Origin of the sequence: Flammeovirga sp. OC4, from assembly GCF_000812565.1 — a bacterium.
Classification (GTDB): domain Bacteria; phylum Bacteroidota; class Bacteroidia; order Cytophagales; family Flammeovirgaceae; genus Flammeovirga.
Genome location: NZ_JTAM01000065.1, coordinates 1 through 44415, shown reverse-complemented (window position 1 = coordinate 44415; position 44415 = coordinate 1). Strand labels below are relative to the sequence as shown.

30 protein-coding genes are annotated in these 44415 nt (G+C 34.5%); 15 read left to right on the top strand and 15 right to left on the bottom strand.

Translation table 11 applies throughout. The features are described 5' to 3' along the window. Nucleotides 1-245: 245 nt before the first annotated feature. The 6 genes from PL77_RS23610 to PL77_RS23585 all read right to left on the bottom strand — a co-directional run bounded on the left by PL77_RS23610 (nt 246) and on the right by PL77_RS23585 (nt 11300). A complete protein-coding gene (locus PL77_RS23610; RefSeq protein WP_052444673.1) occupies nt 246-971 on the bottom strand; it encodes a YceI family protein in 726 nt (241 codons plus the stop codon). A gap of 21 nt (nt 972-992) precedes the next feature. Continuing rightward, complete coding sequence (locus PL77_RS23605) at nt 993-1352, bottom strand: DUF1523 family protein (protein WP_044210961.1); 360 nt, start codon at nt 1350-1352, stop codon at nt 993-995. A 12-nt stretch (nt 1353-1364) separates the two neighbouring features. Continuing rightward, entirely contained in the window at nt 1365-6143 is a 4779-nt protein-coding gene (locus tag PL77_RS23600; protein ID WP_044210959.1) for a hypothetical protein, read from the bottom strand. Nucleotides 6144-6151: 8 nt separating this feature from the next. Continuing rightward, nucleotides 6152-6820, bottom strand: coding sequence for an ABC transporter ATP-binding protein (locus tag PL77_RS23595; RefSeq protein WP_044210968.1), 669 nt, complete (start codon nt 6818-6820; stop codon nt 6152-6154). Continuing rightward, complete coding sequence (locus PL77_RS23590; protein ID WP_044210958.1) at nt 6759-9989, bottom strand: two-component regulator propeller domain-containing protein; 3231 nt, start codon at nt 9987-9989, stop codon at nt 6759-6761. Before PL77_RS23590 ends, PL77_RS23595 begins: the two co-directional genes overlap by 62 nt. A 279-nt stretch (nt 9990-10268) precedes the next feature. Beyond that, nucleotides 10269-11300, bottom strand: a complete 1032-nt coding sequence (locus tag PL77_RS23585) for a LacI family DNA-binding transcriptional regulator (protein ID WP_044210956.1) — start codon at nt 11298-11300, stop codon at nt 10269-10271. 623 nt (nt 11301-11923) lie between these two features. Here PL77_RS23585 and PL77_RS23580 point away from each other — a divergent pair. From PL77_RS23580 to PL77_RS30970, 4 genes are all read left to right on the top strand, one after another. Then, nucleotides 11924-14899 carry a TonB-dependent receptor gene (locus PL77_RS23580; protein WP_216595936.1) on the top strand — a complete coding sequence of 992 codons (2976 nt, stop codon included), beginning with the start codon at nt 11924-11926 and terminating at the stop codon, nt 14897-14899. A gap of 15 nt (nt 14900-14914) precedes the next feature. After that, nucleotides 14915-16585 (top strand): RagB/SusD family nutrient uptake outer membrane protein, encoded by a 1671-nt coding sequence (locus tag PL77_RS23575; RefSeq protein ID WP_052444672.1) that lies wholly within the window; start codon nt 14915-14917, stop codon nt 16583-16585. Between the two features lie 29 nt (nt 16586-16614). Then, on the top strand, nt 16615-17781 hold the full coding sequence (locus tag PL77_RS23570) for a SusE domain-containing protein (RefSeq protein ID WP_044210952.1): 1167 nt from the start codon (nt 16615-16617) through the stop codon (nt 17779-17781). A 251-nt stretch (nt 17782-18032) separates the two neighbouring features. Further along, the gene (locus PL77_RS30970) at nt 18033-21512 is read left to right on the top strand and encodes an alpha-amylase family glycosyl hydrolase (RefSeq protein WP_052444671.1); all 3480 of its coding nucleotides are present in this window, start codon (nt 18033-18035) and stop codon (nt 21510-21512) included. 109 nt (nt 21513-21621) lie between these two features. Here PL77_RS30970 and PL77_RS23560 read toward each other — a convergent pair whose 3' ends face one another. Then, nucleotides 21622-21906 (bottom strand): hypothetical protein, encoded by a 285-nt coding sequence (locus PL77_RS23560; RefSeq protein WP_156152509.1) that lies wholly within the window; start codon nt 21904-21906, stop codon nt 21622-21624. Nucleotides 21907-22021: 115 nt separating this feature from the next. Here PL77_RS23560 and PL77_RS23555 point away from each other — a divergent pair, with 115 nt between their 5' ends. The 4 genes from PL77_RS23555 to PL77_RS23540 all read left to right on the top strand — a co-directional run bounded on the left by PL77_RS23555 (nt 22022) and on the right by PL77_RS23540 (nt 26312). Continuing rightward, nucleotides 22022-23404, top strand: a complete 1383-nt coding sequence (locus PL77_RS23555; protein ID WP_044210948.1) for an efflux RND transporter periplasmic adaptor subunit — start codon at nt 22022-22024, stop codon at nt 23402-23404. A gap of 168 nt (nt 23405-23572) precedes the next feature. Further along, on the top strand, nt 23573-24283 hold the full coding sequence (locus PL77_RS23550) for a lysoplasmalogenase (protein ID WP_044210947.1): 711 nt from the start codon (nt 23573-23575) through the stop codon (nt 24281-24283). A 159-nt stretch (nt 24284-24442) separates the two neighbouring features. Then, entirely contained in the window at nt 24443-25573 is a 1131-nt protein-coding gene (gene hemW / locus PL77_RS23545; protein ID WP_044210963.1) for a radical SAM family heme chaperone HemW, read from the top strand. Nucleotides 25574-25712: 139 nt separating this feature from the next. Beyond that, nucleotides 25713-26312 carry a hypothetical protein gene (locus tag PL77_RS23540; protein ID WP_044210945.1) on the top strand — a complete coding sequence of 200 codons (600 nt, stop codon included), beginning with the start codon at nt 25713-25715 and terminating at the stop codon, nt 26310-26312. A gap of 99 nt (nt 26313-26411) precedes the next feature. On the opposite strand, the gene groL is transcribed toward PL77_RS23540, so the two are convergent. Together groL and groES are read right to left on the bottom strand one after the other, a co-directional pair. Then, complete coding sequence (gene groL / locus PL77_RS23535) at nt 26412-28052, bottom strand: chaperonin GroEL (RefSeq protein ID WP_044210944.1); 1641 nt, start codon at nt 28050-28052, stop codon at nt 26412-26414. Nucleotides 28053-28148: 96 nt separating this feature from the next. Continuing rightward, nucleotides 28149-28427, bottom strand: a complete 279-nt coding sequence (groES, locus tag PL77_RS23530; RefSeq protein WP_044210941.1) for a co-chaperone GroES — start codon at nt 28425-28427, stop codon at nt 28149-28151. Nucleotides 28428-28871: 444 nt separating this feature from the next. Here groES and PL77_RS23525 point away from each other — a divergent pair, with 444 nt between their 5' ends. Together PL77_RS23525 and PL77_RS23520 are read left to right on the top strand one after the other, a co-directional pair. Next, nucleotides 28872-30608 carry a SulP family inorganic anion transporter gene (locus PL77_RS23525; protein WP_044210939.1) on the top strand — a complete coding sequence of 579 codons (1737 nt, stop codon included), beginning with the start codon at nt 28872-28874 and terminating at the stop codon, nt 30606-30608. A gap of 38 nt (nt 30609-30646) precedes the next feature. Further along, complete coding sequence (locus PL77_RS23520) at nt 30647-32056, top strand: rhodanese-like domain-containing protein (protein ID WP_044210937.1); 1410 nt, start codon at nt 30647-30649, stop codon at nt 32054-32056. Nucleotides 32057-32130: 74 nt separating this feature from the next. Here PL77_RS23520 and PL77_RS23515 read toward each other — a convergent pair whose 3' ends face one another. From PL77_RS23515 to PL77_RS23500, 4 genes are all read right to left on the bottom strand, one after another. Next, the gene (locus tag PL77_RS23515) at nt 32131-32874 is read right to left on the bottom strand and encodes a porin family protein (RefSeq protein WP_044210935.1); all 744 of its coding nucleotides are present in this window, start codon (nt 32872-32874) and stop codon (nt 32131-32133) included. Between the two features lie 2 nt (nt 32875-32876). Then, a complete protein-coding gene (locus PL77_RS23510; RefSeq protein ID WP_044210933.1) occupies nt 32877-33647 on the bottom strand; it encodes a PCMD domain-containing protein in 771 nt (256 codons plus the stop codon). Nucleotides 33648-33866: 219 nt separating this feature from the next. Continuing rightward, nucleotides 33867-35024, bottom strand: a complete 1158-nt coding sequence (locus PL77_RS23505; RefSeq protein WP_044210932.1) for a MalY/PatB family protein — start codon at nt 35022-35024, stop codon at nt 33867-33869. 94 nt (nt 35025-35118) lie between these two features. After that, nucleotides 35119-38097: a hypothetical protein gene (locus PL77_RS23500; protein ID WP_044210930.1), complete on the bottom strand. Its 2979-nt coding sequence runs from the start codon at nt 38095-38097 to the stop codon at nt 35119-35121. 567 nt (nt 38098-38664) lie between these two features. Here PL77_RS23500 and PL77_RS23495 point away from each other — a divergent pair. Then, nucleotides 38665-39567, top strand: a complete 903-nt coding sequence (locus PL77_RS23495) for a bestrophin family protein (protein ID WP_044210928.1) — start codon at nt 38665-38667, stop codon at nt 39565-39567. 78 nt (nt 39568-39645) lie between these two features. Next, entirely contained in the window at nt 39646-40404 is a 759-nt protein-coding gene (cysQ, locus tag PL77_RS23490) for a 3'(2'),5'-bisphosphate nucleotidase CysQ (RefSeq protein WP_044210927.1), read from the top strand. 40 nt (nt 40405-40444) lie between these two features. Here cysQ and PL77_RS23485 read toward each other — a convergent pair whose 3' ends face one another. Beyond that, nucleotides 40445-41335: a lysophospholipid acyltransferase family protein gene (locus tag PL77_RS23485; RefSeq protein WP_044210925.1), complete on the bottom strand. Its 891-nt coding sequence runs from the start codon at nt 41333-41335 to the stop codon at nt 40445-40447. Between the two features lie 234 nt (nt 41336-41569). Between PL77_RS23485 and PL77_RS23480 the strand changes: the two genes are divergently transcribed. The 3 genes from PL77_RS23480 to PL77_RS23470 all read left to right on the top strand — a co-directional run bounded on the left by PL77_RS23480 (nt 41570) and on the right by PL77_RS23470 (nt 43837). Further along, nucleotides 41570-42466 (top strand): Dyp-type peroxidase, encoded by an 897-nt coding sequence (locus PL77_RS23480; protein ID WP_044210923.1) that lies wholly within the window; start codon nt 41570-41572, stop codon nt 42464-42466. A gap of 124 nt (nt 42467-42590) precedes the next feature. Continuing rightward, the gene (locus PL77_RS23475) at nt 42591-42854 is read left to right on the top strand and encodes a rhodanese-like domain-containing protein (RefSeq protein ID WP_044210922.1); all 264 of its coding nucleotides are present in this window, start codon (nt 42591-42593) and stop codon (nt 42852-42854) included. Between the two features lie 107 nt (nt 42855-42961). Then, nucleotides 42962-43837 (top strand): MaoC family dehydratase, encoded by an 876-nt coding sequence (locus PL77_RS23470; protein ID WP_044210921.1) that lies wholly within the window; start codon nt 42962-42964, stop codon nt 43835-43837. A 25-nt stretch (nt 43838-43862) separates the two neighbouring features. Here PL77_RS23470 and PL77_RS23465 read toward each other — a convergent pair. Beyond that, a partial coding sequence (locus tag PL77_RS23465) for a PP2C family protein-serine/threonine phosphatase (RefSeq protein ID WP_044210920.1) occupies nt 43863-44415 on the bottom strand: 553 nt, incomplete at its 5' end.

The window sequence follows — 44415 nt, the reverse complement described above, 5'->3', positions numbered from 1 at the left end:
CCCAAAAACTATTTCTTATTGCTGTTTTCATTTACTAAATAACAAAATAAATATTAATTAACCAAGAAAAAATGTAAAAATTAGAACTCTATGGAATTTTTGTATTTTACGTTCAAGTCTTGATACTTAGGTATATACAATTTAATTATAGCCTATTTTGCAATATTGATACAGTCAGGTTGAAATAATGAAAATTCGATATATTTTAGCCGTTTTTAAAAAATAGTTTAGAAGGGTGAGATTTTTTATTTCTGAGCATATAAATGCAATTCTAATTCGATTTTATCGTTGATGGCTTTATCACCTAAATCACTGAAAAAAGAACTAGATTTATATTTAATATCATATTTCGTTCTATCAAAAGAAATGTCAGCCATAGCATGGATTGTACCGTCGTGGTTCATGATATGAGCAGGGAAAGATACGCTGTTAGTGATACCTTTGATGGTAAGGTCACCCGTCACGTCAATCATTCCTTCTTTTTCACCTTTTGCAATTTTATTGATTTTAAATGTTGCAGCAGGGAACTCAGTCACATTGAAGAAATCATTATTCTCCAAATGTCCTTTTAATTTTTTGTTCAACTTGTCATCAGCAGGAATATCATCAACACTAATGGTAGTCATGTCAATATTGAATTCGCTATTTGTTGAAATTTGATTTTCGCTTACAGCTACAGTACCAGAAGCCAGCTTTAATTTACCGTAGTGAGAACTTCCAGTAATCTTTTTACCTGTCCATTTGATGAAACTTTTCTCAGTATCTACTTTGTAGCTACCATCGCTTAACATCATGCTTTCAGATTTGTGACTGTGTCCGTGATGGTGTTCGTGGTCATCGCCGTGGCTATGCCCTGTACCTTCTTCATGTTTATGAGTGTGATCTTCTTTTTTTTCTGAAGTTGTACCACAAGAGATAATTCCTGCGATTAGAAAGATTGAAACTAGGAAATTAATACTTAGAAATTTCATGATTAAAAAACTTAAGTTTGGTTATTGTTTTACTTTTTCAACACTAATAACATTAGGATACATAGAGAGAAATGGAATTCTAAATCCTACTATGCTGAAGTCATATGTTTCTCCATCTTGGATTTTAGCATAAACATCAGAAGAGTTGAATTTAAACCAAATCCACGTATCTGTATTTTCAAAAGTGTGAGGTTTTTCGTTTTTATCCAGTGTGTAGATAAGGTATTTATCTAGCTTTTGATCTCCATTTTTGACAGAGCCTCTTATTCTTTCTGTCTTATTTACTGTAGCTGTAATTGTTCTTCTATTGACTTTCGGGAAAAGCCACATCAAAAATATAAATCCAATTACTCCAATGCTGATGTAGAGGTACTTTTTCATTTTTACTGTAATCTAATAGACCTTTTTGAGGGGTCCTTTTAATCTATTTTTACGTTTAGTATTTTTTTCAATATACCTAATTTCCATTTTAGTAGCCTTATCCTTTTTAGGGATTTCGGGCTCCATTAGTGGTGATAGAGTACTTGCTACTCCGGTTAAGACTGTTTTTACCCAGAAGTTAAAGATAAACTTTGTAGTATCTCTTTCATAATAAATATGCCCTTGCTTCATGGAAGGGAAACGAGGGTTTTCTTCTCTTATTAAAAGATTTGCAACCGAACTTAAAAAGGCCCTTCTTTTGAGCTCACCTGTTTTCTTAGCCTTATCTTTCAAAACATCCACTTCCAAGTTTTTATACCTGAATTGCATATTTCCCATGGCCACACTATCGTCAGCTAATACCTTAAAATACATTCTCTTCAGGTTGCCATCTTTTATTTTTACGAGCTCTAATCTTTCAACAAGCGGATTCAGTTTAATCAAGTCCATTTTACCTACTTCTCCTTCATAATAATAGGTGCCAAGACTGTCTAATGGAGGGATTCTAAAATACATCTTTAATTCACCACCTTCTTCCATCAAAATACCTTTGACATACATTTCCATGTATGGGTCATCCGCTAGTTTAGCTGTGTCATTCGTAATGTTGAAAATTTGTCCTGTAAAATCATTTAACTGGAATTGTCCAGATTTACCTTCTAGTTCTTGATCTTCCGACTTTGCTCTTATATTTCCTTTATACTCTTCATAATTAATATGACTGTCTGTAATGGTAATGGTGTCGAGCCTAAATGCTAAAGGAGTTTCTTCAAAAATGGTGTGGATCATTTTTGGATTCTTTTTGTTAGGGTCAACAGGTACAGTCTTATCTCTATAAGCTGACAGATTCAAACGGTCAATTTCAACACCGTTTAAATGTATATGATCAGTAAATAAATAGTTTTTAAAGTGAAAGCCCCTTAATAATAAGTCATCAATACCAATTTCAATTCTATCGGTTTGATATTCATTGACGATACCAAATAACTTTTTAGAGTATCTAGGAACTAAAGCAAAGTTTTTGAGATAAACATCTTCATAATGATTATTGAAGTGGAGAGAATCAAATCCAATGGCATACATTCCATTGTTGAGGTTGAAAATGTTTTTACCAAGGTTTAAATTAATTCGTCCTAGTTTGATATAATCTCTTTCTGATTGTATTGTTTCTTGGTTGATGTAAACCCCTTCAATTTTTAGGTTAATGTCTTTTATACTGTTTTCATTATAAACACTCTGAAATGATTTCTGATGTTCAAGACGTTCCAGTGAATCCTCCGTAGGGGCAAGGGTGTAGACATCGATTGGATTGCCCTTCGTTTCAGCAAGAATATTATCAATCAATAGTTTTTTCTTTTCCTTTGAATAACGTTTGTTATTACTAATTCGATTGGTCTTTTTGCTGTATTTATTTAATTCCTTAGGGCTTAATTCAGTACTATTTAGCGGGGTTTCCGTCCTTTTTCTTCTCATCAGACGGGAGATGTTTTTTCTATTATTGTCTTTTGAGGGACTTCTAAATGAAACAGAACTGCTATCAACCTGTATATAATCGATGGCTATACTTTCAAAATTGTCTAAAAGTGCAACGACCTTTTCTTTGGGGAAGTTTTTCTCAGCAAAAGTTCCTGTTTTTTTGACTTTTTTGGTTTTTGCAGGATTTAGATAGCTAATTTTTTTAGTATAAATCGTATCAATATCTATTTTTTTGTCATAAGCGAATGATTTTAAACCTGCTCCTTTTATCTGAAGTTCTTCTACTTGCAGTAAGAAAAGTGAATCAATGATACCTACAGACTTAGAGCCCATTTTTGGGAGGATATTCGCTTCAGAAATAAGGATAGAATCACCACCTGAGTCGATCACAAGTTCACTGGATGAAATGACATAAGGAGAAATATCCCTTTCATATTGTAAACCTTTCATTTTTAGAAAAATATTTTTTGGCCTTATGTCTCCGATGTTTTTTTGTGCAGATGCTTTAGAACGCAACTCGTGTACATCGAGTTCTCCACCAAAAAATGTAAGATAGCTTTCTTGCCCTTTTTGATCTGTATGCAAAAGTGCAAAATCATCAAGCCTGAGGTTTATATTTTCAATTCCTAAATATTTAAGAAACTCCTTCTGATTTTCTGATTTTGTAGCAGTGGTATCACTTTCAGGTTTCCATCTTTCATCAATCGCTATTACTCCTCTTACACCATCAATACCGATCTGATCAGCATTGAGTTGTTGAATATCTTTTAGCATTCGAAGGTCAAGCCCATCTATATTGATGTTGTCGATTCCTGTCAATGCCTTAATAAACATCTGATTGTCTTGATCGATAGGAGTGAGTGCTGTTCCTTTAATTTTTAAAGTTTGCTTTTCGACGTTGAGGCTTATCTTATCTATAGAGGATTTGTGGTTAATAGATCGGATGGGAACGTAAATATCTTCTACCACAAAGTTGATGTCTTCCCAATCAAATTTTTTATCTTCTAAAGTAAAGCCGACAATGTCGACGCCCATACTTTCGCTTCTACCTAAAATCCCTGTATCTTCTTTTGTAATAGTTAAAGGTCCTTTTCTTAAGTGAAAGTCATTCACCATAAGGTATTTGAATGGGGCAGCTTTTTTGGGTGTAATTTTATTAAGACTGTCCTTTGTGATGTTTTTTGTTGATGCAATAGCTTTCTTAAGTGGAATCTCAATATCAGAACTTGGTATATCTACAAAGATGTCATCAATGATCAAAGAGTCAGAAAATAAATACTTTCGCCAGGTGATATGACTAAAATGAACGCCTTGGACATAGCTTTCAATATTCAAGTTAGATGCCGTGGAATCTTCTGTTGATATATTTAAGCCGGCAATAGCCAATGAACTATCATTGGTGGTAAACGCCATTTCCTCAATCAGAAAATCATAGTTATTGATCTGAGGTAAACTGATATATTTAAAATCGACATTAGCTTTATGGATTTTAAAATACTTGGGTTGAAGTAATGGAAGGTGTAAAGAATCAACATCAAGTTCGATATCTTGAATGGTCAGCTGATCTTTGTATTTCTTTTCTTTTGGAATGTTGATGGTTAGTTCTCCATCTTTCAAAAGCGTGGAGTTTAAGGCAATTGAAATATTTTTTTTCTTTTTATTCTCCTTATTCACCTTTTCAATAGGATGAGTGGGAAGCCAAACCTCTGTTTTTAGATCGTCAATCAATAAATGATTGTAAGCGAAAAGCGAGTCTAATGGATTTTGAAGGAAGAAATTATAGTCGACTCTGTTTAAAGTGATTTTCTTAGCCTGAGCACTAATGTACGTTTGAGAAGTAGAATCCGGTACATTGCCAATAGGTTTGTAGGCAGGGGAATATAAATAGAGCTTTTGCCACTTTGAGTGATAATATAGTCCTCCTACCTTAGCATAGTGCTTATTATCAAAATCCCATCTTTGGTATTTCAGTTTTACATCAAAGTTTTGATAGCCAACCGGTATTTTCTCTTTTAAGATCTCATCATTAATCGCTATTTCATCAATATTAATGGAGATGTCATTGACTTGCCTTTTTCCTAATTTATTCGTTTCGAAAGGGATTTTAGCACTTTCAAGATGAAATTTTTGAATGCTGATTTCTTTCAGAAATTTAGGGAGTTCAGGTGTTTTGCCTTTCTTCCCCTTCGCTCCAGAGGAGTGAAGTGTTAATTCTACTTGTGGTTTTACAATTGATAATTCTTTGATGTATAGACTGCTGTCAAAAAGGAAACGGCGTATGTCCAAACCTTCCAAAGAAAGCAGTGGAATAGTCGCATTATTAATAGGTATTTTTTTGTCTATGCCTTCATTAATTCTGTACAATGATGTGTTGAAAACCAATAAAGAACTATCAATAGTGGAGAAGTCAATTTTTCCCAAACTGATACCAAAAGGAGAATCTTTTAATTCAAGTTTTATATTTCTAGTGTTAAACTCTAAATCACCCACATGAAGAGGTAACATTTTTTGCTCAAGCGTAAGAGAGTCTAAGTAAATATCTTTTAGTGTGATTGAGATTTCATCTAAAGCGATTTGTTGCTTGATTTTTTGAGTGTGATCAAAATAATTCAAGGAAGAATTAATGGTCATCACATTACCAATCCTATAGCGTTTGAGGTTTTCTTTATTTTGGTAAAATAAACTATTTAGGGTTTCAGTGAGCGTTTTATTCGCAAAAGCTTCCTTTTTCCTTTGTCCTTCAATTTTATATTTGTGTATTTCTATATCGGCAGAATCAAGAAGGACATTACCAATGTATATTTCCTTTTGAAAAACGGCTCTTAGAATAGAGAAGTTTTGTAATTCAAATTTATTGAGTTTGACCTTAACTAGATTTTTCTTTTGACCTAATGGAACGCTGTCATTGAAGGCAATATATGCACTGTCGGGAGTAAATTCAGGATTGATTAATGTAATGGAACCACTTGAAAGAAAGTCATGTATTGACCATCCTGAAATAAGTTTTACGTGGATTTTATCATAATCCAGCGAATACTTTTTCTGAGTTCCCCTTGTAACACTTTCTTTGATGGCTCCTCCGATAAACTCATCAGGGTAATATTGTAAGATGATATGAAGACTGATAATAAGGCTGAGAAACAACGTTACAAAAGCAATCGAAAAAATGACAAAAAGATTGGTTAGCCGCCTTGCTAGACTTCTTTTTGTACGGACTTTTTTCTTTACTTCCTTTTCGTCCTCTGGGTTATTATTTGCTTTATCATCAGTGCTCATTTACAGCGTTAAAGAGTGGAACTATCCAAATTCATGGTGCCGTCACTTATCCATAATTGTCGATCTGCCATTTTTGCTAATTGATGATTATGCGTAACAATGACAAAAGTTTGATTCATTTTATCCCTTAACTCAATAAATAATTTATGGAGTTCTTCAGCATTATTTGAATCTAAATTACCACTAGGTTCGTCGGCAAAAATGATAAGAGGATCGTTGATTAAAGCTCTGGCAATTGCACACCTTTGTTGTTCTCCACCTGACATTTCAGTGGGTTTGTGATCACATCGTTCACCAATATTCAATTGGTTCATGAGTTTTCGGCCCTTTTCCTCAATATCACTCATTTTTTTACCGGCAATTAGTGCAGGCATACAAACATTCTCTAATGCAGTAAATTCAGGTAAAAGGTTGTGAAATTGAAATACAAACCCAATTTTATCATTCCTGAATTTGGCCAAATCGTCACCGTGTAACGAAGTAACTTCTGTATTATTGATCCATACCTTACCCGTATTAGGAGAGTCCAAAGTACCTAATATTTGGAGTAAAGTACTCTTTCCTGCTCCCGAAGCACCCATAATAGATACTATTTCGTTTTGTTTTATCTCTAGATCAATTTCTTTCAATACGTTCAGTTTCCCGTATGATTTTGTGATCCCTTGTGCTTTCAGCATAATTTGTTTCATATTTGAATCCAACAACCATCATATCATCCCCCTGCTCTGTGCCTTCTTTCCATTTATGGAAGGTTGAATGAAGTGTATTACATTGTTCTGTAAACGGAAGCGAAGATAACTTAAAAAGTAAATTTTTGAACTGTACTTTTTTAAATTTTTCACCTTGAGCATTAAATTGACTCGAAAAGCCATCTGAAAATAAATAAAGAATAGCATCTTCACTCAATTCAAAGTCAAAGTTATCAAAAGCCGGTTCAACATCATTAAAGATAATACCAATACTGCAGAAATTACTTTTGATTGTCTTTAGCTCACCATTTTCAACAATTATTAACGGTCTTCGTGCTCCAGCAAAATTCAAGTTTCTTGTTCCTTTCTCAAATCTACATACTGCCACATCCATACCGTCACTTATTTCGTTATTTTCATGGATTTTTAATGCAATTTTGAGGTTTTGATCCAATTTGGTTAATAAATCGGCACTTCTGATATTAGGGTTATCTCTCACTAATTCATCAAGTAACTGATTTCCAACAATAGATATAAAAGCAGCTGGAACACCATGGTTAGTACAGTCGATAAGTAGTAAAAAGATGTATTTTTCGTTTTCTCTGATCCAAATAAAATCACCTGTTACCTCACTTTTAGTAATGCTTAGGTTAAAGGATTTGGGGAATAACTTCGGGAAAGTACCATCACAGCTAATGATCGCATCTTGAATATTGGCCGCATATTTAATACTCCCTTGCATTCTGTCATTGATTTCTTTTAGCTGATTACTTTTCTTTTCAATTTCATCTTTTGCCTTTTCTACTTTCTCTCTCTCATTTCTAAATTCCTGTGTTCGTTCATCTACTTTTTGCTGTAAGGTTTCTTTCTTGATTCTTTCCTTTCTTAATGAAGAATAGAAAAGATAGAAGATGAAAATAATAATCAGTAATGTGATGATGGCTCTTACGCTTCTCTTCTGGAAAAACTTCTTCTCAATGGTAAACTGAAATTCTTCATTGATAGGGGAGGCTATTCCTCTTGCATTGACAGCTTGAAGGCTGAAAATATAATCGCCAGGAGGAAGGTTTGAATAAATGGCTTGGCTATTTTCTGACAAAGGATGGTAATATTCTTCGTACCCAATAAGCTTCCATTTGTATCTAATTTTAGATGGGACATTCATGGAAATCCCAACAAAATTGATTGTAATATGATTGTAATTACTTGGTAGCTGTAAGTTAATAGGTAAGTGTGATTTTTTGTCGATGCCTTCGCTGTAATCTTCCCAAGGAAAATCTTCAGAAAACATTTGCAGGTCCTCAAATACAATCACTGGAGGGACCATACTATATACGCTTTTGGTAGGGTTGATTTTCACAACACCATTATCGGTTCCAAACCATAAGTTGCCATATTTATCTTTAGAGGCGCTACTTTTAGTATAAGACAATGAATTGAAACCTTCGGCAGTGCCATATTTTTCTACCTTGACTATGTCATTGTTCAAGCCGACCAAATGATTGATGCCATTGTTACTACCGGCCCATATATTTCCTTTCTTATCTACTTCTACCGAATAGATATTGGTAGATGAAAGCTTTTCATCTTGAAAAGAAATAGCCATATCTGCTCCTTCATGTAATTTACAAAGTCCACTACCTGTGGTACCAATCCATAAGTTATTAAGTTGATCAAATACCAAATCGTTGACGTAATTAGAAGGGAGAGATTTATTGTTAGGTTGGAAAGTGTTGATGATCTCAAAATTATTATCAATATGAATCAAACCTCGTCCTCTAGTGCCTAACCATAATGTTGAGTCCTTTGGTGAAATGGCAATTTTGGATACTCTAGAACTTCTCAGGTCTTTTGAATAGTCTTTTACATAGTCTAATGAAGTATCAGTAACCTCAAAAATATGATTGATCAACACGGCGTAAAGCTTTCCTTTTTTCTTGAAAAAAGAAGTAGGGCTATTTAAAAACTCTTCATGCGAAGGATCTGTTAATTTTATCCATTGAGTGTCTGCGTATCTAAAAACACCCTTGTCAGTACCAATAATCAAATGATCTTGAAGATTTTCGGTCATATTTAAATATCGAACGGATACTGGTAGTGGGATTTTTGTACTGAATTTTTCCTCTTTTAATATAATGATATCTTCTTCCGTGCCTACAAAAAGGGTGTTGTCTTTTGCTTGGTAAGTATCAAGTACTTTACCATTAATTTGAACTCCTTCTCCAAAAAAGGTATAAATATTATTGTTCAAGCGAAACAATCCATTGGGAGTAGCAAACCATAGACCTTGTTCTTCATCTTCGCATATATTATTAATATGCCTGTCTAATCCGTTCTCGTAATTAAGATGATGGATTTGTTGTTCGTCTTTGAAAGCGAAAGCACCATTATTCCTTGTTCCTACCCATAGTGTTCCGTCTTTACTTTCAAAAAGAGAAAGAATCTTTTTTCTATTTAGAATTCTGATGGGTGATTCCTGTTGATTTTTATGTAATATCCATACACCATTGTCGGTGCCAATTGCTACTTTTTCATTCGACAGATGTTGAATTGCTTTTATATTACCAGGAAGCCTGATATGGCGTTGAACAGAATCGTTTTTGACGATTAAGATCCCTTCCTTAATTGTACCTACCCACATATTACCATCATCATCGGTAGAGATACAAGAATACTTCGTGTTTTTCCTCAGTGGATAGTGAAAAGATTTTTTGTTGAATTTTGCATTAAGCTTAAACAATGAAAAAGAGGTTGTAATCCCCCAAACCGTTTTATTTTTAATGTCATAATCAATATTTCTTACCCCAAAAGGAATGCTATCATTGATGAGATAATTAAATACCTTTCTATCGGAAAGTAAATTGACACCATTAGCCGTTGCTACCCAAATATTATTATGTTCATCGCTTGCAAAATCAAAAACGAAATTGTTGGATAGACCTTGCTTAGCATCAATGGTGTAAAATGATTGACTATTATTGATGTTAATTCCTCCTTCTATTGTGCCAATCACAATACTGCCATATTTTCCTTGCTGTAAGGCAACGCAGTTGTTTTGAACAAGACCATTATTAATAGTAAACTTGGTAATATTATATTGTTGGGCATTAGCTAGAGAACTTACTAATAATAATATATGGAGGAGTACTTTTCTCATTAGAGTGGTGTGATAAAAGAGTAAAATTCTATTTAAAAAGTAGAGAAATTCGATATGAAAGGTTGAATGAATCAAAATCTATTTTCTTCATTTCAACTTAATTCAATAGTAAAATAAAAATTCTAAAAAGCAATAAGCAAAAAACGAGCTGTTTTTTGACAACTCGTTTTTAATAATACAGTGATAAGAGCATGTTTGAAATTAAAACGGCCTTCTAAAAGGAAATTCAAACACCCTATAAATATGTTTTAAGAAGCAATTACAGTTTTTGTAACCTTTCTAACTATGAATACTTGACCCTCTTTTAATAAGATGGCTTTCTACCACTTCTGTTCTTGGTGTGAAGTCTTCATCTTTCTCTTCTGCACGAATTTGCTCTAATAGTAATTTGGCAGCTGTTACTCCAATATCTACCCCCGATTGCTCAATAGAAGATAAAGGTGGGTCTAACAACTGAGATAAACGCCAATCACCAAAACCAATCACAGAAACATCGTTAGGAATTGAAAGCCCTTTTTCTTTGGCTGCGTTCATAGCCCCAATTGCCGTTACATCATTATTTGCGAATACGGCGTCAAATTCAATCTTTTGGTCTATGATGTCGTACATCGTTGTCTTACCCTCATCTAAGTCACCTTTTGGACAAGGAATGATCATATTTTCATCTACCTCGATATTATAATCCTTCAAAGCAGCCAAATAACCATTTTTACGATTTCTGCCAATAGCAAGATTATCAGGCCCACTTAAGTGAATAATATTTTTACAGCCCTGCTTTATCAAATGTTCCGTTGCCATGTAAGCACCTTGGAAGTCATCAGTAATCACCTTACTTACGTTGAGTTCTTCAGATACTCGGTCAAACATTACTAAAGGAACACCTTTGTTGACAATGCTTTTTAAATGCGATAAATCGTTAGATTCTTTGGTTCTTGAAATAAGTAGTCCGTCGACTCTGCTAGAGAACATTGCTTTTGTATCTACAATTTCTTGTTCGGTAGATTCATTAGAAATACAGATCATAACATTGTACCCTTCGTTATAGGCTACCTTCTGAACTCCAGAGATTACATTCGCAAAAAAGTCGTGTACTATTTCTGGAACTATTATACCTAACACAAAAGATTTATTGTGTCTTAAACTCAAAGCCAGAGAGTTAGGTTGGTAATCTTTTTCTTTGGCAAGTTTGTGAACAGCGTCTTTAGTATCTTGACTGATATCTGGGTGATTTTTTAGAGCTCTGGAGACAGTAGATTTAGAAATGCCAAGTTCATTGGCGATGTCTTGCATCGTGTATTGCCCTTTTCTCATACTTCTATTTTATAGTTGAATTTCGTTCAAAATTGTACTGTTTTTTGAAAATATATAGAATAACTATGAAATGACCTATTCTTAACAAAAAAAAAGAAAAAATTAGCGCAACCGATTGAAATTGAATATTGTGTGTAATTTGTGTTTTTTTGATAAAAACGATTTTATTGTTTTATGTTATGGGCAATGTAATGTTTTTCTATTTTTTGAACTAAAACCCAAAGAGAAGTTAAATGTTAAAATTGTATTAAAATATTCATTTTTTTAACTATTAGAAGTTTTTTGAAATTTAATTTCATTATAAGTCTGTAAATCAGAATATAAATTTTTTAAAATTGTTACAATTTGTTTCGTGTTTAGTGTTATTGACGTGTATTTTTTTTGGTGAAATTTAAATAAACTAAAAAAATATCATTTTGTCTTAAATAATTAAGTGACTATTTTGCGTAGGCAATAATGTGTAAAACAATATTTGCTAATTGTACTTTTCTAAGATATAATTGTTCTGAAGACTATTTCTCAATAAGAGTTACAAATGGAACAAAGCCTTATTTTATTAACCTTTAGAAGAATTATTGAATTGAAAAGTACTTGTCTATTTGTCTAACTGTATAAGTATGAAAATGAGCATTAATTCTACATGGCGTTATGCTACAACGTTGCTACTTGTTATGTTCTCTATTGTAACTTTTGCCCAAGAGAGAACATTAAGTGGTAAGGTAGTAGATGAAAATGGTGACCCACTACCGGGAGTAGCTGTATTAGTAAAAGGTACTACAAAAGGGGGGACAACTAACTTTGACGGAGAGTATAAAATTACGCTCTCTGAAGGAGAAACTACCTTAGTAGTAAGTTACATCGGCTACAAGACACAAGAAGTCAGTGTGGGTAATCAATCCATTATCGACTTTGCATTGGAAGTGGACGCTGAACAACTTGATGAAGTGGTTGTCATTGGTTATGGTAGTGTGAAGAAAGAAGATGCTACTGGTTCAGTGGCCGCTGTAAATGCTTCCGACTTTAACCAGGGAGCGATTACTTCACCTCAAGAACAACTACAAGGTAAAGTGGCAGGTGTAAATATCTCCACTAATTCAGGTGAACCTGGTGCTGGTGCTACGATTAGAATTCGTGGTGGATCTTCACTTTCGGCATCCAATGATCCTTTGATTGTAATTGACGGAGTACCCGTAGATAATGGAGAGGTAAGAGGGCAAGCCAATCCTTTATCATCAATTAACCCAAATGATATTGAGACATTCACGGTACTGAAAGATGCTTCTGCAACAGCAATCTATGGTTCAAGAGCCTCAAATGGTGTCATAATTATCACAACCAAAAAAGGTTCTTCTGGTCAAATGAAAATTGATTATGCAGGTAATGTATCTGTAGCGACTGCACCAAAAACAATCGATGTGATGTCGGCTAGTCAATTTAGAGATTTGGTAACACAAGTATATGGTGAAGGAAGTGAAGCCGTATCAAGATTAGGTACTGATGATACGGATTGGCAAAATGAAGTATTAGCACCAGCCGTTTCTACAGACCATAGTGTATCCGTAGGAGGTGCTATTAAGGATGTCCCGTATAGGGTATCAATAGGTTATACCAACCAAAACGGTATCGTAAAAACATCAAACATGGAAAGATTCTCTGGAGCAATTTCAGTGAATCCAAAGTTTTTTGATGATCATTTAGCAGTGAGTTTGAATTTGAAAGGAAATATTTCCAATTCAAGATTTGCAGATGCAGGTGGTGCATTGGGTAACGCAGTGAGTTTCGATCCTACAAAACCTGTAAGAGATGGAAACGAGAAGTTTGGCGGCTACTATACTTGGACAGCACCAGACGGTAATCCAGAAGTAAATGCTACTCGAAACCCTGTAGCACTTTTGGAACAAGTTGATAATAGAGGTAAGGTGAATAGATCGATTGGTAATATCCAATTGGATTATAAATTCCACTTCTTACCGGAATTAAAAGCCAACTTGAACGTAGGGTATGACTACTCTTATAGTGATGGTCATAATAATACACCTACAAACTTTGCAGGAGATTATGCCGCAGGTGATGGTGGTAAGAGGAGTACTTACAATCAAACGAGAGATAATAGACTCTTAGATTTTTATCTCCAGTACAACAAGGAAGTAGGAGACTTTAATATAGATGCAATGCTTGGTTATTCATGGCAGTACTTCAAGAGTAGTGGTTATGATTATTCAGCCAACGTTTCAGGTTCTCGTATTGACGTTGATAAAGCTTTCGCAACAGAACGTTATCTAGTTTCTTTCTTTGGTCGTGCCAATGTTTCTTATTTACAGAAATATCTATTGACAGTGACATTAAGATATGATGGTACTTCAAGGTTCTCACCTGATACACGTTGGGGGGTATTCCCGGCACTTGCATTTGCATGGAACATGAAGAAAGAGAGTTTCTTAGAAACTTCTGATGCCGTAAGTACTTTAAAACTAAGATTAGGTTATGGTGTAACAGGTCAGCAAGATGTAGGTTCAGACTATATTTCACAACCTAGATATACCTTTGGGCAAGATGTAGTGCAGTATCCTGTATATGACGCACAAGGTAACCTTACAAGTTACCAAACGATTGCACCTCAAGCTTACGACAGTAGAATCAAGTGGGAATCAACAGCAACTTATAACATTGCAGCAGATTTCGGATTTATGGATGATAGAATCACTGGTACATTAGAGTATTACTACAGACAATCATTTGATCTCTTAAACACTATTCCTGTTCCAGGTCAATCTAACTTGAATAACGAGTTAACAACCAATATTGGTGACTTAACAAACCAAGGTATTGAGTTAAGTATGAATGCTAAGATTATTTCTAACTCAAAACTACATTGGGACTTTGGATTTAACTTCACATATAACAGAAATGAAATCACGAAGTTAACGAATGGCGAACAAGAAGGCTTCTTAGGTGTACCAACAGGTCCTGGTCCTTCAAGAGGTACAGGTTCAAAAGTTCTGTATCAGAGAGTAGGTAATCCAACAAACTCTTTCTTAGTGTTTGAACAGGTTTATGATTCAAATGGAAAGCCACTTGAAGGAGTTTATGTAGATCACAATGAAGACGGTCAAATCACTAATGAAGATAGAATTAGTAATAAGTATGTGGCGCCAGACTTCATTTTAGGTCTTAATACTAAGGTATCATACGGTAATTGGGATTTCTCAATGGCTGGTAGAGCAAATATTGGAAACTATGTTTACAATGATGTTGAATCGGCAAATGGAGCATTAAGAAACCTATATGAGTTTAGTGTTTTGACGAATAGAACAACTTCATATTTTGATACTCAATTTACTGGTGATGATAACAACTTACCATTATCAAGCTACTACGTTCAGAAAGCAACATTCTTTAGATTGGATAACATCATGTTAGGTTACAATTTCAATAATCTTGCAGATGGTAAAATCAACCTAAGAGTTTATACAACAGTGAATAACGTATTTGTAATCACAAACTATAAAGGACTTGACCCAGAGATACCAGAAGGTGTAGATAATAACATTTATCCTCGTGCAAGAACATTCCTTTTAGGTGTTAATGTTGGATTCTAAAAAAATTGAAAGAAAATGATAAAGAATATAAATAGAGTTGCAAAATACCTAGCGTTGACGTGTTCAATTGCCGTTTTTGCTTCTTGTGTAAATGATTTGGATACTAAGCCAATTGATCCAAACGAAATCTCACAAGTGACTCCGGAAAATGCACCCGGAATGTTGGCTAAAATATACAGTGGTTTTACCCTAACAGGTCAAGAAGGGCCAGGTTCTTCTGATATTGTTGTAAATGATGCTGGTAAAGCTTCGTTCTTGAGAAGACTCTTTGTACTTCAAGAATTACCAACGGATGAAGTAGTCTGTTTTTGGGGTGATGTTGAGGTAAATGAAATGAATACACTTTCTTATACCGCCAACAATGAGGCCGTAAGAAACATGTATGACCGTATTAACCTTCAAGTGGGTTATGCAAATGAGTTTTTAAGACAAACGAGTGGAATCGATGATGCTAATTTAAAAACGCAAAGAGCAGAAGCACGATTCCTGAGAGCTTTAACTTATTATTATGCAATGGACCTTTTTGCGAATATGCCTTTCACAACTGAAGCAGACCCTGTAGGTGCATTTAATCCAGAACAAAAGGACAGAACATTCTTATTTGATTACATCGAAGCGGAATGTAAAGCTGTAATTGGTGAAACTGCAGATGATAATGAAAACATCCTTTTGGATGCCAAAGCAGGTGAAATTGGTAGAGCAGATAAAGCAGCTGCATGGATGCTATTAGCAAGAATCTACTTAAACGCAGAGGTTTATATTAATACACCAAAATATACTGAGGCAATTACTTACCTTAATAAAGTGTTTGGAGCAGGGTACTCTCTAGAACCAGTTTTTGCAGATCTTTTCAAAGCTGATAATTACAAGTGTACGAACGAGATTATCTTTAGTATTAATCAAGATGGTATTGTTGCTCAGACTTTTGGAGGTACAACTTATATGGTAGCGGTAGCTTCTGGTGGTGATGTTTCTGGTAAGTTTGTGGGTACAAATGGTGGTTGGCAAGGTAATATCGCACCCTCCACATTTGTAAATAAATTTGAAAATCTCACTACAAATGATCCTAACACTAATGATGCGAGAAAAGGTTTCTTCATTACAACAGGTGATGACGGAACGGAGTTAGATATTGACGTTTCGATTCCTTTTGAATGGGGTACTGAAGGTTATAAATATGTGAAATGGACCAATATTGTAAGAGGGGGCACTACAGAGTGGTTATATTCTCCATCTTATGCAGAAAGAGATGCTGCTACTGAGGTATATACTCCGGGTAGAAGCAATGGTTCTACACCTTATACAGATATCAATTTCCCTTTATTCAGACTAGGAGATGCTAATTTAATGTATGCTGAGGCAGTACTTCGTGGAGGTACTGGAGGTACACGTGCAGAGGCCCTTCAAAAGGTCAATGATTTAAGAACAAGAGCAAAAGCGGCTAACATTCTTGATAGTGATTTGGACCTTGATTTTATTCTTGATGAAAGATCAAGAGAGTTAGCATGGGAAGCTCAAAGAAGATCAGATTTAATTCGTTTTGGGGTGTACACAAAAGGTTATAACTGGCCTTATAAAGGTGGTGCACTCAATGGACAGGATGTAGATGATAAGTTTAAAATTTATCCTTTGCCATTCTCTGATATTGGAGCGAACCCTAATTTGAAACAAAACCCAGGTTATTAAGTCAATTGATAGGATTAAAATTGAAAACAATGAAAAAAATATATAAAGGGATTTTGTTGATTGGTCTTTTTGCTGCAATTTATGCTTGTAGTGAAGATTCAACAGAACCAAGAATCTCAGGTTCCGAAAATAACGTCTCTGCCGAGATTTTATCTCCAACCACCGGAACAACGATAGCACTAGATACCGCAAACGGAGGTGCAGATTCAGTAGCGGCCACTTTTGAGTGGTCTCCAGCAAAATACAATGGATTAAACTTGGCAAGAAATTATGAGATTCTTTTGTCAGATACAGAGGATTTTGCAAATACTCAATCTCTTGGAACAACAGGTGATACACAACTTGGCGTACTTACAAAGGATATCAATAATGCAGCTGTAGCATTAGGCTTAGCAGTAGATACAGAACATACAATCTATTCGAGAATCAGTACTACGGTGACGGCTAATATTGATACCTTAATTTCTGAAGGGATTAATTTTAAGATGACGCCATATCTTTCAGTTATTAATTACCCAAGAGTTTACGTTCCAGGTGATTTTAATAATTGGACCAATAATTCTGATACTTATAGTCTCGCTTCGGTGAATTTTGATAATACTTATGAAGGTTATATGCCATTGCAAACTGATGCAGATGGTAACCCAGTAACTGGTAACTTCAAGATTTTAACTGAAAGTGGAAATTGGGATTCACAATATGGCTTGCCGAATGGGTCTGCTCTTCCTACGAATAACCCAGTAGCAATAATTCCTAAAAAAGGAAATGGACCGAATGACGATGATCCAGATGCTTGTAGAGTACCTAGTAGTGTTGGAGATCAAGTTCAATATCGTTTGATTGCTAAATTAGGTGAAACAGATGGTTCTTATACTGCCGAGGCATCTATTTGGAGAATTGTTGGGGACGCAACACCTAATGGATGGCCAGGTGATGCTCCTAATGATAAAAATGATACTGATATGGTTTACGATAGAGCGACAAATACATGGTCTGTTGATGTAACTTTAACAACAGGTAACTTGAAATTTAGAGCGAATCACTCTTGGGACTTAAACTTAGGTACAGGTGACCAAGGGCCAAATTCATTAAAATATGGAGGTGGAGATATTCCAATATCTACAGCTGGTGAATATACAGTGAAGTTAGATCTTTCAGATGCTCCAAATTGGAAGTATGAATTAATACAAAAATAAAGGATTGGAATGACTAGTAAATAGATTGAATCAAAATTTATTTTCATCTTACAACACCAATCATAAAATTTATTTTCAGAGGTTACTTAACTATTTTTAAGTGACCTCTTTTTTTATAAAATAACGCAACCGATTGCGCTACCGTTTTCGAATAATTAACACAAAATCAATTGTTTATATGTTTGAAAATATTTAGTGTTATTCATACCTTTAACATAGAATATGAAAATGAAATCTTTTTAAACTACATTATGAGAAGACTTTTACAAAAAGCTGCTTGGCTTGCTTATGTGCTTATGGCTATTCCTTTTTGGGCCAATGCGCAAGTCACAACTAATCCAGAGAAATCAACTGTTTTAACTGAAAATGTTGTTATCACAATAGATGTCTCAGGAACACCTGTGGCTGGTAATGATGATCTATACCTTTGGGCATGGAGTGACGGTGTTGGAGATTTTGCAACCAACGGTACTTGGGGTGCCTCTTCCGATGGTGCTAAACTTAAAAAGGAATCAGACAACGTATTCTCGTTTACTTTCCCTATAACAATGGGAGAGAATACTTATAACAATATCGCTGAAATTTTAGGTGCTGCAGACAGCCCAACTTCTATCAAGTCTGTGGGTGGTTTGGTAAAAACAATTGACGGTAGCGCTAAAACAAATGATTTATCAATTCCAATTGAAGATCTTGCTGTATCGGTTACTGTAGTAAAACCTTTAGAAACAGATTTATTCGTTGAAGGTGATAAAGTTGAAATCGAAGCGACTTCTCCTGCAACTTCACAATTGGTTATCAAAGTCAATGACACTGAAGTAGCATCTGTTGAGGGAACTTCAATCACACATACAATTCAAAGTGCTCCGGCAGGAGATTTGAAAATTGAAATTTCTGCATCTTCAGGAGGATTAACAGACGCGCAAACATTAAATTTTGTAGTAGGTAAAACAGTAGAAAAAGCTGATAGACCTGCATATGCTACTTTGTTAGGTCCTAACTATAATGGATCAGAAGTGACATTAGTCTTACAAGACCCAGCCCAAAAGAAGAATTTTGTGAATGTAATTGGTAGTTTCAATGACTGGAGTGATTTGTCGGCTTACCCAATGAAGTTAGACGAAGAAGCGGAGGAGAACTACTGGTGGTACACATTTACAGACTTAGATCCTGATGCTGAATATATCTATCAATATTTAATTGATGGTACTGTAAAAATTGCAGATCCATATACTGAAAAAGTATCAGATCCTTATGATGATAAATACATCAATCAAGATTATGAAAGATATCCGAATCTAATTGCTTACCCTGAAGGTAAAACAGACAAAAGAGCGTCAGTTTTACAAATCAACCAACCTACTTATGATTGGAAGAACACTGACTTTACAGCTGCACCTTTAGCAGAAGCAGTAGTTTATGAATTGCATATCAGAGATTTTGTAGCAAATGATACGTATGAAGAGGCAATTCAAAAATTAGATTACATCAAGGATTTAGGTGCAAATACAATTCACCTAATGCCAGTAAACGAGTTTGAAGGCAATGATTCTTGGGGTTATAATCCTAACTTCTACTTTGCTCCTGATAAATATTATGGACCAAAAACAAAGTTGATGGAATTCATTGACGAAGCACACGGTAGAGGTATTGCGGTGATTATTGACTTGGTATTGAATCACTCTTTCCATTCATCTCCAATGATCAGAATGTACAATACTGATGGTGAGTTTGGTGATCCTTCTGCTGATAACCCATGGTTCAATGAAGAATCTAACTTTGAAAATGAAGGCTTACAATGGGGTGCAGATTTCGATCATGAAAGCAAGTACACTCAAGCATTAGTGGATAGTGTAAATGCACACTGGATGAAATATTATCATGTAGATGGTTTCAGATTTGACTTTACAAAAGGCTTTAGTAATAACATTAAAGGAGAGGATGACTTCTGGGGAAGTAAAAAAGATACTGATAGAATACGCTTACTAACAAGAATGAAAGATGAGATTCTTGCTAGAAATGCTAATGCGTATGTAGTGTTTGAGCACCTTTCTGATAATGAAGAGGAAGTAGAATTGGCAAATGCAGGTATTTCATTATGGGGTAACATTAACCATGACTTCAGAGACATTGTAAAAGGCGGAAACAAAAATATTTCTTGGCAATCACCAAGAGAAAGAGGAATGCCAATTCACGGTGTGATGTCTTATATGGAATCACATGATGAGGAACGTTTGATTTTCGATTCAGAAAACTATGGATCAAGATACCAAACATATGACTTAAAAGTGCTTCAAAATGGTATTGACAGAGAGAAATTAGCTGCTGCATTCTTCTTCATGGTACCTGGTCCAAAAATGATCTGGCAATATGGTGAAGTAGGTTACAATGTATCGATCAATCAAGTAGAATATCAAGGTGAAATTGATGGAGGTAATAGAACAGCAAGAAAACCTTTGATCTCAGAATTCGATACTGAAAATGATGCAATTCGTCAACAATTGTATGATACTTATGCCGCTTTATTGAAACTAAGACATGATGAAAACTTAGGTGCTCTAGCAGATGCGGATTATACTTATAATCTATCTGATGAAGTGAAAACAATCGCTTTAAATGGAGCAGATGCAAAAGTAAGAATCATTGGTAACTTCACGTTACAAGCATTAGAGGAACACACTTATGACTTTAGTGCTGACGGTGACACTTGGTATAGCTATTTTGAAAATGGTAAAGAGTATGCAGGTAGTGGAGCAATCACTTTAAACCCTTCAGAATTTATTGTTTTAGTAAATAAAGCAGTAGAATACCCAGCAGATGGATTGGTTACTGGATTCGTTCCAATGGTGGAAGTAACTCCATATGGCTTCGTTGAAGAAGATGAAATCAAGGTGTATTTTAACCCAGCTCGTAGCGATCAAGAATTTGGTACAACAATTTCAATGACAGCGGGATTAATTTTGGATGAGTACGGTTCAGGAAATATCACGAATGAGAAATCAATGAATATGGTGAAAGAGGGTGATAAGTATGTTGCTTCTTTCGTTCCTAAAGATTTCTTTGAATTAGGTGATGAAGCAAAACCTTATGAATTATCATTGAAATTTGACGATGCAAATTCTGATGCTTCAGAGGGACCAGTATTTGTTGACTTCGTTGAAAATAATAAGAAATTATATATTGTAGGTGATGTTTTAGGTATTGAATGGAATCCAGCTAATGCCATTGAAATGTTATCTGATGGAGAAGGAGGATTCTATTTAGAGGATGCCGCTCTTACAAAAGGACAGATCTTCAAGTTCATTGACCAAAAAGATTGGAACGGTGGACAATGGGGACACGAAAGTGATGGTAAATTAAAAGTCGCTAAAGGTGAAGGAGGAGACATTGAGGTACCTGAGACAGGTACTTTCACTGTGAAGGCCAATATTGATGAATTAACGTATTCAATTGAGCCTGATGAACCTACAGCGATTGAAGATGATGAATTATCAAATTCAGTTTCTGTTTACCCTAACCCAACATCTTCTGAAATAAGTATTTTCGGAGATAGTCTGGTAGGCGACGTAACTTATCAATTAAGAGACAATACGGGTAGAGTTGTGTTATCGGGTCAAGTGAGAATTTCTAATTTCGCAATGACCTTAGATTTATCGGAAGTCTCAGCAGGAATTTACTTTGTGGATATCAACACTTCAAAAGGAAGAGTGGTGAAGAAAGTAATTAGAAAGTAGACTTCGTGAGAAGTTGTACTGTTGAGCAAATAAAAAAGAGAAGCTTTGTGATGAAGCTTCTCTTTTTTTGTGATTGAAAGTTTTTAATCCTAAAATAATAACCAACTGATTAGCAAACTAAATTATCCTCAAGTTCTCTGTCAGAATCGAATAATGTTCCAAGACTACCTCTTAAGAATTTGATATAAAAGTCTTCAGAGTCATTTTCTAACGGAATTCTTACAATGGAGGTTTCTTTAGTACTTTGTTCAATAGTAATGGATAATTGATAGGTATTTAAGTAATCAATCCAAGCAGAATTTATTTTTATTATTTTACCCGAAGGATAGTCTTTATTGTTAAAACGAATCCATTTTCCGAGCATCAGATCAAATAAACTACGATAAATAGACATAATGGTAAAAGTTATACTATTATAACGTAGTACTTTTGAAAGTATTCTATTAATTTACTTTTTTAAATTCAAATAGATCAAAATTAACAAATCTGTCGAAAACTTTTAGAGCAATATGGCTAAGAAGCGCAAACAATCGAATACTAAAATTTATATTGGCCTCGGAATAGCAGTCATTATCATCGGAATAGTAGGATATTTTTACAACAAAAATAAAGAAGTTGTTACCAAAGTTGAATTTGCGGTAGCCACAAAAGGAAAAATTACCGAAAAAGTATCTGCTTCAGGCAGGGTACAACCGATCAATGAAGTAAACCTTTCTTCTGAGGTTTCTGGCGAAATTAGAGAGCTGTATGTTCAAGAAGGTGATTCCGTAAACACCAAACAATTACTTGCACAAATTAGACCTGATAACTTTCAGTCGGCCTTAGATCAAGCAAGAGCATCCTTAAACGCTCAAAAAGCACAGTTGGCGAGATCAAGAGCTGATGAAGCCCAAAATGAAGCAAGATTGCATCAAGCAGAATTGACTTTTAAAAGAAATGAGAACCTATGGAAAGATAAGGTGATTTCTGATCAAGACTATGAAAATAGTAAAGCAGATTATGAAATTGCCCAAGCGAACTTGAAAGCTGCAAAAGAAAGTGTAAGAGCTTCAGAATATACCGTGAAAAGTGCAGTAGCACAGGTAGATGATGCGAAAGAAAGTTTGATGTTGACAAAGATTTTTGCACCAATGTCTGGTGTTGTTTCCAAGTTATCCGTTGAAAAAGGTGAAATGGTTGTAGGTGCGCGTCAAATGTCAGCTACGGAGTTGATGCGTATTGCAAACCTTGCTGAAATGGAAACTAGAGTAGATGTAAACGAAAATGATATCATTCGTATTCATGAAGGTGATACCGCTATTATTGATGTTGATGCTTACTCTTATCAAGATCTTAAATTTAAAGGTATAGTAACAGCTATTGCCAACTCAGCAAATGAAACAACAAGTACAGATGTTGTGACTGAGTTTGAGGTGAAAATCAGAATACTACCTTCTTCATATTCAAATTTGTTGGCAGAGAACAAAAGCTCTGAATCGCCATTTAGACCAGGGATGACGGCAAGTGTTGATATTATTACTCAAACGAAAAAGGATATTTGGATTGTTCCATTAACAGCTGTAACCACAAGAAAGAGGTTTGAATTGGAAAAAAATGAAGAAGCTAATGCTGAAAAAGAGAAAGAGGAGGGAGAGGTAAAAATCGCTAAAGATGCGAAAGATAATGAATTGGAAGAAGTTGTATTTGTTTACAATAAAGAATCTCAAAAAGTAGAAGCAAGAATCGTCAAAACAGGAGTTAGTGATTTTGAAAATATCGAAATTGTTGATGGTATTTATGAAGGAGATGTTGTGGTAAGAGGTCCTTTTAGAGTCGTTTCGGAAACACTTTCCAATGGAGATAAAGTGGAGGCAATGAGTGACGAAGAGGCAAACAAGAAGCCTTGGGAATAATAATCGTTAAAATTTAGATCTAACACTGACTTTGTATATTGTTCTTTAAGGATAATATACAAAGTCTTTTTATTTTAGTTCGATGCAATATGTAATCTACAGACGTAGTTTTAAAAGCAGTTGAATAAGTGATTACAGAAATAAAGGATATAGAAAAGAAAGTTTAGAATGTCAGAATCATCAAAAGCAGTAAAAGAACCATTAAACAGATCACAGAAAAATGTATTTTGGTTATTATTTATAAGTATTTCATTACTCAATCTATATGGTAATTATATCGATAGTGATATTCTTATTATTTATTCAAAACCCTTTATCATACCTTTTATTGCAATTTATTTTTCCACTACTTGGCAGGAAAAGTCTGAAAATTCAATTATCTATAAAAGTATGATGATTGGTTTTTTCTTTGCTTGGTTAGGCGATTTATATATGATGTTCAATGAAGACCAAGACATTATGATGATTGCCTTATTCTGCTTTTTAGTGAGTCATTTATTGTATATCATTGCTTTATTTTTTTCTAGTGTGAAGGGAAATTATAAATGGCTGTTTATTGTTACACTCCCTTTACTATTCGTTGGTGGGTATTTAGGAAATCAGATAGGTGGAAATAATGAAGTGATGGCTTTGCCAATCATTATGTATAGTATTGTCATTTCTGTCATGTTTTCTTTTACGGTTATAAGAATGATCAGAAAGAAAAACATATGGGGGGCGTTAACCTGTTTGGGTGGCTTATTATTTATAGGATCTGATATGATGATTGGCTATAAGAATTTTCAGTCTGTAGATATTTCTGAAGTATATATAATGCTGACTTATATTTTGGCACAAGTCTGTATCACAAGAGGAATGTCAGTAGAAGGCGAGCAATAAAAAAAAGAAACACCCTTAATAAAAGGTGTTTCTAAACAATATTATCGTCAAATGAATAGAGTGTGTATATATAATTTCTTTACATATTTTGTATTCTTATATATAGACAATCAAAGTTGGAGCATAGACAAAAAAAATCAAATATTTTTAAAAAAAATTGTGAGCGGGATTTATTTACATATTCCTTTTTGTAAACAAGCATGTCATTATTGCGATTTTCACTTCAGTACATCTTTGAAAACCAAAGATTTAGTGTTGGATTCCATGTTGAAGGAAATCGAGATGCAAAAGGGTTTTCTTTCTGAAAAAATTCAAACAATTTATTTTGGAGGCGGCACGCCATCCATCTTATCTACGCAAGAATTAGGAAATTTACTAGAAGGAATCAACAAAAACTTTACTATTGATAGTGAAAACCTAGAGTTGACACTAGAGGCAAATCCAGATGATTTGACAACCTCAAAATTAAAAGAACTGGCATCGCTAGGGGTGAATCGATTGAGTATTGGCCTCCAATCGTTTCATGAACCTCATTTGAAAATGATGAATAGAGCTCATAACGCTGAAGAAAGTAAGCAGTGTGTCAAAATGGCTCAAGATGCAGGCTTTTCAAACCTTACTATAGATCTGATTTATGGAATACCTGCTTCCGATCATTCGATTTGGGAAAACGATCTAGCGACAGCTTTAGAATTAAATGTGCCTCATATCTCTTCTTACTGTTTAACCGTTGAACCTAAAACGGCTTTGGGCCAATGGTCAAAAACAGGGAAATTTAAGCCTGCTGAAGATGAGTTTGCAGCAGAACAGTTTGAATACTTGGTTCAAACCTTAAGAAGAAAAGGGTATGAACAATATGAGATTTCAAATTTTGCTAAGGAAGGGTTTTATTCTAAACATAATAGTTCGTATTGGCAGGGTAAACCTTATTTAGGAATAGGTCCTGGAGCTCATTCCTTTGATGGTCATAAGCGAAGGCAATACAATGTTTCTAATAATCCAAAATATTATAAATCTATTCTTAACCATCATAAACTAGATTGTGAAGTAGAACATCTCACTAGGGAAGATGGTATCAACGAGTATCTTCTGACAACACTCAGAACTAGTTGGGGGTGTGATACAGAGCATTTGAAAAATATATATCAATTCGATCTTAAAGAAGAGAAAAAGAAAGAATTAGAAAAAATGAATGATGCAGGATGGCTCGTTTGGAAAGAGAATAAGCTCATTTTATCTTCATCCGGGAAATTATTCGCTGATCAGATCGCTAGTGATTTATTCCTATAAGTTCTATTTTCTGTTCAATAATGTTTATAAATAAGGGGCAATTCGTCGCGATTTAGCTGGTAACTCTTTCATTTTGTAGTGAATAATGTTATTTTTAATATATTCTTAACCCCTACAACATGATTAATAATTCCAAAATATGAATGAAGAGCTACTTAATTTTTATGAAAACTGTAAACTTGGGGTAGCAGTTTATAAACGTTTGAGTAAAAATAATTACGAATTTGTGTATTACAACCCATCAGGTAAAATGATGGATGGCGTGGAAGGATTGGATGTGATTGGAAAAAAAATACACGATATCTTCCCGAATGTTTTTGAATTTGGACTTATAGAAATTCTTGAAGAAGTTTACAAAACCGGAGTCCCCTCTGAAATGCCAATAAAAGGTTATGTCGTGGATAATGAGACGACTTTGTACAGAACCAATAGAGTTCAAAAGCTCTCTTGTGGTTTAATCGTTTCCATTTATTCAGATGAATCAAAACTGTTTTCCTATATCAATAAAATTGAAAATGAAAACGCTGTTTTAACACGCGCTTTAGATTATACATCTCATAATTTAAGAGGTGATTTATCGACCTCATTAGGTGTATTTGAGCTTTTTGAAACCGTTGATGTGTCCCCAGCAGAAAAAAATACTTTATTAAAAGTAGTAAAAGATAACCTTGAAAAAATTGATGTGAAAATCCACCGTTTAGTTCGGCTATTATCAAAAGGTATTTCAGTTAAAAATTAAAATCGAATGTACATCGTGTACATTTATAGAAACACAAAAAAGAGTTTGCCTCAAAATAATGAAGCAAACTCTTTTTATATATAACTACTTGATGAATTCTTACATCATACCTGGCATACCACCACCCATTGGAGGCATAGCAGGAGCGGCAGCAGCACCACCTTCTTCCTTCTCATTAGAAACTACACAATCCGTAGTCAATAACAATGAAGCAACAGAAGCAGCGTGCTCTAAAGCTAAACGAGTTACTTTAGTTGGGTCGATTACACCAGCCTCAACTAAGTCTTGGTACTCTTCAGTACGAGCGTTGAAACCGAAGTTACCTTCACCTTCTAAGATTTTGTTTACGATAACTGAAGCTTCTAACCCAGCGTTTCCTAAGATCGTTCTTAAAGGAGATTGGATAGCAGTTTTGATGATTTGAACACCGATAGCTTCATCAGGGTGAGCAGTTTCAACTGCGTCAAGAACAGCAGAAGCACGTAATAAAGCAGTACCACCACCAACGATGATTCCTTCTTCAACTGCCGCACGTGTAGCTGCCAAAGCATCATCCACACGGTCTTTCTTCTCTTTCATTTCAGTTTCAGTCGCAGCACCGATGTAGATAATTGCTACACCACCTGCTAACTTCGCTAAACGCTCTTGTAATTTCTCTTTGTCGTAATCTGAAGTAGTGTTTTCGATTTGAACACGGATCTCAGCAACACGAGCAGCAACAGCTTCAGCAGAACCAGCACCATTTACAACAACAGTATTGTCTTTGTCGATGATTACTTTCTCAGCAGTACCAAGCATGTCGATAGTCGCATCTTCTAGCTTCATACCCGTCTCGTCAGAGATTACAGTACCACCAGTTAAGATAGCGATGTCTTGTAACATTGCCTTACGACGGTCACCAAAACCTGGAGCTTTAACAGCTGCAACTTTTAATGCACCACGGATTTTGTTGACTACCAAAGTAGCTAAAGCTTCAGAATCAACATCCTCAGCGATGATTACTAATGGCTTACCAGTTTGAGCAACAGCTTCTAAAACAGGAAGTAATTCTTTCATTGTAGAAACCTTCTTGTCATAGATTAAGATATATGGAGTCTCCATATCCGCTTCCATTTTCTCTGTGTTAGTCACAAAGTATGGAGATAAGTAACCGCGGTCAAATTGCATACCTTCCACTGTTTTTACTTCAGTTTCAGTACCTTTTGCTTCTTCAACAGTGATTACACCATCTTTACCTACTTTTTCCATTGCTTCAGCGATCATTTTACCGATCTCAGCATCGTTGTTGGCAGAAATAGTGGCTACTTGCTCAACTTCTTTGTTTGTTTCAACAGTCTTAGAAACGTTCTTTAATTCACCAACGATAGCTTTAACCGCTTTGTCGATACCACGTTTCAAGTCCATTGGGTTCGCTCCAGCTACAACGTTTTTGATACCTGTAGTGAAGATCGCTTGTGTCAATACAGTAGCAGTAGTAGTACCGTCACCTGCTTCGTCAGCAGTTTTAGAAGCTACTTCTTTTACTAATTGAGCACCCATATTTTCGATTGGCTCTGCTAATTCGATTTCTTTAGCAACTGATACACCATCTTTAGTTACGTGAGGTGATCCAAATGATTTTTCTAAAATTACGTTACGTCCTTTTGGTCCTAAAGTAACTTTTACAGCGTTCGCTAATGCGTCAACACCTTTCTTTAATCCTTCGATTGCTTCAGTATCGAAATGAAGATTTTTTGCCATGATATTTTTTATATTTTTTAGAGAACAATAAATTCTCTGTTGAAATTATGTTTATTAAATAATGAAGGGAAATTCCTTCAAGATGTATTATTTCAATTATACGATTGCTAAAATGTCAGCCTCACGCATGATTAAATAATCACTTCCGTCTACGTTTAATTCAGTTCCCGAGTACTTACCATAAATGACAGTGTCACCAACTTTTACAGTTAAAGGCTCATCTTTAGTACCATTACCAACCGCTACAACAGTACCTCTTTGAGGCTTTTCCTTCGCATTGTCAGGAATAAAAAGACCTGATGCTGTTTGAGTTTCTGCAGCTGCAGGCTCAATTAAAACTCTATCTGCTAGGGGTTTAATGTTTACTTGTGACATTTTTTATTTATCTGTTTTTGTAATTTTTATTATTCTAAAAAGTCTTGAAGAATAAAGATCTTCATTGCCTTTTTTGCATGAAGTGTGCCAATGTAAAATATGCCTAAGAAATGTCAGTTTTACTGACAAAGCGGCAGATAGGTGTGTATATATTTAGAATTATGACTGCGTAAGTTAGTTGGATTATTTGAATTTAATTGTCATCAAAATACATTTTATTAAATATATATTAGTCTTTTATGCATGATGTTCCAAAATAATATTCAGTTCATGAACACCCTACTATCATTATTTAATTTCGTCATTAATTTTAGCATTAATACTGTACTACGTGTTTCAATTGTATAGTTGAAATAAAAAGGAGTAATAATAAATTTTATGTGACGATTGTTACATTAACTATCATTTTCTTTTTCCACATTTGCATCAGATAATAACACTCAAATGCAAAAACACTTTACGATAGCACCTTGGCTCAAACATTATAAGAAGTCATATCTTTCCGGAGATTTATTTGCAGGACTGACGGTTGGCATTATGTTGATCCCACAAGGGATGGCCTATGCTAGTTTAGCTGGAATGCCTGCGGTTTATGGATTGTATGCGGCCATGGTTCCTCAATTTATTTATGCTCTACTAGGTACATCAAGACATGTTTCTGTAGGGCCGGTAGCCATTGACTCTATGTTGATCGCAGCAACGGTTTTTTCCATAGCGTCAGTCTCTTCAGACAATTACATTGAGGCAGTACTGTTGCTTACTTTAATGATTGGATTGTTTCAAGTGTTTTTTGGGTTGATCCGATTAGGGTTCTTGGTGAATTTCATGAGTAAGCCTGTGATTAGCGGTTTTACATCGGCGGCAGCCTTTATCATTGGTATTGATCAATTAAAAAATCTATTTGGAGTTGAATTGACCGCTAGAGGAACGGCTTTAGAAGTTTTATGGGCAACAGTTCAGCAATTTGATGCTTTTAATGTGCAATCCATTTTAATTGGTATTTCGGGCTTGTTTATTATTCATTTCACTAAGAAATGGTTAAAAAAGGTTCCGGGTTCATTAGTGGTGGTATTATTTGGTTTGGGTATAATGTATTTTTTCCATTTGGAAGTGAAAGTTTTGGGTAGTATACCTAGTGGTTTACCGGTATTGAAAATTCCTAACTTTAAGCTGGATCTTATACTACAATTATTGCCTGCATCGGCTATTATTGGATTGATCGCTTATATGGAATCTATTTCTGTTTCAAAAGCACTTCAACTCAAGCATAAAAATGAATATAAAATCAAAAATAACAGAGAGTTTATTGCTTTGGGTTTAAGTGATATCATAGGTTCATTTTTAGGTGCTTTTCATACCACTGGAGGTTTCAGTAGGTCAGCCGTGAATGAACAATCAGGTGCAATAACTAATTTAGCAAATATAATTAGTGGCGTTATTTTACTGTTTACACTATTATTTTTAACGCCCTATTTTGAAGAATTGCCCTTGGCTATCATAGGAGCAATTATCTTGGTGGCAGTGTATGGGTTAATTGATACAGAATACCCAAGGTTATTATGGAAAACAAAGAGGGAAGATTTCTATATGTTAACCATTACATTTCTGGTAACCTTGTTTTTTGGAATTCAAATAGGTATTCTTTCAGGAATGATCTTATCCTTGTTATTGTTAGTAAGACGTACAGCCATGCCTCATATCGCTGTTTTAGGGAAGCTGAAGGGGTGTAATGAATATAGAAATACAAATCGTTTTAGTGATGTTGAGGTACGTGACGATGTTTTGATCATTCGTCAGGATGCTCAAATGTACTACGCAAATTGTAATCACTTTTATGAATTTGTGTTGCAAGAGGTCGAAAAAAAGAAAGATACTTTAGAAGTGGTTGTCCTTCATTTCGGAAGTGTGTCTAATATCGATTCTACGGCGTTGTCTGTATTAGAGGATTTAATTCTCGAATTACAACAAATGAAGATTAAAACATATTTCTCTGATATGATTGGACCTGTACGAGATTTCTTAAATCGGGTAGGGTTTATCAAAAATTTAGGGAAAAATCATTTTTTCTTAGATGTTCAAAATGCGATTGATTTTTTTGATCAGAAAGGTAATCAACAAGAAATAACGCTTAACTTTGAAAGAGCGATTCAATCCAACGAATTTGAAGAAAGAAAAATATAAACATCATACTGATTTTAAACATATAAACTTATTATATCATGAAAATTGAACAAATCTATACTGGCTGTTTGGCTCAAGGTGCTTACTATATTGAGTCAAAAGGTGAGGCTGCAATTGTGGATCCATTAAGAGAAACAAAGCCCTATACTGAAAAAGCAGACAAAGAAGGCACTAAAATTAAATACATTTTTGAGACCCACTTTCATGCAGATTTTGTTTCTGGTCATGTTTCTTTAGCAGAAAAAACGGGTGCTACAATAGTTTTTGGCCCCACTGCTCAAACAACTTATGATGCCCATATTGCTTCAGACAATGAGGAGTTTAAAATAGGAGATATTACTATTAAAGTTTTACATACGCCTGGGCACACGCAAGAATCGACTACATTTTTAGTCATTGATGAAGAGGGGAAAGATTATGCTATCTTTTCAGGAGATACACTTTTTATTGGTGATGTTGGTAGACCTGATTTGGCAGTGAAATCAGATTTGTCTCAAGAAGATTTAGCAGGGATGCTCTTTGATTCTTTGAGAAATAAAATCATGCCTTTAAATGATGATGTGATTGTCTATCCAGCACACGGAGCGGGTTCTGCTTGTGGGAAAAACATGAGTAAGGAAACTTTTGATGCTTTAGGAAATCAAAAGAAAACCAACTACGCATTGAGAAGTGATATGTCTAAAGAAGAGTTTATCAAAGAAGTGACAGATGGATTAACAACTCCTCCACAATATTTCCCTCAGAATGTAAAAATGAATAAAGAGGGATATGAAAATATTGATACTATTCTTGAGAAAGGAACAGTGGCTTTAAATCCTCAATTATTTGAGGAAGTTGTAAATGCAGAAGGTGCTTTGGTTTTAGACACAAGAGACCCTCAAGTTTTTAAAGATGCTTTTATTCCAAATGCTATCAATATTGGAGTAAATGGAGGCTTTGCTCCATGGGTTGGTGCCTTAATTTTAGACTTAAAACAGCCAATCGTTATTGTTGCAGATGAAGGCAAGGAAGAAGAGGTGATCACTCGATTATCAAGAGTGGGTTATGACAATACTTTGGGGTATTTAGAAGGTGGAATAGCAGCTTGGAAAAATGCTGGTAAAGAAGTGGATGAGATTGTTTCTATTTCAGCCGAGGAGTTAAAAAATAAGCTTTCTACAGATATTACGGTAATTGATGCTCGTAAGGATGGTGAGTATAAATCGGAACATATTGATAGTGATAAAGTAGTACATAAACCACTTGATTTTATCAATACAGAATGGTCTGATTTAGACAGGTCGCAAACGTACCATATCCATTGTGCGGGTGGTTATAGGTCTATGATTGCCTCGTCAATTTTGAAATCGAGAGGATTTGAAAATATCATAGATGTCAAAGGAGGTTTTAAAGCTATCAAGGAAGCAGGAATTAAGACGACGGAACTTGTCTGTCCTTCTACTTTATAAAATTAAAAGAATGAAAGAATTAAAGCTCGATCCTTTTACGAATAGGATCGAGCTTTATTATTTTATGACTAATTTTAATACAATCTATAGGTTGCTCCAATTTTGCCATATAAGTTAAACAAATTGGGATCAACAGTTTCATACCCGAACGGGAAAATGCCATTGAATCCCCATGATATTTGGAGGTCAATTGTAAACTTGTTGATTTCTTTCTGTGCTCCAAATTGTGCACCCCAATCAAAATTAACAAGGTCATTACTATAATCATAAGGGGTGTCTCTTCCAACTTCGGCACTCATGCCTGTATCGTCTGTTAAAATACTACCTTGTAGTACTTTCCCATCGAAGGATCCATTCATCATATAAGCTAAGTAAATTCCTGCAATGCCATACCAACCATTATCTTTTTTACTGAGTGGTAATCGGAATTGAATAGGTAATTCAATATAATGAAGATCTATTTCTGTATAAACTTCTCCAGTGACAGACCCTTCATTGTTATCACCGAATTTGAAGTAGCGGTCGGTGACATTAGCCGTTGTATTATTCCCTTTTCGAGTATAGAGTAATTCTATTCTTAGTGATTGTCTAGGGTTCCCTAATTTGTAATCTCCGTAGATACCTATAGTAGGATTGAAGCTTGTATTCCACTCAAAACGGTCAGGCATATCTTGGAAATAAAATGGTGCAGATGCTCCTAAGTTAAATCCAATTCTTGCTCCTACATTCCATTTTTGATCGGTATTTTGAGTTTCTTGACTATAGGACAAGAAAGGGGTTATTACTAGGGTTATTAAAGCAAAAAGAAAGTTTTTCATAGTTAATATTCAATTGAAATTTCATCCACATACATCACACTCCCAACTGCACCTCTAAAAAAGTCACCAGCACTACTTGAAGTAAATACAATGATAACATGAGTTGGAGTTGCAGTAGCATCAGCCCATCCCGTTTCGTCTTCTCTAAGTCTAAAGCCAGGCTCAGGGTTTTGAATTTCTCCGTATTGCACGGTTAATTTCTTTTCAGTCCAATCTGTTACAATATCACTATTCTGCATCGCAGCAGTACCGACTCTTTCTATTTTATCACCTTCTCTTTTTTGGAGATACATATAGGCTAGGCAAGAATCAGTTCCTACAATGGTAGTTCCTGTAGTATTAACGTATTGCTCATACAAGTCGCCTGGAGTGTATTTGTAATGAAATGACATACTTTTGGGTCTCTTTGTGTATGGAACACCAAGAATTGCACTTTTTGCGGGGTCAGCTGAATTGTATTCAAATGCTCCAGTGTAAAAAGTAGAGGCGGCGATTCCTGTAAAAATGACTTTTGCAGTTTCTAGTTTTGCTGCACTTCCTTTCACTACATCAGTTTTTTCTTCTGTAGCATTGAATACACCTACAATGGAAGTTCCGGCATTAGATGTTTCCCATCCACTAGGATTGAAATAAGAGCCTTTATCTTCCCAAGTATCTAATGTCAGATTATCCTCAAAGTAAGGTTCAACTGTTGCCGGAGTATCATCATCGCTACAAGAAAATAGAAGCATTGTAATGAAAAAAAATGGTAATGAGTGATTGAAGATCTTCATTCTTAAACTAGTTTTAAAAAGTTTTTATATCAGAAAAATTTATTCGGAAATAGTGTTTTAGGAAGGAAACGATTAGACAGGAGTAAACTAATTCAAGTCGTAACTCAATATAAATTTTCTCCATGTCGCTTCAATATCTTCTCTGAAAACTTCGTTTCACATTATTTTTAAGAGAGTACTAATATAATTTACTATAAAAATAATGAATTTTACGCCTTCTTAAAGAGAATTTGTAATTCTATTGATTGCTTCTTCAAGAATTGGGAAGGGTGTTGCGGTGTTCAATCGCATAAACCCAGTGCCATCTACTCCAAATTGCCTTCCATCTTGAACACCAACTTTACATTTTTTATAGAAAAATTCTTTAAGTAAAGTACCACTTGGTTCTAATGTTTTACAGTTTAACCATAGGAGGTAGGTCGCATCAGGATGCATTACATTGATGGGAGAGTGATTGAGTTTTTCTTTTACATACGAAATGTTTTGTTCAATATGTTGAAGAAGCCCTTGATACCATTGTTCTCCTTGAGTGTATGCAGCGATCATAGATTCAGTGGCAAAAGTTCCTCCAAAGTCAAAGTGTAAATGTTGCACTAATCGAAGGTATCTCGCTTTTAATTTTTCATTTTTAAAAATGAGATAAGCACAATTTAAGCCTGCCAAGTTAAACGTTTTAGAAGGAGCCATACAAGTAATTACTCTCTGCTCTGCAATATCAGAAATAGAGGCAAAAGGAATATGTTTATTTCCCCAAAGGGTAAGATCAGCATGAATTTCATCAGAAATGATGTTGACATCATATTTTTCACATAAATCTAATAATTGGCTCAATTCTGCTTTGTTCCACATTCTACCTGAGGGATTGTGTGGATTACAGAAAACGATCAACTTTAGACCATTTTTCATTGCATCTTCCACTTCATCAAAATCAATGAAATATCGGTTGTCTTTATTTTGCAATGAAAAAGTAATGAGTTCCCTCTCATTCTTTTGCACATTTTCGTAGAAAGGTGGATAAACAGGAGTGAAAATTCCTACTTTATCATTGACCTCAGAGAAGGCTTGGACTAGGAAGCCAAGTGCAGGTACAATTCCGGGTGCAAATACAAATTCATTTCTTGCAATGTCCCATTGATGTCTTTTCTTGATCCAATTTTGTGCAGATTCCCAAAAAACATCCGTTTGCATAGTATACCCGTAGATAGGATGACTGACTCTTTTTTGTAATGCTTCTACAATTTCAGGTGCTACAGCCAAGTCCATATCTGCCACCCAAAGTGGTATTATATCTTCAGTACCAAATAACTGTTTTTTCAAACCGTATTTAACAGTATAGGTACTTTCTCTATCGTATATTTTATTAAAATCGTAATTCATGTATTCCTATTTAAATTGAATTACAAAAACTACAAAAAAATAAGGGAATCACAATTATGTAATTCCCTTTTTGTGTTTGCAAGCTTAAATTAAACTACTGACAATCTGAACAATCTTTTTTAACGATCAAGTTATCAATTCCAAAATCATTTCCACCAGCACCGTTATTGTCGGTCCTTATTGAAATAGTCGCGGACCCTGTAAAGTTAGAAGTCCAACACTTCTCAAAAGTAGTCCAAGCATTGGTCGCACTTCCACTTACATCTGGTACTAGATGAGGGTAGTCCACTCCATCTATTGTCACAATCAAATTGATGTCTGAATCATTACTGATATTAATGTCTCCTAAATCAACAGACAGTGTATATCGTGCACCACTTTCCACCATTACATTGGTACTTAAAGCGGCAGGGTTTGATGAACTAATAGACCCATTGACAATCATTGCTGTTGATGTGTTTTCAAAAGTGGTGAAATAAAAATGATTAAAACTAGGATCATCTGTTATGATATATTTTCCTTGAGGAATCAACGAATTTGAAGTATTGGAAGCCAACGCATATTCTGATGTAAAAGGAGCATCATTGTTATCTTCAAAATTAATTTTCAACACTTCAAGACATGGACTGGCACGCTGCCATACAGGAGGTGTACAACTAAATGATATATTGTCAATGGCAAAATCATTTCCGAGCCATTTATCACTTATTTCAGCAATACCAATAGTCACTATACCACTTGCTGGGGCGGTAAACTCAAGGTACATCTGTTGCCAATAGTCTCCTTCTACAAGGTTTAGAGGTTGATCTAATGAAACCCTATTGGCATTATTGAATCCAATATTGTAATCAATATACATATCTAAAAGTGGATCATTAAGGTCGCCCCATTGGATGACATTCAATACTTCAGCGGAGAAGTAATAAGTTTCTCCTGCCAATACTGGAATATAATCTTTGAAGAATGTTCTGGAATCATCGGCGTTGCCTGGTTGATTATGAGAATTTCTATTAGAATTGTCATTTTGTGCAGCATTTACTACCATGACGTTATCTCCAAAGTCTTTATTCATAAAACTATGGTGTACACTTTTGGGATTATTAGTGAAAGTAACAAGACCTTCTTCGTTATGTTGATCTAGTCGGTCGGCATAGTTATACCCTCTTAGGTATCTACTGACAAAGGCATTTTTATCTACTATATTATCAAAGTTACCAGCTCCATAATCTTCACAATAATTAGAAAAAGCAGAAACAAAATTGATATCAAAACAATCACTTTCCTCACTTTCGTGATCTACTATTTTAACCCATTGAATTACATCTCCGTAGTTTAGACCGTTTGTATTTTCTGCAATATGAGCTAGAGGGAAAATGTTATTTGTTAACCTTGCTGTACCTATTTCTATCCATTGTCCCATGTTGCTACTACTATTTGTATCTCCAATCCAACTGTCATTGATGTATCTTGGTTGTTTTCCATCAGAAGCTACCCAAACGTATACTTTCGCTCTTTCGGAGTAAGAATTCCATGCTCTTTGAATTGCTGAGTTGTCCTCATAATATACACCTTGATTGTCTTTTTTATAATATTCGTAATCAGGACTTCTTCCCCAGGTGGTTTCAACGACTTGTATATAAGTTGAGTTTGTGACTACAGTAGGAGCTCGGAATTTCATAATAGCATACCCTCCGTTTCCTCCAAGTGAAGTAAACAATTTTGGTCTTTCTCTTAGGTCTGCAATGTCAGCGTTTGCTGAATTTTTTCTTTGGTCTTTACTGACGTCAGGCATATCATCAGGTGTGACATCATAAGAATAATTAGGTCGGTAGAGTTTCATTTCCGCCAAGTTCCAATACTCATGAAACCAAGCATCGTCATTTGCACCACCAGGGTTACGAATTACTCTATCAGTAACCAAACCATCTGTGCCACTTTCACCCTCCAAATCAAAAACTTGAGTACATGCCATATCACCCGCTGATGTCTTAGTGAAGTTTTTCCCCTTGTCAATGGTCTCTTGTGTGAAAGTAATGCTAGGAGAAGCAATTATATCACCATCAAGCGAGTAGATTTTAAATGCATTTCTCCCAGCAGTGGAAACTATAACATGATTATCACCCATTAATGCCGCTCCTGTTACTTTTCTATCGATATTGAACAGGTATTCCCCATTTACTTTGGGTTTGCCATTTGTTCCCATACCAATTTTTACTTTTATAGCGGCTCCACCATACGCACGAGTAAATGTGATTAAATGTTCTTCTTCGAAACCTCCAGTTTCAACACTACTTTGTGTGAAGGTAATATCTCCTCCCTTAAACTTTAATTTTGAATTTGGATTAAAAGAAGTAGAAACCTGATCGTTGCTGAAATAATCATTGGTAAGTTGATCATCATCGTCATCCTCATCTTCAGCAATTACCATATCATTTGCAGCAACTCTTAGATAGTTTTTTGTTGTTAGGTATTCCATTGTTGAGCCCTGGAGTGATGCAAAATCCCACCATTCTCGGATATCCGAATTAAAAGAAACTGCCTTTAGTTTGCCATTTGATAAACTCCTTGTAGGAACCACTTCATAGAAACCACCAGCAATAAATAACCTTCCTTTCCTGTCAAAATCAACTTGTGTAATCCCAACTTTTTTGTCAGTTCTCACTACACCTTTCCCATTTGCTTTCCTAAGTTTGAAACTTTTTTCAGCACCGCTTTCTGGTTGATAGAAGAATATTTTTCCTTCATTAATTCCTTTTTTATTTTTTCCGTTATTAACGATAACGAGTGTTTCGCCATCTGGAGAAACCGTCATATGTGAATGACCATTAAATGTTTTGAGGTGGTTTAGAAGAGTAGAAGAACCAAGTCCTTGAAAATCGTATTTTACTTCGTAGAGGTCTGAATACCCGTTTTTATTGTTTAAAAGATATACCTTTTGACTAAATGGCATTCTTATATTTGATTTTTGATCAGTTGTATTTTTGGGTGTAACAACCTGCTCGTTGATTTTGGTTTGACAAGCAAATCCAATTAGCAACAAGGTGAGTAAACCTAGTTTTACTAGTTTATACATGATGTTTTCAGTTAAAAGAGAAATTATAGTTTAAAAGCACAATTGGGTTTGTTCAGAATAGAACCTTGCTATTGTTTTAAATTTACTTTTGAAAGTAATTTGTTGAAACCTTAAAACAGAAAACAAGCTTCATTGTTGGACATTTAATAAAATAGATAAAACAAGCCCATTCAAGTACAGTAAAGAAATAATTTAGAGTGAATTAATATTTATGGAAATTATAACAATAGAAATAAAATAGTTCTGTCATTATGCAAAATAATAAATTTTGAGTTGTTATTTAAATCCTTGATTATCATGTAATAATACATTTCGTGAATGGTGTGATATAGTTTTAGTTAGCTGTAATTCGAAATGATTTGTGAATTGTAAAAAATAGTTCTTTGGTGTAAGAATATTGATTGAAAAAAAGAATTTGTTGAATTATTTAGTTTAAACAATAAAAAACTTCCATTCATTACATGAGAAGATATTTTTCTTTATTTTTTTTGAGTGTATTGTTCTAAATTAAAATCATAGTTTAAAAACATACCAATACTTTTTCATTAAGAATTACATTTAAATTAAATGGTAACAAGACTGTATATCCCTTGGAATAGGTTAGTTAGTGATTTGTGGTTTTCAGCCTTAATTATCACCATTTACATGCTATTTCTCTCAATTTTAGATGATGAGCACCTATTAAACAACTTAAGCTTGCCTTTAGGTATTATCACTGTACCTGGTACAGCTATTTCATTATTATTAGCTTTTAGAACCAATTCATCCTATCAGAGATGGTGGGAGGCGAGAATGGTTTGGGGAGCCATTGTCAACGACAGTAGATCGTGGGTACGTCAATTAATGACTTTTGTAAAAACCGATCCTAAGACAAAAGATGTAGTAATTGAAATGGCTTTTCGACAGGCCGCATGGTGTTATTCATTGGCAAGACACCTTAGAAAACAAGATACATTAAAAGATATTGGAAGTTTAGTTCCTAAAGATGAATTACCTAAGTTGATGAAGAGTAAAAATGTTCCAAATTCTTTATTATTTACACAAGGTAAAATGTTGAGAGATCTCTATAATGAGGGTTACATTGACACATATCAACTTGTTCAACTAGATGAGACTCTATCAAAATTAACGGACTCGATGGGTAAGTGTGAACGTATTAAAAATACGGTTTTTCCGTCTATGTATACATTGTTATTGGAAATATTAATTTACTTATTCATATTTTCAGTTCCTTATGGTTTAGTGGAGACGAACGGATTAGTTTTATTGGTAACGAGTCTTACATTAGCCTTAGCATTTTTAGTTATCGAAAGGATTGCAACTTATCTGCAAGACCCTTTTGAAGATAAATCCTCTGATACCCCAATGCTTACTCTTTCAAGAACTATTGAAATAAATATCAAAGATGAATTAGGCAATATTCCTTTACCTGATGCATTAAAACCTACTCGTCCACACGTTTTGATGTAAAATATTTTTTTTCTATCCATTGTTAGCTCTATTTTTGATGTCTAATATTCCGAAAATAAATTAAACGAAACACTTACAATGGATTTAGAAAAAATCTCTGGAGAAATAATTCAGATTGCTGTTGACGCAGGGCATGCGATTTTAGAAATTTATAAGCAAGAGGATTTAGGTGTAGAAGTGAAATCAGATAACTCACCTCTAACACTTGCGGATAAAGCCTCTCATGAAGTAATCATGAAGGGATTATCGAACTATGACTTCCCTATTTTGTCGGAAGAAGGTAAGGAAATGTCTTACGACGAAAGAAAAGATTGGGAAACATACTGGTGTGTAGATCCATTGGATGGAACAAAAGAGTTCATCAACAGAAACGGAGAATTTACTGTAAACATTGCATTAATTTCAAATAAAAAACCAGTATTAGGTGTAATCTATGTTCCTGTTAAAGATGTCATTTATGTTGGTATTGATGGAGTAGGAGCTAAGAAAGGTGAAAAAGGTATTCTTGACCCAATCAAAGTGGAATGGAAAGCAGGAAACCGTGTTGCGGTAAGATCGAAATCTCATGCTAACCCCGCTGAAGAGGAAATTCTAGAAAAATACCAAGTAACTGATGCAATGTCAGTGGGTAGTTCTTTAAAATTCTGTATGGTTGCTGAAGGAAAGGCAGACCTTTATTATAGACATGGACCTACTATGGAATGGGATACGGCTGCAGGTCAAGCAGTAGTTGAAGCTGCAGGAGGTACTGTTTATGTAGGTAATACTGAAGAAGAAATTTTCAGGTATAATAAAGAAAACTTACTAAACGGTAGTTTTCTGGTGCTAGGTAAATAATAAAAAAACTCCTTGAATTATTAAATTCAAGGAGTTTTTTTTAAGCAACAGAGGAAGTTATGATTTCTTCTTCAGGCTTTCTATCTCTTTTCCATCTTTTATGTGTCCATAACCAATATTGAGGATTGTTGATAATATCCTTTTCCAATATTCGGTTATGTTTTACCGTAATTTCACCGTGAGGTTCTAGTAGAGGATTCTCAGTGACCACTTCAAAATTAACGACATAATAACCTCTTTTCGGTTTAGTTATTCTTGTATAAATAACAACCATATCATTTTCCTTGGCATATTTTTCTGGTCCAAAAAAGCAAGCGGTCTCTTGGTTTAAGAAATGAGTCCAAATGACATTTTTACTGAAAGTAGGAGATTGGTCAGCACCGAAAATTAAGCTGAAAGGTTCATCATGCTTTTTGTTGATGAACTCTTTTGCAAAATCTTTCTGAATCATCTGTAAACCAAACTGACTTCTTGATTTAGTAATTCTACTATTAAAAAATGGGTTACTTAATTTCGAGAATAAGCAACTCACTTGTCTTCCAACCCAACCCGTTGATGTGGTAGCGGCATATTCGTAATTATTATAATGACCACCTACAATGCACAAGTTCCTGTCTTTATATTTTTCTAATAAATCTAGGTCTTTGTAAACACATCTCTCAAATATTTCATCCTTTTTAATATTGAAGACTTTAAAGCTTTCGCATATTATATCACATAGGTGTTTGTAAAATTCACTTTCTATGTGTTTTAGTTCTTCAATTGATTTATCGGGGAAAGAATTCTTTAAATTTTCACGAACCACAGATGTACGATATCTAAGTATTTTATAGAGTATAAAATAAAGTACATCTGAAAAAACATAAAGTACCCTAAAAGGCAGCAATGTGATAGGTAAAATGAAAATTGTATATAATAATTTAGTCAACATGTGATGTTTAAAAATGTATAATAGATATTGTTGCAATATTGCAATATAACAAAAAAAAATATCACTATTTTGTAATAGAATGCTTTGTTAAACAATTGATTAAGTGAATTAATAAAATTTATGACAATTTTTAAGAAGCTTAGTTTTTTTGCTAATAATTATCACCATAAAAAGACAAACTGAGCCCTTATCTTTAACAAAATATATTATATCATTTAATTTAATCACACCGAAATGCCTAATTATCAAGAAGGTATATTTACTGATAATGCGAATTGCTTTAATGTATCTGAGTACAAATTAGTTGAAAAAGACCTTACTAAAATCAGAAAAGCAATTCATATCATATTAAATCGTAATGTTGAGAACATCTATGTTGTAGTTTCATTCGGAAAGGAATTATGGTCAATGTTATCAGACGTTGTTTTAGATAATTTCAATGACTTCAAGACATTAGATGGAAAGAATGGTTATCAGATGCCATCAACACAAGCAGATCTTTATTTTAGAGTATTAGGTTCTGATCAATCGGCAGTTTTGGATACTACTCTAGTAATTGAGGAAACATTGAAAGGTATTTTTGATGTAGTGCTTTCCGAAAATGGTTTTGTGTATAAAGATCATAGAGACTTAACAGGTTTTGTCGATGGTTCTGCAAATCCAAAGGAAGAAAAGAAATACCTCGCCGCTCTTATTCCGGCAAATGAAATTGGAGCTAACGGTAGTTTTGTTTTTCATCAAAAATGGGTACATAATCTAGAAAAATTTAATCACTTACCTGTAGAAGTACAAGAAAAAATCATTGGGCGAACAAAACAGGAAAGTATCGAGTTAGAGGGTGATGATATGCCAGAAAACTCCCATGTTTCCAGAACAGATGCAAAACATAACGGTGTTGCGATGAAAATTTGGCGTAGGTCTTTTCCATATGGCTCTGCATTAGAAAAAGGATTGTTTTTCATTGCATACACATGTGATCCTTTTAGGGTGGATATTCAATTAGAAAGAATGCTTGGAAATACTGAGGATAAAGTTTCTGATAGAATTATGGAATTTTCTACTGCTGTTTCTGGAGGATATTCTTTTGCTCCTTCTATAGAAGATTTAGAAAAGGCATTAACAGTTCACTAAACCTTTCAATACATCTTTTGTTTTGGACATTGAACTTTTGTCAATGTGATATTTGTTACAGTTGTGTTATTTATCACCTATTATATTTGTATAAGTAAATGTTGAGAATAAATAATAAAACACTATGAATATTAACGAATTAAGAGCTGAAGGTGCAAAAATATTGGATGTAAGATCCAAAGAAGAATTTGATGCGGGTCACATTGATGGCTCAATAAATATTTCTGTAAATGAGATACAATCAAGAATAGATGAAGTGAAGAAATTAGGCTCACCTCTTATTGTATGTTGTTTATCAGGAGGAAGAGCAGGGGTAGCTAAAGCCCTAATCGAGGCCGCTGGAGTTAAGGAAGTATATAATGCAGGCGGTTGGGAAAGTCTTTTATAGGTTTTAAAAGATATCTTTTGATTGCATTCTTATTCTATTAATTTTGAACACATATTTGAGGTGTATATAAAACATCTTGAATATGTGTTTTTTATTTAAATTATCAGATGAAAGTTTCCAAAAAATATCTTTTACAACAAGGTCCAATGCTTTATGTAGTAGGAAGAACATTTGTTCAAACTATGTTTCCCTTCCTTAAAAAAACATCGGGTAATTTTACAGGCCTACAGACTAAAAGAGTGTCACCTCCCTCAAAAAGTTTACAAGAAGTCTATAAAAAATGGGCAGGTGCTGAAGAAGAGAGGTATAATGGTTTACCTCCTCATATGTTATCGCAATTTGGACTTTCATTTGGCTTGAATGTTCTGAATCAATTAAAATATCCTCTAGCTAAAATTATTAATCAAGGGGTAGAGATCAGAAGTCACCATATTTTATCGGGAGTTCATGATATTGATTTAAAAACTGAAATCGTTAGTGTAGAGGAAGAGAATGGTAGAGCTAAAGTACGTCAGAAAATGATGATTTTTGAAAAGGATGTACTATGCATTGAAGTAACACTATTTGTTTCTTTTATTATTGGTAAAAAACAGAAAACGGGTGCTAGAAAGTCAGAGGAAGAAAATTTGACCTATAGATCAATAGGTAAATGGTCAGTTCAAAAAAATGCTGGTTTTGAGTTCGGAATTTTAACCGGTGACTTGAACCCCTTACATTGGGTAGATTTCATTGCAAAAGCCACTCCTTTCAAAAGTACAATCCTACACGGTTTTGGGATGTACGCTAAAGTATATGAGATGATTCAAAATAGTTTAGACGTAAATCTGAAAGTAATGGGCGTAAAATTTATCAGACCGGTGAAGTTACCAAGTACTGACCTTGAGGTGAGAGTATCGAATGAAAAAAATAAGAATGGAGACTTTTTATTAGAACTCTTGGACCAGGAAGGAAATAAGTTAATGGTAGGGTCCTATAATTATTAATCATAAAACCCTACTATGTTTACCACTATGCTATTTCAAGGCCTGTAATAATAATATCATCAATTTGTTGCTCGTCTTTCATCCAATCTGACAGAAAATCCTCCAATAGACTCTGATGTTGGAAAAGAGGTTTTGATTGAATAGTATTAAGGAACCGGATCAGATTTTTAGAACCTAATTTTTTATTTCTAGGTCCTCCAAATTGATCTGTTACGCCATCCGAGAAGAAATAATAACGATCACCAGATTTTCTTTCATACTCTTTGTTTGTGAATACTTTATGCTCTACAGAACAATCACCAACAGTATAACGATCTCCTTTTACTACTTCTAGTTCTCCATAATCAGAACTTCTAAAGTACATTCTTTTAGCACTTGAAATGCTTATTGTTTTACTTTGAATATCCTCACAGAAAATAGTCATGTCAATACTGTCTCGATTGCTATTCTCATCATTTTGTTTGAGAAGTGTGATGATTGCTTCATCGATCTTTGTATTGAGAATTTTAGGATTGACAATATTTTGCTCTACCACAAAACGGTCCAATAATGTAATGGCAATGAGTGTCATAAAAGCG

Bases quoted from the DNA above. Each gene is read 5' to 3' on its own strand.
- PL77_RS23610 (WP_052444673.1), bottom strand. From the start codon at position 971: ATGAAATTTCTAAGTATTAATTTCCTAGTTTCAATCTTTCTAATCGCA.
- PL77_RS23605 (WP_044210961.1), bottom strand. From the start codon at position 1,352: ATGAAAAAGTACCTCTACATCAGCATTGGAGTAATTGGATTTATATTT.
- PL77_RS23600 (WP_044210959.1), bottom strand. From the start codon at position 6,143: ATGAGCACTGATGATAAAGCAAATAATAACCCAGAGGACGAAAAGGAA.
- PL77_RS23595 (WP_044210968.1), bottom strand. From the start codon at position 6,820: ATGCTGAAAGCACAAGGGATCACAAAATCATACGGGAAACTGAACGTA.
- PL77_RS23590 (WP_044210958.1), bottom strand. From the start codon at position 9,989: ATGAGAAAAGTACTCCTCCATATATTATTATTAGTAAGTTCTCTAGCT.
- PL77_RS23585 (WP_044210956.1), bottom strand. From the start codon at position 11,300: ATGAGAAAAGGGCAATACACGATGCAAGACATCGCCAATGAACTTGGC.
- PL77_RS23580 (WP_216595936.1), top strand. From the start codon at position 11,924: ATGAGCATTAATTCTACATGGCGTTATGCTACAACGTTGCTACTTGTT.
- PL77_RS23575 (WP_052444672.1), top strand. From the start codon at position 14,915: ATGATAAAGAATATAAATAGAGTTGCAAAATACCTAGCGTTGACGTGT.
- PL77_RS23570 (WP_044210952.1), top strand. From the start codon at position 16,615: ATGAAAAAAATATATAAAGGGATTTTGTTGATTGGTCTTTTTGCTGCA.
- PL77_RS30970 (WP_052444671.1), top strand. From the start codon at position 18,033: ATGAGAAGACTTTTACAAAAAGCTGCTTGGCTTGCTTATGTGCTTATG.
- PL77_RS23560 (WP_156152509.1), bottom strand. From the start codon at position 21,906: ATGTCTATTTATCGTAGTTTATTTGATCTGATGCTCGGAAAATGGATT.
- PL77_RS23555 (WP_044210948.1), top strand. From the start codon at position 22,022: ATGGCTAAGAAGCGCAAACAATCGAATACTAAAATTTATATTGGCCTC.
- PL77_RS23550 (WP_044210947.1), top strand. From the start codon at position 23,573: ATGTCAGAATCATCAAAAGCAGTAAAAGAACCATTAAACAGATCACAG.
- PL77_RS23540 (WP_044210945.1), top strand. From the start codon at position 25,713: ATGAATGAAGAGCTACTTAATTTTTATGAAAACTGTAAACTTGGGGTA.
- groL (WP_044210944.1), bottom strand. From the start codon at position 28,052: ATGGCAAAAAATCTTCATTTCGATACTGAAGCAATCGAAGGATTAAAG.
- groES (WP_044210941.1), bottom strand. From the start codon at position 28,427: ATGTCACAAGTAAACATTAAACCCCTAGCAGATAGAGTTTTAATTGAG.
- PL77_RS23525 (WP_044210939.1), top strand. From the start codon at position 28,872: ATGCAAAAACACTTTACGATAGCACCTTGGCTCAAACATTATAAGAAG.
- PL77_RS23520 (WP_044210937.1), top strand. From the start codon at position 30,647: ATGAAAATTGAACAAATCTATACTGGCTGTTTGGCTCAAGGTGCTTAC.
- PL77_RS23515 (WP_044210935.1), bottom strand. From the start codon at position 32,874: ATGAAAAACTTTCTTTTTGCTTTAATAACCCTAGTAATAACCCCTTTC.
- PL77_RS23510 (WP_044210933.1), bottom strand. From the start codon at position 33,647: ATGAAGATCTTCAATCACTCATTACCATTTTTTTTCATTACAATGCTT.
- PL77_RS23505 (WP_044210932.1), bottom strand. From the start codon at position 35,024: ATGAATTACGATTTTAATAAAATATACGATAGAGAAAGTACCTATACT.
- PL77_RS23500 (WP_044210930.1), bottom strand. From the start codon at position 38,097: ATGTATAAACTAGTAAAACTAGGTTTACTCACCTTGTTGCTAATTGGA.
- PL77_RS23495 (WP_044210928.1), top strand. From the start codon at position 38,665: ATGGTAACAAGACTGTATATCCCTTGGAATAGGTTAGTTAGTGATTTG.
- cysQ (WP_044210927.1), top strand. From the start codon at position 39,646: ATGGATTTAGAAAAAATCTCTGGAGAAATAATTCAGATTGCTGTTGAC.
- PL77_RS23485 (WP_044210925.1), bottom strand. From the start codon at position 41,335: ATGTTGACTAAATTATTATATACAATTTTCATTTTACCTATCACATTG.
- PL77_RS23480 (WP_044210923.1), top strand. From the start codon at position 41,570: ATGCCTAATTATCAAGAAGGTATATTTACTGATAATGCGAATTGCTTT.
- PL77_RS23475 (WP_044210922.1), top strand. From the start codon at position 42,591: ATGAATATTAACGAATTAAGAGCTGAAGGTGCAAAAATATTGGATGTA.
- PL77_RS23470 (WP_044210921.1), top strand. From the start codon at position 42,962: ATGAAAGTTTCCAAAAAATATCTTTTACAACAAGGTCCAATGCTTTAT.